General features: G+C 56.1%; 51 protein-coding genes and 2 pseudogenes (1 of these 53 running past the window's edge). 24 read left to right on the top strand and 29 right to left on the bottom strand.

The genetic code is table 11. The features are described from left to right. The 3 genes from DD606_RS07040 to DD606_RS07030 form a co-directional block, all read left to right on the top strand. On the top strand, positions 1-723 hold the 3' portion of the coding sequence (locus tag DD606_RS07040; protein WP_022651194.1) for a response regulator. The gene continues 18 nt to the left of window position 1, outside the view; only the last 723 of its 741 coding nucleotides appear in the window; the start codon falls outside the window, past its left edge; it ends in the stop codon at positions 721-723. Further along, positions 720-2,015, top strand: a complete 1,296-nt coding sequence (locus DD606_RS07035; RefSeq protein WP_129258426.1) for an ATP-binding protein — start codon at positions 720-722, stop codon at positions 2,013-2,015. The genes DD606_RS07040 and DD606_RS07035 overlap by 4 nt, the downstream gene beginning before the upstream one ends. A 135-nt stretch (positions 2,016-2,150) precedes the next feature. Then, entirely contained in the window at positions 2,151-3,341 is a 1,191-nt protein-coding gene (locus tag DD606_RS07030; RefSeq protein ID WP_032609217.1) for a cytochrome c biogenesis protein/redoxin, read from the top strand. A 6-nt stretch (positions 3,342-3,347) separates the two neighbouring features. On the opposite strand, the gene tam is transcribed toward DD606_RS07030, so the two are convergent. The 5 genes and pseudogenes from tam to DD606_RS07005 all read right to left on the bottom strand — a co-directional run bounded on the left by tam (position 3,348) and on the right by DD606_RS07005 (position 6,794). After that, positions 3,348-4,106, bottom strand: a complete 759-nt coding sequence (gene tam, locus DD606_RS07025; RefSeq protein ID WP_023314159.1) for a trans-aconitate 2-methyltransferase — start codon at positions 4,104-4,106, stop codon at positions 3,348-3,350. Positions 4,107-4,190: 84 nt separating this feature from the next. Beyond that, positions 4,191-4,652, bottom strand: a pseudogene (locus tag DD606_RS07020) (NUDIX domain-containing protein); the annotation flags it as partial. 409 nt (positions 4,653-5,061) lie between these two features. Then, complete coding sequence (locus tag DD606_RS07015) at positions 5,062-5,547, bottom strand: GNAT family N-acetyltransferase (protein WP_129258422.1); 486 nt, start codon at positions 5,545-5,547, stop codon at positions 5,062-5,064. Continuing rightward, positions 5,535-5,801 (bottom strand): DUF1778 domain-containing protein, encoded by a 267-nt coding sequence (locus DD606_RS07010; RefSeq protein ID WP_003857131.1) that lies wholly within the window; start codon positions 5,799-5,801, stop codon positions 5,535-5,537. The genes DD606_RS07015 and DD606_RS07010 overlap by 13 nt, the downstream gene beginning before the upstream one ends. Before the next feature lie 63 nt (positions 5,802-5,864). Then, a complete protein-coding gene (locus DD606_RS07005) occupies positions 5,865-6,794 on the bottom strand; it encodes a LysR family transcriptional regulator (RefSeq protein WP_129258420.1) in 930 nt (309 codons plus the stop codon). Positions 6,795-6,923: 129 nt separating this feature from the next. Here DD606_RS07005 and DD606_RS07000 point away from each other — a divergent pair, with 129 nt between their 5' ends. After that, positions 6,924-8,312, top strand: coding sequence for an MFS transporter (locus DD606_RS07000; RefSeq protein ID WP_096946653.1), 1,389 nt, complete (start codon positions 6,924-6,926; stop codon positions 8,310-8,312). Here the strand turns inward: DD606_RS07000 and DD606_RS06995 are convergent. From DD606_RS06995 to DD606_RS06970, 6 genes are all read right to left on the bottom strand, one after another. Then, entirely contained in the window at positions 8,291-8,848 is a 558-nt protein-coding gene (locus tag DD606_RS06995) for an OmpH family outer membrane protein (RefSeq protein ID WP_129258418.1), read from the bottom strand. The genes DD606_RS07000 and DD606_RS06995 overlap by 22 nt on opposite strands. A gap of 120 nt (positions 8,849-8,968) precedes the next feature. Continuing rightward, positions 8,969-9,667 carry a fimbrial protein gene (locus tag DD606_RS26410; RefSeq protein ID WP_255573088.1) on the bottom strand — a complete coding sequence of 233 codons (699 nt, stop codon included), beginning with the start codon at positions 9,665-9,667 and terminating at the stop codon, positions 8,969-8,971. A gap of 461 nt (positions 9,668-10,128) precedes the next feature. Continuing rightward, positions 10,129-10,704: a fimbrial protein gene (locus DD606_RS06985; RefSeq protein WP_129258416.1), complete on the bottom strand. Its 576-nt coding sequence runs from the start codon at positions 10,702-10,704 to the stop codon at positions 10,129-10,131. Next, on the bottom strand, positions 10,704-13,286 hold the full coding sequence (locus DD606_RS06980) for a fimbria/pilus outer membrane usher protein (RefSeq protein ID WP_129258414.1): 2,583 nt from the start codon (positions 13,284-13,286) through the stop codon (positions 10,704-10,706). Before DD606_RS06980 ends, DD606_RS06985 begins: the two co-directional genes overlap by 1 nt. 38 nt (positions 13,287-13,324) lie before the next feature. Then, positions 13,325-14,008 (bottom strand): fimbria/pilus periplasmic chaperone, encoded by a 684-nt coding sequence (locus DD606_RS06975; RefSeq protein WP_129258412.1) that lies wholly within the window; start codon positions 14,006-14,008, stop codon positions 13,325-13,327. A gap of 44 nt (positions 14,009-14,052) precedes the next feature. Then, positions 14,053-14,580 (bottom strand): fimbrial protein, encoded by a 528-nt coding sequence (locus DD606_RS06970; RefSeq protein WP_129258410.1) that lies wholly within the window; start codon positions 14,578-14,580, stop codon positions 14,053-14,055. 367 nt (positions 14,581-14,947) lie between these two features. On the opposite strand from DD606_RS06970, the gene DD606_RS06965 reads away from it, so the two are divergent. Genes DD606_RS06965 through DD606_RS06950 form a run of 4 tightly spaced genes read left to right on the top strand, consistent with a single transcriptional unit; the run spans position 14,948 to position 19,925 of the window. Beyond that, complete coding sequence (locus DD606_RS06965) at positions 14,948-15,559, top strand: fimbrial protein (RefSeq protein ID WP_022648150.1); 612 nt, start codon at positions 14,948-14,950, stop codon at positions 15,557-15,559. 59 nt (positions 15,560-15,618) lie between these two features. Then, positions 15,619-16,287 (top strand): molecular chaperone, encoded by a 669-nt coding sequence (locus tag DD606_RS06960; RefSeq protein ID WP_129258408.1) that lies wholly within the window; start codon positions 15,619-15,621, stop codon positions 16,285-16,287. A gap of 44 nt (positions 16,288-16,331) precedes the next feature. Further along, positions 16,332-18,836: a fimbria/pilus outer membrane usher protein gene (locus DD606_RS06955; protein ID WP_255573087.1), complete on the top strand. Its 2,505-nt coding sequence runs from the start codon at positions 16,332-16,334 to the stop codon at positions 18,834-18,836. Between the two features lie 15 nt (positions 18,837-18,851). Beyond that, complete coding sequence (locus DD606_RS06950) at positions 18,852-19,925, top strand: fimbrial protein (RefSeq protein WP_129258406.1); 1,074 nt, start codon at positions 18,852-18,854, stop codon at positions 19,923-19,925. 3 nt (positions 19,926-19,928) lie between these two features. Here the strand turns inward: DD606_RS06950 and DD606_RS06945 are convergent, their stop codons facing one another. Genes DD606_RS06945 through DD606_RS06935 form a run of 3 tightly spaced genes read right to left on the bottom strand, consistent with a single transcriptional unit; the run spans position 19,929 to position 22,639 of the window. After that, entirely contained in the window at positions 19,929-20,924 is a 996-nt protein-coding gene (locus tag DD606_RS06945; protein WP_058658947.1) for a DUF2891 domain-containing protein, read from the bottom strand. 9 nt (positions 20,925-20,933) lie between these two features. Then, complete coding sequence (locus tag DD606_RS06940) at positions 20,934-21,920, bottom strand: DUF979 domain-containing protein (RefSeq protein ID WP_129258404.1); 987 nt, start codon at positions 21,918-21,920, stop codon at positions 20,934-20,936. Beyond that, positions 21,917-22,639, bottom strand: a complete 723-nt coding sequence (locus tag DD606_RS06935; RefSeq protein WP_003857121.1) for a DUF969 domain-containing protein — start codon at positions 22,637-22,639, stop codon at positions 21,917-21,919. Before DD606_RS06935 ends, DD606_RS06940 begins: the two co-directional genes overlap by 4 nt. Positions 22,640-22,863: 224 nt before the next feature. Between DD606_RS06935 and DD606_RS06930 the strand changes: the two genes are divergently transcribed. Continuing rightward, the gene (locus DD606_RS06930; protein WP_129258402.1) at positions 22,864-23,412 is read left to right on the top strand and encodes a winged helix DNA-binding protein; all 549 of its coding nucleotides are present in this window, start codon (positions 22,864-22,866) and stop codon (positions 23,410-23,412) included. Here the strand turns inward: DD606_RS06930 and glgX are convergent. From glgX to treZ, 3 genes are read right to left on the bottom strand one after another with little or no spacing between them, the layout of a single operon-like run. Continuing rightward, the gene (gene glgX, locus DD606_RS06925) at positions 23,409-25,484 is read right to left on the bottom strand and encodes a glycogen debranching protein GlgX (protein ID WP_003857116.1); all 2,076 of its coding nucleotides are present in this window, start codon (positions 25,482-25,484) and stop codon (positions 23,409-23,411) included. The two genes, DD606_RS06930 and glgX, sit on opposite strands and share 4 nt — an antisense overlap. A 15-nt stretch (positions 25,485-25,499) precedes the next feature. Continuing rightward, positions 25,500-27,968, bottom strand: coding sequence for a malto-oligosyltrehalose synthase (gene treY, locus DD606_RS06920; protein ID WP_023314164.1), 2,469 nt, complete (start codon positions 27,966-27,968; stop codon positions 25,500-25,502). After that, positions 27,965-29,752, bottom strand: coding sequence for a malto-oligosyltrehalose trehalohydrolase (treZ, locus tag DD606_RS06915; RefSeq protein WP_129258400.1), 1,788 nt, complete (start codon positions 29,750-29,752; stop codon positions 27,965-27,967). The genes treY and treZ overlap by 4 nt, the downstream gene beginning before the upstream one ends. Positions 29,753-29,883: 131 nt before the next feature. Between treZ and DD606_RS06910 the strand changes: the two genes are divergently transcribed. From DD606_RS06910 to DD606_RS06895, 4 genes are all read left to right on the top strand, one after another. Next, positions 29,884-30,411: a GNAT family N-acetyltransferase gene (locus DD606_RS06910; RefSeq protein ID WP_003857109.1), complete on the top strand. Its 528-nt coding sequence runs from the start codon at positions 29,884-29,886 to the stop codon at positions 30,409-30,411. A gap of 111 nt (positions 30,412-30,522) precedes the next feature. Further along, positions 30,523-31,407 (top strand): SDR family oxidoreductase, encoded by an 885-nt coding sequence (locus DD606_RS06905; RefSeq protein ID WP_022651207.1) that lies wholly within the window; start codon positions 30,523-30,525, stop codon positions 31,405-31,407. Between the two features lie 107 nt (positions 31,408-31,514). Further along, the gene (locus tag DD606_RS06900) at positions 31,515-32,492 is read left to right on the top strand and encodes an MBL fold metallo-hydrolase (RefSeq protein ID WP_129258398.1); all 978 of its coding nucleotides are present in this window, start codon (positions 31,515-31,517) and stop codon (positions 32,490-32,492) included. Between the two features lies 1 nt (position 32,493). Then, complete coding sequence (locus DD606_RS06895) at positions 32,494-33,402, top strand: LysR family transcriptional regulator (protein WP_129256214.1); 909 nt, start codon at positions 32,494-32,496, stop codon at positions 33,400-33,402. Here the strand turns inward: DD606_RS06895 and DD606_RS06890 are convergent. Then, complete coding sequence (locus DD606_RS06890) at positions 33,393-34,277, bottom strand: LysR substrate-binding domain-containing protein (protein ID WP_045342960.1); 885 nt, start codon at positions 34,275-34,277, stop codon at positions 33,393-33,395. The two genes, DD606_RS06895 and DD606_RS06890, sit on opposite strands and share 10 nt — an antisense overlap. Before the next feature lie 113 nt (positions 34,278-34,390). On the opposite strand from DD606_RS06890, the gene DD606_RS06885 reads away from it, so the two are divergent. The 3 genes from DD606_RS06885 (at position 34,391) to DD606_RS06875 (ending at position 37,587) form a co-directional block, all read left to right on the top strand. Then, positions 34,391-35,872, top strand: a complete 1,482-nt coding sequence (locus tag DD606_RS06885; RefSeq protein ID WP_003857099.1) for a UbiD family decarboxylase — start codon at positions 34,391-34,393, stop codon at positions 35,870-35,872. Positions 35,873-36,002: 130 nt separating this feature from the next. Beyond that, entirely contained in the window at positions 36,003-36,290 is a 288-nt protein-coding gene (locus DD606_RS06880; RefSeq protein WP_003857097.1) for a VF530 family DNA-binding protein, read from the top strand. Positions 36,291-36,297: 7 nt separating this feature from the next. Next, positions 36,298-37,587 (top strand): glycoside hydrolase family 10 protein, encoded by a 1,290-nt coding sequence (locus DD606_RS06875; protein WP_032658450.1) that lies wholly within the window; start codon positions 36,298-36,300, stop codon positions 37,585-37,587. A 39-nt stretch (positions 37,588-37,626) separates the two neighbouring features. Here the strand turns inward: DD606_RS06875 and dsbG are convergent, their stop codons facing one another. From dsbG to DD606_RS06820, 11 genes are all read right to left on the bottom strand, one after another. After that, entirely contained in the window at positions 37,627-38,403 is a 777-nt protein-coding gene (dsbG, locus tag DD606_RS06870; RefSeq protein WP_050870584.1) for a thiol:disulfide interchange protein DsbG, read from the bottom strand. A 41-nt stretch (positions 38,404-38,444) separates the two neighbouring features. Next, positions 38,445-39,002 (bottom strand): RNA polymerase sigma factor, encoded by a 558-nt coding sequence (locus DD606_RS06865; protein WP_022651213.1) that lies wholly within the window; start codon positions 39,000-39,002, stop codon positions 38,445-38,447. Positions 39,003-39,007: 5 nt separating this feature from the next. Continuing rightward, entirely contained in the window at positions 39,008-39,421 is a 414-nt protein-coding gene (locus DD606_RS06860) for a hypothetical protein (RefSeq protein WP_129258396.1), read from the bottom strand. A gap of 189 nt (positions 39,422-39,610) precedes the next feature. Then, on the bottom strand, positions 39,611-41,161 hold the full coding sequence (locus DD606_RS06855; protein WP_129258394.1) for a methyl-accepting chemotaxis protein: 1,551 nt from the start codon (positions 41,159-41,161) through the stop codon (positions 39,611-39,613). Positions 41,162-41,256: 95 nt separating this feature from the next. After that, positions 41,257-42,273, bottom strand: a complete 1,017-nt coding sequence (locus tag DD606_RS06850; protein ID WP_003857087.1) for a LacI family DNA-binding transcriptional regulator — start codon at positions 42,271-42,273, stop codon at positions 41,257-41,259. Positions 42,274-42,301: 28 nt separating this feature from the next. Further along, complete coding sequence (locus DD606_RS06845) at positions 42,302-43,708, bottom strand: sucrose-6-phosphate hydrolase (protein ID WP_129258392.1); 1,407 nt, start codon at positions 43,706-43,708, stop codon at positions 42,302-42,304. Further along, complete coding sequence (locus tag DD606_RS06840) at positions 43,708-45,078, bottom strand: sucrose-specific PTS transporter subunit IIBC (protein WP_129258390.1); 1,371 nt, start codon at positions 45,076-45,078, stop codon at positions 43,708-43,710. Before DD606_RS06840 ends, DD606_RS06845 begins: the two co-directional genes overlap by 1 nt. Before the next feature lie 66 nt (positions 45,079-45,144). Continuing rightward, positions 45,145-46,662, bottom strand: coding sequence for a carbohydrate porin (locus DD606_RS06835; RefSeq protein ID WP_129258388.1), 1,518 nt, complete (start codon positions 46,660-46,662; stop codon positions 45,145-45,147). A gap of 171 nt (positions 46,663-46,833) precedes the next feature. Beyond that, positions 46,834-47,730: an aminoimidazole riboside kinase gene (locus tag DD606_RS06830; protein ID WP_023314175.1), complete on the bottom strand. Its 897-nt coding sequence runs from the start codon at positions 47,728-47,730 to the stop codon at positions 46,834-46,836. A gap of 88 nt (positions 47,731-47,818) precedes the next feature. After that, positions 47,819-49,030: a diguanylate phosphodiesterase gene (locus DD606_RS06825; RefSeq protein WP_003857082.1), complete on the bottom strand. Its 1,212-nt coding sequence runs from the start codon at positions 49,028-49,030 to the stop codon at positions 47,819-47,821. An 87-nt stretch (positions 49,031-49,117) separates the two neighbouring features. After that, on the bottom strand, positions 49,118-50,593 hold the full coding sequence (locus DD606_RS06820; RefSeq protein ID WP_032658471.1) for a carboxylesterase: 1,476 nt from the start codon (positions 50,591-50,593) through the stop codon (positions 49,118-49,120). 266 nt (positions 50,594-50,859) lie between these two features. On the opposite strand from DD606_RS06820, the gene DD606_RS06815 reads away from it, so the two are divergent. The 8 genes and pseudogenes from DD606_RS06815 to DD606_RS26680 form a co-directional block, all read left to right on the top strand. Further along, positions 50,860-51,714, top strand: a complete 855-nt coding sequence (locus DD606_RS06815) for a MurR/RpiR family transcriptional regulator (protein WP_022651219.1) — start codon at positions 50,860-50,862, stop codon at positions 51,712-51,714. 12 nt (positions 51,715-51,726) lie between these two features. Beyond that, positions 51,727-52,299, top strand: a complete 573-nt coding sequence (gene ddpX / locus DD606_RS06810; RefSeq protein WP_003857079.1) for a D-alanyl-D-alanine dipeptidase — start codon at positions 51,727-51,729, stop codon at positions 52,297-52,299. A gap of 15 nt (positions 52,300-52,314) precedes the next feature. Next, positions 52,315-53,847: an ABC transporter substrate-binding protein gene (locus DD606_RS06805; RefSeq protein WP_129258386.1), complete on the top strand. Its 1,533-nt coding sequence runs from the start codon at positions 52,315-52,317 to the stop codon at positions 53,845-53,847. Between the two features lie 23 nt (positions 53,848-53,870). Then, positions 53,871-54,893 carry an ABC transporter permease gene (locus tag DD606_RS06800; RefSeq protein ID WP_003857077.1) on the top strand — a complete coding sequence of 341 codons (1,023 nt, stop codon included), beginning with the start codon at positions 53,871-53,873 and terminating at the stop codon, positions 54,891-54,893. After that, on the top strand, positions 54,890-55,786 hold the full coding sequence (gene ddpC / locus DD606_RS06795; RefSeq protein WP_003857076.1) for a D,D-dipeptide ABC transporter permease: 897 nt from the start codon (positions 54,890-54,892) through the stop codon (positions 55,784-55,786). Before DD606_RS06800 ends, ddpC begins: the two co-directional genes overlap by 4 nt. Continuing rightward, entirely contained in the window at positions 55,783-56,769 is a 987-nt protein-coding gene (locus DD606_RS06790) for an ABC transporter ATP-binding protein (RefSeq protein ID WP_129258384.1), read from the top strand. Before ddpC ends, DD606_RS06790 begins: the two co-directional genes overlap by 4 nt. Beyond that, positions 56,762-57,607, top strand: a pseudogene (locus DD606_RS06785) (oligopeptide/dipeptide ABC transporter ATP-binding protein); the annotation flags it as partial. The gene DD606_RS06790 and the pseudogene DD606_RS06785, both read left to right, overlap by 8 nt. Beyond that, positions 57,576-57,671, top strand: a 96-nt coding sequence (locus DD606_RS26680; protein ID WP_368853787.1) for a hypothetical protein, incomplete at its 3' end; no start/stop codon positions are given. The pseudogene DD606_RS06785 and the gene DD606_RS26680, both read left to right, overlap by 32 nt.

The following is a 57,671-nucleotide window of genomic DNA, read 5'->3' as shown; positions in this document are numbered from 1 at the left end:
ATCCTTGTCGTCGATGACGACAGGGATATTCGTGAACTGATTGTCGATTACCTCGTGAAATCCGGCTACCACGCCTCTGGCGCGGCGAACGGGAAAGAGATGCGCGTAGTGCTCGACAAACAGCATATCGACCTGGTGGTGCTGGACGTGATGATGCCCGGCGATGATGGCCTGACGCTGTGTCGACAGCTGCGCAGCAGCAGGCATAAGGATCTGCCGATCCTGATGCTCACCGCGCGCAACGAGGACACGGACCGGATCCTGGGACTGGAGATGGGCGCCGACGATTATGTGGTGAAACCGTTTGTGGCCCGCGAACTGCTGGCGCGTATCAAAGCTATCCTGCGTCGTTTTCGTACTATGCCGCCTAATCTTCAGGTGACCGAGGCAGGGCGCCTGGTGGTGTTCGGTGAATGGCAACTGGATACCGTGGCGCGTCATCTGATTGATAACGAGGGGATGGTTGTGGCGCTCAGCGGGGCGGAATATCGCCTTTTGCGCGTATTCCTCGATCATCCTCAACGGGTGCTGACCCGCGATCAGCTGCTGAACCTGACGCAGGGACGTGATGCCGAGCTGTTTGAGCGTTCGATTGATCTCCTGGTGAGCCGCGTGCGACAGCGCCTGAATGAAGATGCCCGCACGCCGGCCTACATTAAAACCGTTCGCAGCGAAGGCTACGTTTTTACCATGCCGGTGACCATCGTCGAGGCCAATGAATGACGCTGTGGCCCCGCACCTTACTGGCCCGGCTGCTGATCATTGTGCTGCTTGGACTCTTACTGGCTAACGCGCTCAGCCTGACGCTGGTCATGGTTGAGCGAATGCACAGCGCGCGCACGGTTATGCTGGGCAATCTTGAGAATGACGTGGCGACCAGCGTGGCCATTCTCGACCGGCTTCCGGCCAAAGAGCGGCCAGAGTGGCTGGAACGGCTCAGTCGCGGTAATTATCGTTATATCCTTGGCCCCGGCGAGGCAGGCGCCGCACCAACGGACAAGCGCTCGCGGGATGCAATTCGCACCCTGAAAGAGACGCTTTCAGCCCAATATCCGCTCCAGTTTACGGCGGTGCCAGGGCCGATCTCCCATATTCAGGCCCATCTGACGCTCCGCGACGGCGCACCGCTCACTATCGATCTGATCCCGCGCATGCCGCCTGTCGCCAGCTGGTTACCCGTGGTGCTAGTTCTTCAGCTGTTACTTGTCGCGCTCTGCTCCTGGATTGCCGTACGCCAGGTTGTCCGGCCTTTCCTGCAATTCACGCGTGCGGTTGATTCCCTCGATCCTGCGGCCCATTCACCGATGACTGAAAAAGGACCGGTTGAAGTGCGCCAGGCTGCACACGCTTTTAATGAGATGCAGTCGCGGATACAAACGTATCTGCGTGAACGCGCGCAGATTCTGGCGTCCATTTCTCACGATCTCCAGACGCCCATCACGCGAATGAAGCTGCGGATCGAAATGGCAGATCCGCCCGAACTCCGCGATAAGCTGCTGAGCGACCTGGATAATATGTCGCGCCTGGTACGGGAGGGGATTGCCTATGCCCGGTCATCAGAATCACTGGAAGAGACCACGCTGAAGCTGGAGCTGAACGCGTGGGTTAACAGCATCGCCAGTGATTATCAGGACATTGGTAAAAACGTGCAGTTTCATGCACGCAATGCGCGTCTGCCGATCGTTACTCGTCCACAGGCATTGCGCAGGGTAATGACCAATCTGCTGGATAATGCGCTCAAGTTTGGCGATAGCGCGGTTATAGAGATTGATGAAGATGAAAGGCAGGTAGCGATCCGCATTATGGATAACGGCCCCGGCATCCCGGAGGCAGAACTGGAGGCGGTGTTACAGCCGTTCTACCGGGTTGAAACGTCGCGCAACCGCGAAACGGGCGGCACCGGGTTAGGCCTCGCCATTGCCGCGCAGCTCACCGCCCAGCTTGACGGGAAATTGCATATTGCAAACCGGGCAGAGGGCGGGTTGGCCGTAAGCGTGACTCTTCCGCGCGGTTAATTGTACGCCTGTGTATCTGCACCCCGTGCCGATACGCAGGCAGACAAAATTCAGCTTTTCGCACACGGCCTGAACACATTCGTACGGTCAAATAACCTCACTGCACCTTCGCAGCAACCGTATCGTGAGGTCGTTATGTTTCTGATAATCGCTTTTTTGGGCGGCATGATTAGCCTGCTCAGTCCGTGCACGCTTCCCGTCATTCCTCTGCTGTTCGCTGGCTTTCAGGGGCAGCGCAAACACATTCTGGCGCTTCTGGCGGGAATGATTGTGATGTTCACGTTGGTGGCGATGGTAGTAACGGTTGCCAGCGAGTGGATCGCTGACGCCACCGTTATCGGTCGCTGGATTGCGCTGCTGATACTGAGCATTGCCGCCCTGGCTCTGATCTTCCCGCAGTTTGCTCAGCGCATTGCCCGTCCGGCGGTCAGTGCGGGAAACGTTCTCAACACCCACAGCGTTCAGCGACGCGGCCTGGTTTCGGCTTTTCTGGCAGGGCTGGCCGTTGGACTTCTGTGGTCCCCCTGTGCCGGACCGATTCTCGGGGCGATCTTCAGCATTAATATTGCGGGCCACTCGGCCATCGCAACCGGAGCGCTGTTAGCCGCTTACGGCAGTGGATGCGCGTTGATGCTGGGGCTGCTTGTCGCGGGGGGCCGTAAGCTGATAACCCCTCTGAGAGCCAAATCCGCATTGATGGCGCGTTTGCGTCAGGGAGCGGGAGTGATGATGTTAGCTGCCGTTGCGTTCAACGCCAGCGGGATGACCTCAGCCCTAAAAGGTGCCAACGGTATTGCCGACCAGCTGGAAAACGCTCTGTTGAGCCTTGCGCAACCATCCTCCACGCAGGTGAAACTGCAACCAGTCGCTGACGCAACAACGAGCAGCCAGCTACCATCATTAAGCGGCGGTACGGGCTGGGTAAACGGTGACCCTGTCACGTCTGAGGCCTTGCGGGGGAAAGTTGTGCTTATCGATTTCTGGACCTGGGACTGTATCAACTGCCAGCATACCCTTCCGCATGTTCGAGACTGGGCGAAGAAATATGAGTCACAAGGTCTGGTGGTGATTGGCGTCCATACCCCGGAATACCCCTGGGAAAAGCCGTTATCATCGGTGAAAAACGCGGTCAATAAATGGCAGCTGCCGTACCGCGTAGTGACGGATAATAACTACAAAATCTGGAGCGCGTTCGGAAATCAGTACTGGCCAGCGCATTACTATTTCGATGCGAAAGGGCAACTGCGTTACACCGCGTTTGGCGAAGGTAACTATGACAAGCAGGAGGCCGTGATTCAGCAGTTGCTCAAGGAAGCGCGTTCCTGATCCGGCTTACGGAACCCGCTGAGCCACCATAAACAGGCGCGGAAAAGCCAGCAGTATCTGCCCGTTCTCCTGGAGCGGATACTGCTCTTCCAGCAGCTCAAGGTAGCGTTTCAGATAGTTTTTCTGCTCGCTTTCGTTGAGTTCCTGTAACCACGGCCGTAACCCCGTCGCGCTGACCCAGTCAATAATCGCCTGATGAGAGCTCATCTGATGGAAGTAGGTGGTGCGCCAGATATCCACGTCACATCCCGCTTCCGTCAGAATATCGTAGTAGGCATGGATACCCGGCAATGGCTCGCGGCCACGATCGGGGTAGCCCTGTTCCCAGGCAACTTCACGCATCAGGGCGTGCGTCGGCTCAAGCCAGTTGTCAGGCATTTGCACCGCCAGCACGCCGTTTAACTGGAGCAGTGAAACCAGGTGTGGCAGAAGGTGGTAATGGTCCGGGATCCATTGCAATGAGGCGTTGGCGTAGATCAGGCTGAGCGGCTGGTCAGGTTTGTAGTGCCGGATATCTGCCTCAACAAAGTGGCAGTCTGGCAGGGCCTGTCGGGCTTCCTCCAGCATGGCCGGGGAGTTATCCACGCCGGCGATCTGCGCAGAAGGCCAGCGCTGTTTCAGCAGCGCGGTGCTGTTGCCTGGCCCGCAGCCCAAATCCACGGCTGAGGTTATGTCAGCAAGCGGCACCCGGGCCAGTAACTCAGCGGCGGGACGTGTGCGTTCTGCGCTGTACTGTAGATAAAGAGAGGGATCCCAGTCGGCCATTTTCGCATCTCCATGTTGAGGTGTTCAGCAAGAATAGCACAGGCAAATACCTGCGCCGGGGCAGGTATCTGGCTAATGGTGAGATTATAAAATGCCTTTGAGGGCCAGGTGATAGAGCAGCATGATGGTTTTTCCGTCGACGATCTGCCCATTTTCAATGCCCCGAAGCGCGTCGTCCAGCGTCATTTCCAGCACGTCGATATCTTCCCCCTCAGCTTTAACGCCGCCGCCCGCGCTGGTCCGATCCTGCGGATGATATTCCGCCAGATAGAAGTAGAGTTTCTCGGTAACCGAGCCCGGGCTCATATAGGCCTCAAAAATTTTCTCTACGCGCGTCACCTTAAACCCGGTTTCTTCTTCCGCTTCGGCCTTAATCCGGCTTTCCGGGTCAAGGTTATCGAGCAACCCGGCGGCCGCCTCAATGAGATCCTCTTCGTGACCATTGATAAACACCGGGAAACGGAACTGACGCGTCAGAATGACGGTTTTGCTGTCGCGATTATAGAGCAGGATCGTCGCGCCATTCCCCCGGTCATACACTTCACGCTCTTGCCATCAGTCATTTCGTGGTCATCATTTCCCCAAATAATGAAACCACAACTGACACATCAGAAGAATTCAAAATCAGTTAATGCCGAAGCGGGCACATAGCTGAAACGAAGAAGAAGCGTTCCAGTTCGCAATCTCCATATCCAGTTAATGCCAACAACGAAGTGCGAGCTAATCACGAGCACAATCCCTCGAACGCAGTGAGAGCTTAGCCATAGAAGTCCACAATCTGAACCAGAGGGCGCAAGACAATCCAACTATTATGCGAACTAACTACTGCACCAATCTGGCTACAATCCTCGTTACCTGACGTTAGTGCGCATAATGTATATTATGTTAAATGATATATTATGAATCCTATCACGCATCAGATAAGCCCATCGCATCCTACCCCCTCCCTTTGCCTCTACAGAGGAAGCCGGAGAAACAGTGTCCGTTCCTGAGTCTGCGAGGCTTTAAAACCATGGTGGATATAAAACGCTTTGGCTTCCTCAGTGAGTGCATGAACCATGATCGCCCGCACCCCGATATTCTCAGCTACCCGATAACAGCGTAAAACCGCATCGTGGAGTAAATCGGCTCCCAACCCGTTTCCGCGTAACGAGACATCAACAGCCAGACGGGCAAGTATAATCACGGGAATGGGATCCGGCATGTTACGCCGCAGATTACCTGTCGCTTGCGTATGGTTAACGCTGCCGGTAGCCAGTGAGTAAAATCCCGCGACCTGCTTCGTGCCCGTTTTACAAATGACAAACGTTCGGGCTGCGCCGAGCGCCTGGTTTTTCAGACCTCTTTGTTTTAGCCATTCGTCAAGCACGGCCTCTCCGCTGACGAACTCCGCCAGTTGATGGACGCTGGATAAGGGCTCTGGCGCTGTTACACGTCCCACTGCGGTTTCCTTGCCAGCAGTTTTTCTATGGCAGGATCGTCCGCGACCGGGGCATCGAGCATGTCAATGAACTCTGCGTACTGTTCATCGTTAAAATTGAATACACGTCGATCGAGGATCACATTCTCGGCTGCCTGACAGGCCATCTCCAGAATGAAGTCTGTACGTGATTTATGGAGGATCTCTGCGGCGGCATCGATAAGCGCCCGCTGGGATTCTTTGGCTCTGAGATTGAGTTGAACATCTGATTTCATGGGTATACCTCTTGTATAGCAATTGCTTTACAAGCATAACATAAGCGGCGTGTATAGCAATCGCTATACAGAGCCCTTAATCATGCCTGACCTCTCCACACCGCATATCGCAAGAATTTGCTCTCTCAGCCAGCGGTGACCAGGGTCGCGTTCCATTCTTGGGTGCCACATCTGTGAAACCGTAATACGACGGCTTTTGAACGGCAGCTCGAAAACGTGTAACTGCTCCGTTATCTGCTGATTGAGTAAATAGAGCGCGGGTATCATGGCAATAAGATCTGATGCCAGCGCCACGGACAGCGCCGTCGGAAATCCCGGAACGACGCTGGCGATTTTACGTTTTGTCCCCAGTTCGGCCAGCGCATCGTCAACGGAACCGTGCAATGCGCCCTCAGGTGACGCTACCACATGGCCCCAGGCGACATAATCCTTCACCCCTATTTCTGCCTGATTAGCCAGCGGATGCCCCTTACGCACGACGCCCACAAACCGATCCTCAAACAGTCGTTGCAGCCGTATTTCAGGCCCCATATTGCTCTGGACGCCAATCTCCAGATCAACCAGCCCTTCCCGAAGATAGCGCGACGTTTTTTCCGGCTTCGGCGCGAAGCGTATACAGACGTCCGGCGCGGCGTCGGCCACAGCCGCTATAAGCGCAGGCCCAAACGCCACCACAAAACCATCGTTTGCCCTGATGGTAAAAAGACGCGCCAGACTTCGCGCGCTGAACGTTTCAGTTGAGGGCTGCAATACCGCCCTGGTCTCGTGCACTGCACGCCTGGCGCGATCCCGGGTCGCTTCGGCCCACGGGGTTAGTACCATGTTACGCCCGGCGCGCACCAGGATCGGGTCGCCTGTAACGTCGCGTAACCTGCTTAATGTCCGGCTCATGGCCGAGGTGCTGAGGTTCAGACGGCGTGCCGCACCTGCGACACTCGCTTCGCTCAGCAATATGTCGAGTGCAATCAGTAAATTAAAATCTGGATCGGTCATAGCGCTCATTCCTGTACATTCAGATAAGGCGTTTCATGCAACGATAAAGTGCAAATGGTGCGCCTTCCGCCCTGTAAAAGCCATCTTTATAGTTTTGTCATCCATACACTCTTCTCAGAGGACAACCTGATGACGCTCTTTTCCAGTCAACCCGGCGACGAAGGACTGCCTGGCCCGGCGCGCGCACGGGTGATGGCCGCAATTATGACCACCACCTTAATGGGCGTGTTTGATGGCACCATGATCAACATTGCCCTGCCCTCCATGGCTCAGGAGATGCAGGTACCTGCCAGTATTGCCGTCTGGTTCGCCAACGGGTATCTGCTGGCGGCCGCGATGTCGCTGGCGATATTCGCGGCGCTTGCGGCCCGCCTGGGTTATCGCCCCGTTTTTCTGGCAGGTCTGACAACCTTTACCCTGACATCGCTGGGTTGCGCGCTGGCGAAGACGCCCGAAGTGCTCATCGGTATGCGCGTGCTTCAGGGGATCGGCGGCGCGGCGACGCTGAGTATTGCCCCCGCAATCCTGCGATCCGTATTTCCCGGGCGATTACTTGGCCGCATTCTGGGGTTACACGCTCTGCTCATCGCCTCCAGCTCCGCTATCGGGCCGGTATTGGGTGGGACGATCCTTCACACCCTGAGCTGGCAATGGCTGTTTGCGATAAACGTGGTTCCCGGCACCCTCGCCTTACTGCTGGCGGTCAAAGCGCTGCCGCGGGATGCGGTTCGAAAGCAAGCGCCCTTCGACACCCCGGGCGCCATATTGTCGGCGCTGCTGCTGGGGTCGACGATCATGGCGGCGAACAGCCTCCAGGAGGCTACTTATCACCCCGGCAGTCTTTGCTGGACGGTGCTCGCTGCGCTGAGCGGCATGGCGTTTATCTGGCAGATACGCCGCACGGATAACCCCTTACTGCCGCCGACGATGTTTAAAAATGAACGTTTTACCCTCGCGGCCTTCACGTCAATGATTGCTTTTGTCAGCCAGGGGATCACTTTTATTGCATTGCCTTTCCTGTTTCAGAGCGAATACGGCTACAGTCCGGTGTTGTCTGCCCTGCTGTTTACGCCGTGGCCGCTAGGGATCGTACTGATTGCGCCGCATGCAGGCCGGTGGGCGGACACGATTTCAGCCCCGGCGATATCCACCCTGGGGCTGGTGATTTTTGTCGTGGGTTTGATCCTTCTTGCGACATTACCCGCCCGCCCTACAATGTGGGATATCTGCCTGCGGAGTCTGGTATGCGGCATGGGGTTTGGCTGCTTTCAGAGTCCCAATAACCGGGAAATGCTCTCCAACGTTATTCGTGAGCATGCGAGCTATGCATCCGGTGTTTTATCCATTATGCGCACGTTCGGCCAGTGTCTGGGCGCCGCCGCCGTGGCCGTTCTGCTGGCCGCAGATGAAAGGTCAATTCATGTTGCACTGTGGGTCGCCGCCGCGGCTTCTGCGGTAGCGGTCGTCGTCAGCGCGAGTCGGTTGCGTAAAATCACTCATCCTGCGGAAACAGGTTGAGCGAGCAAAAGCTCCCGGGTCGCATCTTCAAAATTAGGGCGCGGCCCGTACACCACTTTTACATGCTGTAATTCATTAATGATTTCATTACTGATGTCGTGACCATAATCCACTGTAGAGGCGCTATCTTTATTGAAAACGACCGAATAGTGATGATCTATTCTGTATTTTTCAACGGTATCAGAAATGACTTGCTGGCTTATATGCCGCAGGCGACCCTGCTCTGCCCGCAGTTGCGTGTTTTTACTCATATCATCGATCGCTTTCATTTCACGGCGCAAGGGTTCTGGCAGAGCGTAATATTTTTTCTCAACTTCAAGCGCGGATTTTTTAGCTAATGCGAGAAGCGTATCGTTCTGCTTTTTTTCCTGTGCCAGTAACGATGACTCACGCAGGATCCGCTTGTAAGAAATATACGCAACCCCTTTTTGCCCGGCGTGAGGTTTAAGGTGACTGTTGAAAGAATATGCCCCAATAAGACATACAAAAATTAACAGAATGACTGAAAAGCGTGGCTCAGACCGTTTAGTTATCATTGTCAGTTCCACCAAGTGAATAAGGTCGCACAAGGAATCTACACGATAGAAACACATAACGGTAGCGCAGAGGTGTACAAAAATAAACCGCAGCGCTACCCCCTGTCATGATCAAAGGTATCAATTATATTTAAGGGTGATTGTCCCGGTGGCATTTGCTTGCCCTGGCGTGACAACGTCACTGGTTTTGTAATACCACGCTTTGAAACGTAAGGTTTCAGACTCTCCGGCCCCGCCTGCATTTGCCGGATCGCTATAGGTTGTTGCGGAGCCGATATCAGCAATCGCGGTACCATCGGCAGCAAGCCCACTGCCTTGTGATGCGGCTTTTACACGACTGGAATTAAAAGCTTGCACCTCCTGACCAATGGCCCAGTAGGTAAAACTGCGTAGCGCCGGTTGATAGGCTGATATCACGACCCCCACACCGGTCGCCATCGTACCCGACTCTGCCTGGTCTAAGGCAATCACTGAGCCATTACCATTGTCGCCCTCGGCGAGCGGCCCGTTGATGGTCATCGTCACGCTGGTGCCTGGCTGACAGCTCAGATCAACATCCTGTTCTGGCCCTTCCACCATTCTAAGATTGTCAAACGCAGAGGTATCCACATCGCCCATGTTAAACAGCAGGGAAGAAACGGATGCTGAACATCCCATCGCATAAACTTCTATCTGCGTATTAGACAAATAGACTTCTGACGCATTATCACCGTTATCCGAACCGCTTTGCCCCTCACGAAATTCCACCGTCGCCAGTTTGCCGCTCTCCAGCGCCAGATTACCGCCCGGAATTGTGCCCCCCGTTGCAATCAGCTGCACGCGATAGGCCGAGCCAGCTAAGGTATGGCTACTTCCCCCATCGCCTGGCTGCCATGAGTTATCAATCGGACGTTCATTATCATACGGACCGGCCTGGTTGAGCGTGTAGGTCTTTATTCCAATTCCCGGTATCGTGGTGGGATAAATATTATCCCCGACCGGTGACGCCGAGGCTAAATTATTGGCGTTATAATGAAATCCAACTTAATAATCCCTGCTACAGTTTTTAATCGTGACATCCCCATCCGTCCCGCTGATATAACCGGAATCGTACAGCACCTCGCCAAAAGTATAGTTTTTAGCACTGACCAACAGTTTCGAGGGTAACGGGATCGTCGTGACGGTAACATCATCGCCATTATCCCGGTTACAGGCCGCATGACTTAATAGTGGGACTATCCCCAGCAATAACACCAGATAATATAAATATTTAGACATGAATTTAGTCTGCTCACTCAAGCTCAGTTATAAACGACATTCAATGTGATCGCACTGCTGAATGCCCCCGGCGTTGGGGTGCCATGTGGAGTGTACATTCGGGCAGTAAAGGTCATTGCGCCGGTTTGGTTTTCAAGCGCTACGGGGTAGCTCACGCCGTTGGCTAGCGCGACGCCGCTGATAGGGTGTTCGCGATCGCGGATGAACAGCTGAAGACCGACATCGGTCGCGCCGCCCGTGTCTGCGGCCACCTGATTGGCGTAAATGACAGAGGCATAAGCCGGATCTTCAGCGTAAGGTGCGCCTGTAAAGGTAACCGTTGCCTGGCTTAACCCTGCGGTGCAGCTGTCAAACGCGATGGTCACTGGCACATTTCCTGTGTTCCCCCCCGCTACGGCAAAGTCTTTCCAGTAATATTTCCCGAGGTCGACTGCCTCCGGTTTGGTGACGTTACATGAGCCATCAATAATGTTTCCGGTGACATGAAACTCAATATCATTGTGATCGGTGTACGCCATTGCTGGCGACAAGCTCAGCATGAATACCATCCCCGGGCCGATGAGCGATTTAAGGCCGGGACGGAGAATAAAGCGTGACATTAATTTGCTCCCGACACGGGATGGCAAACCCCGTTGATGAATAAAATATCGGCCTCTTTTTTAGCGCCGGCCAGGGTGTAATCAACGGCGCACTGCTTGTTCGCCGACTGCCCCCACTTAACGGTTAACCGCCCTTTCCCGGCGAGCCCCACCAGATACACTTCCCCGCTGTCGCCAACGATACTGCTGCGTGTGTCGTCCGAATCGTCGCTGGTTTGTGTTACCACTGCGCCGAACGGTACCGGTTTACCGTTGTAGGTCAGCGTCATCATCGCCTTTTGTCCAATCCAGGTGTTGTACTTCACGCGTACTACCGCCCCTTTGGTCGGTACCACGGTTTTAGCGATGTTATCAATGGCCGCGGAAGTATCGCTGGCATCCACTGTGTTGAGTGAGATCGAATTGCTGTGATACGGACGAACGTACGGCACAATGGCGTTACCGAAATAGTCGGTATGAACGTTCGTCTGCCCGTTTATCGGCATACCGGAGACCCCCGGCGTTTCAACCAGCGCTACGCTATCATTGAGCTGACGCGCCAGGGTGATACCGTCGCGATGCAGCACCATGCCGCCGCGCAGGCTGTAATTCAGTCGTCGGCTGTAATCGTCATAGCTGTACCCTGCGGACATATCGGCATAGGTACTTTGATAGCCGACAGTGACGTTTCCATTAGTCGCTTCTGAATCGGCGTTATAGCCTTCTGAGACCTGCCAGCTGAGCTGATTTTCCTGCCTCGCGGTACCGGAAATTCCGATGTTGTGCGTGGTATCGCCGTTTTTACTGCTGTTCATCGAATAGTTAGCCGAAACAGACCGGGCAGCTTCACTGTGGCTGAAGGCGCTGAAAGGTACGCTCAGGTTAAGTGAGAAGACTTTATCGTCGTCGTAATTATCAGAATCGTTATTGTAACCGCCATTGACGTTTTTAGAGTGGGCATAGTTCAGCGAGTACGACACCGGTCCAAGCGTGCTGCTGAAGCCCAGGTTCATGGAGTCCGCATGTTCACTGTTCCAGTAAGAGGCGTCGTACATGTTCAGTGACAGGGTGCCGAAAGGCAACGTCTGTGAGATTGTCACATCAAAACGGTTTCGCTCCCGGCCATTATCAATAGTACTATTGCCCGGATCCCAGTCATTGAGAAAGTCCTGAAACGAAAGATAACCTCGGGTCGAGAATTTATAACCGGCGACGGCAATATCGGTGTTAGTCTGCTGAAGCGTCTTACTGTAGCGCACGCGATACGACTGGCCGCTATGGTGTTCCTGTTGTCGCATGTTGTCCGGCTGCGGGATATCCGCCCACGACTGGGAAATATCAAATGAGAGCGCTCCGGCGCTGCCCATATTAAAACCGGTTCCGGCAATCAGGTTGGAATAATTGTCTTCCGCCTGAATATAGCCGCCGTAAAGCGTGATCCCTTTTCCGACGCCCCAGGCCGCTGATCCCTGAATAAAGTTAAAATCCTCTGCACGTGAACCCGACCCGTCCTGACGGGTTTTGCCCGCCACCAGGCCATACTGCACCTGACCTTCACGTTGCAATACCGGCAGCGTGGCGTAAGGCACAATAAAGCTACTTTGCGTACCGTCGGACTCTTTGATCACCACCTGCAGATCGCCGGAGCTGCCGGTCGGATACATATCTCTGAATTCGAACGGCCCCGGCGGCACGGTAGCCTTATAAATGCTGTGACCGTTTTGGTATACCGTCACTTCGGCATTGCTGCGGGCTATACCGCGTATTACCGGGGCGAAGCCTTGCATGCTGTCCGGCTTCATATCGTTATCCGAGTACATTTGTACACCGGTAAAACCAACGCTATCAAAAATGCCGCCGCGCGTGGTTCCTTGTCCCAGCACCAGCTGGCTTTTGAGAGATTTAATATCACGTGAGACGTAGGTATACACGGAATCCCAGTCATTTTCGGATTCGGAATGGGTATAGGTGGAATAGTTACGAAAGCGCCAGGCGCCTACGTTCAGCCCCGGTTGCAGGCTAAGAAACTGATTACTGCTGTCGGTGCCGTTGCGCTGATGCAGATCCTGTTGACCCGAGACGCTGTAATTAAGTAAACCCGCCGTGATCCCTTCATCCCAGCGCTCCGGTGAAACATAACCCTTTGCGGTGTTAAATAAAGCAACCTGCGGCAGGATCAGGTCGAAACGCTGCTGCGCCAGATCGATTTTTTCGTCCGAGCCGGGGATGGTATACAGATCCACACATTCGCTGGCTTTTTCCTGTTCGCCAAAATAGTTATCGACACGAACGTTCCAGGCTTTAAGCTGAGTGACGTTTAAACATGCCCCTGTGCGGTCTGACGTAGGGGCACTTTTCAACCGTCGGAAAGATAGGGTTTTACTGTCTACCAGATTGCCGTTGATAAAAATGTCGACGTTATAGTCCCCGGGCGGCACCTCATCTTTGGCAAACAGACTGAGATCCATTGCTGGCACTTCTGCGCTGTCTGTTTCCAAAAGATGAGGGTTGAAATGTTCCTGCGCACGTGCGCTGAAAGAACTAAAGACAACACTGAGCCCGAGCCCTAAAGAAAGGACGTAGGTTTGTTTCACTTTTTCCATTGTAACCCTGTATCCGTGCGGGAGACTTACGGTGTCGATTAATATGAGGTGACTTTGTCCGGGCCTTTCACGCCATAATCATTAATAAGCGACCAGGTTACTTTGCCGTGAGGTGACATGACACCTTCAGAAATACTCAACGTGGAGAATGGCGCGACAAAATACTGTCCGCTTAACGCCTGGTGATTAATTTCAATTCGTGAGAAGTTCATATAAAAAGGTGTCGGGTTATTGACCTGTAAACCCTTCGCGGTCAGGTTCCACTTAAGCTTTTCCGCACTGGATTCTGGCGTCTGCCCCTGTAATGCTGCCGGACGGTAGATCAGCTTAATCTTTGAGTTGATGGCAATTTGCATCGTATTTTTACCTTCACTACCGTCGGTAGCGGGGATCCCTTTCACGTTCAGCCATAACAGCGATTCACGATCTTCCGGAACAGGTAAACCTGAACGCACAATACGAATTGACGCTTTTTTCCCGGCCTCCAGACGGAACAGCGGAGGCGTAATAATCATATTTTCTTTTTTTAACGGGCTGCCTTCAGCCGGGCTAATCCAGGACTGTACCAGGTTGGTGACTTTGTCGGAGTTTTCAACGGACAAAGAGACGGCCTGACGGGAGCCGTCAAAAATCACCCGCGTACTCCCGGTAACAATACTGGCGGATGCATTCAGGCTGGCGGCGCTGGCTACGCAAAAAATCACTGCGGCGATGGGTTTCATTATGCACTCACAAACAAAAAAGGAGGGTTTCCCCTCCTGCGGGATCAGTTATAACGGACGTTATAGGTAATAACAGCGTTAACATCGCCGGCAACAGCCTGCCCGGTGGCAATCATCTGCGCGGTATAGGTTTGGCTCGCTGTGCCATCTGTGAAAGTAATAGGATCGTTATCTGCATTATTTTTAACGATGGTGCCATTTGAACCACCCTGCTTGAGCTGAACGGCCACGTTGGTTGCCGCGCCCAACGTGGCGGTGTTAGCGAAATATGATGGATCGGCCGCATCAGCATCAACAGGGCCTGAGAAGACAATATTTGCAGTCGTGCTGGTTGGGCAGTTATTCAGGTCGAACACAAACTGTTTTGGCGCGCCAAGGTCGCCTTTTGTAGCGAGGTCGGTTGCCGCCGTTGAGCCCAGATCAACGGTCGCATTTGCCGTGCCGCCATCAACGGCAATATCACAACCCTGATCGAGCACCGTTCCATTAAATGTGATAGTGTTAGAAGCCGTCGCCGCGCTCGCGCCACAGAAAGTCAGAATAAGCGTCGCACCAATTTTAGTCAGTTTCATTCGTTGATATCCCAATAGAAATAATAAATATCTTCATTTTTATTCCTGCCAGGACGAGGCAATAACAAAGCAGCACCGCTGAGCTAACAATGAATAATGCACCGTCTGTGACAAGGCTAATATAAACGCTCAGGCAGGAATTAGATTCGCAACATCAATAAACGACATCAGCAAACCCGAAGTAAGGTTACAAGAAAGTTACGAAGTTTCGTAAAATAAAGTAATTTAATTTTAGACAACCTTTTGTTATGGCCTGGATTGGCATTTTGTTAGCATTCGCGCTGTTTTTTCTGAGCAATAACGCCACCGGCAGTGTTGCTAGCAGCATATCCAGACTGACATATTTGAGCGAATGAGAACAATAGGCATGATCAACAAAAAAAACATGATCGCATTAACCCTTTGTGGCCTGATGATGGCAAGTGGCAGTGCGCTGGCGGGCCTTCCTTCTGGTGACAGCGACAATAATATTAATACCAACCCAGAGAACGATGCGGGGACTCAGGGCACGGGCGGCGTAGTCCATTTTACCGGTAAGATTACCGATGCATCCTGTAATATCACCACCGACTCAGCAGGGCAAACCGTTGAATTAGGCACCTGGGCTGCAAGCTACTTTGCCACCCAAAAAGAGACCACTCGCACGCCTTTCCAGATCTCAGTTGAAGGTTGCCCGGATTCCGTTAAAACCGTTGCCGTGTTGTTTGATGGTAACAAAGATGCGAATGATAATACCCTGCTGGGTTTAAACTCCTCCGTGGACAGCGATGGCAATACGGCGACTGGCGTTGCCGTTAAACTCTATGAAAGCGACCGTAATACGCAGATTAAAATTGGTGATATTTCTCAGAGTATCGACCTTGCCGAAGGGGAAGATTCAAAAACACTCAATTTCTACGCCAATTATAATGCCACCACCGATGTCGTCAGCACCGGAGAAGCCGACGCAGATGCCAATTTCCTGATGGTTTATAACTGATCGACTGATGATAAGCAGAGCTTTCTCTGCTTATCTTTTACCTCTACGGGGATCTGAAAATGAAGAAACTCACCGCGGCCCTGTTTTTTTATTCGCTCGGCATGAGTCTGTCAGCACACGCGGGGGTTGTGATGGGCGGTACGCGTGTTGTTTACCTTGAGGGGCAAAGAGAAGTGGCATTTTCCATTACCAATATGGAAAAAGAAACCCCTTATCTTATTCAGTCGTGGATTGAAAATATTGACAGTAAGAATAAAACCGCTCCGCCCTTTATCGTGACACCTACGTTATTTCGTTTAGATGCGGAACAGAAAAACTCGCTGCGCATCAATTATCTTGGAACGCCGTTACCCACTGACCGGGAATCTGTTTTTTGGCTTAACATCAAAAATATTGCCCCGAGCAAAAAAGCAAACAGCAACAAATTGCAGATTAACGTGAAGTCAAAATTCAAGTTATTTTTCCGTCCCGCAGGGTTGAAAGGCAATGCCGAACTTGCATACAAAAAATTAAAATTTACCTGTCGTAATAATACGCTTAGCGCACACAACCCCTCGCCCTGGTTTGTATCGTTTTACAAGGTCAGCGTTGGGAACACCGACCTTGAAATGCCGGGAATGATTGACCCCTTCTCCGATCGTCAATGGCACATTCCCTGCTCGGGGACCATTCGCTGGCAGGCGATCAACGATTACGGCGGGCTGACGAGAGTCGCCACGCAATCCTGACGCTGTGACAACACGCCTTTGGCGAATGTAGCCAACGACCGCACATGCATTCTCTCGGCCCACGCAATTTACCCCGCATTTATACGCTCGCGATGCTTGCGAGTGCGGCCACGTCTGGCATTCATGTGCGCCGGGCACAGGCCGATGAGTACTTCGATCCTCAGGCGCTGGAGATCACCGCATATCAGCAGCAGGCTAGCGATTTAAGTTATTTTTCCCGGCAAGGAGGTCAGCAGCCGGGACGTTATCGTGTCGCGGTTGTTGTTAACCAGACGCAGCGGAATGAGCGCGAAATTGCATTCGTTGATACCGGGGGAACGCTCTCACCGGTCCTCAACCTGGCGTACCTCAAGAGACTTGGGATAAACATCGAGGCCTTCTCTTCGTTCGATGCGCTGCATGACGAGGAGACATTTACGGACATCGGCAAATATATTCCCGATGCGTCGACGCATTTTGACTTCACCCATCATCGGCTGGTTTTCAGCATTCCGCAGGCAGCCATGTTGCAAAAAAGTGCCGATTATATTCCTCCCGAACAGTGGGACGACGGCATCCCCGCTGCTTTTGTCGATTACAATCTTACGGGCTCGACAACCAACATTGACAATATTCATGACAACAGCAGCTATCTGAGCCTGCGATCCGGTATCAACCTGGGGGCGTGGCGTTTACGCAATTACGCCAGGTTTGAATATGGTAATACCCATCACTGGCAGTCCCAGGGAACATCACTCCAGCGTGCCATTACGCCGCTGAAGAGCGCGTTAACAATAGGGAATGCCTACACGTCTGGCGAGGTTTTTGACAGTTTTCAGTTTACGGGGCTTCAGCTTGCCTCGGATGAGAATATGCTGCCGGACAGCCAGCGCGGTTTCGCGCCCACGATCCGCGGGGTCGCTCACAGCAATGCCCGCGTTAGCGTTCGCCAGCACGGTTACACCATCTATGAAACCTATGTTGCGCCTGGCGCATTTGTCATTAGCGATCTCTTCCCCACTGCGCAAAGCGGCGATCTTGAGATCACGGTCCATGAAAGTGACGGCAGCGAACGCACGTTCACCCAACCCTACTCCTCGGTGGCCTTCATGCTACGGGAGAAACGACTGAAATTCAGCGCCAGCGCCGGACGGTATAACAGCCCTGACGCCGAGGGCGACACCCCGCCGTTTGTTCAGGCCTCCGCCTTTTACGGATTGTCTTCAAGCCTGACGCTGTCCGGCGGAGCGGAGCTTTCCGGCCACTATCAGGCTCTCGCGCTGGGATTAGGTAAAGATTTTGGCCGGTTTGGGGCACTGGGTGTGGACACCGTTGCGGCGAAAGCGCAGCTCAGTGATGACAGGCTGGCCCACGGGCAGCAAATTCGTGCCCAGTATCAAAAAAATCTCGCTGAAACGAACACGTCGCTCACCCTTTCGACCAGTCATTACACGACGCGTGACTTTTACAGTTTCAGTGAAGCAAATGATGACAGCGATCCGGACCAGCATGTGCATAACCGGCGTAACCGTACGCAGTTCAGTTTGACGCAGGATCTCGGTACGCTTGGCAATATCAGCGCTTCCTTTTACCGTCAGGATTACTGGAACGCCTCGGCGGTCGATCAAACCGTCCATCTTGGTTATTACGCTAACTACAAAGGGGTGTCGTTGAGTGTTGGGTATTATCTCACCCGCTCAAGCGCTGATGATAGCGACAACGAACGGGCGATAAACCTTAGCATCAGCGTCCCACTCAGCCGCTGGTTACCCGGCGCAACAACCAGCTACAGCCTCAACAATAACCTTGATGGCCATACTACCCGGCAGGTTTCGCTGTATGGTACGGCGCTGGCCCACGATCGCCTGAACTATAACTTCCAGCAGGGCTTCGACAACCAGGCCAATACCGCGAACAGCAACCTTGCGCTGGCTTATCACGGCGGTTATGGCAGCGCCAGTCTCGGGTACAGCCACGATCGCTATAGCAACCGGGTGAACTACGGCGCGGCAGGCGGCATTGTGGCAACACAGTATGGGGTGACGTTGAGCCAAAGCCTCGGGGATACCCTGGCGCTGATCCGCGCTGACGAGGCGTCGGACGTTCAGGTTGAAGGAGCGACCAATGTTCACACCGACTCCCGAGGTTATGCCGTGATGCCAACCTTATCGGCGTATCACAAAAACACCATTTCGCTGGATACCGAAACGCTGGCAGAAAATGTCGATCTGGACCAGAACAGCAGAACGATTGTGCCGACCAGCGGCGCGGTCGTCCTGGCGAATTACCATACCCACGTGGGCATCAGAACGCTCATCACCCTTACGGCACACGGCCGCCCGCTTCCATTTGGCGCCAGCGCGTATGTCATGAATGGGGAGTCTGCGAAATCAAGCGTCGGGATCGTCGGTGAAGCAGGACAGGTCTACCTCAGCGGCGTGCCGCTGCGCGGAACCCTGCATGCCAGCTGGCGACATAAAGGTCAGGACATTCGCTGTAGTGCCCCATTACGCCTTCCTGACACCGCCGGTCGTAGCCCGGTCACGCTTCTGAACCTTCAGTGCCAATAACTTACTGAGATACCTGTGAACAATATCAACCGTTTAATCCGTCTCCTGATGCTCGCTTTTTTGCTGATTCACGCTACGGCAAAGGCGTCTCAGACCTGCCCGCCGACCATGGGTGATGCGGTCATTAACTTTCAAAACTACTCGATCACAGATAACCCCTCGATCCCTCCGGGGTCGATGCTTTCAGGCGCTATCCTGGGCCAGGAAAACCGCTCATTTTATAACTGTCCTGAGGGAACCGGCCCGGTGACGATGCGCTTTGTGGCGAATACCGCCTTAACCGTCGCGCCCGTCAGCGGTGTGGCGCCCAACGGTACAGGCGCCCCGGCTTCCGTTTATGACGTGCCGGATATTCCCGGCGTCGGGTTTGCGGTGGGCGTTCGCGAAACCACGCACTGTGCGGCCGAACCCGTGCATTACATCGCCTCGGGGGATGACAACGTTGCAATTTGCAACACAAACGATCCGTCGCAAATGGCGACCCAGTTCTTCGTCGTGTTTTACAAAACCGCGCAGGAGATTGTCTATGAACAGCCGAACAGCGGGCAAATTCGCGCAGGCACGCTGATTCTGGAGGACGCTAACGGCGCGGTGATATCTGAAGCTGGCGTGACGGTGGAAGTCGCCGCCGCCGACCTGAAAGTGCATAAATCGAGCTGTTATATCTCGGATAACAACATCACCGTCAATATGGGACAAAGTAGTGTAAGCGATCTCAACAAAGGAATGGATGGGGATAAACACCGCTTCATCATCCCTCTGGTCTGTGACGCATCCCAAACGGCAGCGGTGAAGATCGGGTTCTTTGGTCCGACTGAAAAAGACGCGCAGAATCACGATGTGCTGGCGCTAAGTCAACAGGAGAGCGCCGCTACCGGCGTGGGGATCCGCATTCTGTATGGCGATAACTACGGTGCCGCCAGAGGCACAACCGTTCCTCTCAACAGCACCGGAGTCGAACCTTTTGCCAACGCTGCCCGGCAGACCGCGTTTTCCCTGGATTACGACGCACAATATGTGCGCACCGAAACCCAGGCTACCGCGGGGCTGGCAGACAGCCTGGCGACATTTAGTCTGATATACAACTAAGCGCTACTCCAGCGCCAGCAGCGCAAAACTCGCCAGCCAGTGCCCGCCGCTGTAGTGGCTGCCGACAACATGCTCCACGCTTGCCGAAAGATGGCGCGCAACGGCATCGTGTAATGGCTTCCGGGCGTGATGATTTTCCGGCAGAGCACGGACAATGTGCTTCATACACCAGGCGCGGCTGAGGTTAAGCCCGTCCAGGTGCGCGATTTTCGGGTCGGTGCGGTCGCTCACCTCTGCCGGGTTCATCAGCGCAGAAACGGCGCCCACTTCAGGCAGAAACGCATCGAACCAGGCCGGGAAATCCTCCACCACCTTACTCATCAGCAGGGCCTCGGTCAGCGCTCCGGAGATATACTCGTCGCCACCCGGCTCATAATGCGCAGGATATTGCGTGTCCGCGAGGTAAAACCGCGTTGCCGCGTCCAGGATGGCGCGCTCAAGCGTGTCATCGTTCACCGCCCGGGCATAATCCAGCCCCAACGCGAGCGCAAACGCCGTGTTGTAGTGCGTCCCGACGCGGATCGGATAGGTAAGCTTGCTGAGGTAATCCACCAGCCGCTGGCGAATATCCAGCGTTAACGGTTGCAGCGTCTGGTACCAGCGCTCCGCCTGCGGCAGTGACGATTGCTTCAGCTCCTGCGCCAGCGCCAGCAGCCAGCCGTAGCCATAAGGCCGCTCAAACGACGCGCGGAACGGCGCGGTAAAATAGGCCAACTCCTTCGCCACCTTCTCGTCGGTCAGGTGTTCTTCGAACAGAGTGATGATCTCTTCCCGGCACGGCAGTTCGGGCCAGAGACGCAGGCAGCGCAGCAGCAGCCAGTAGCCGTGCACCGCAGAGTGCCAGTCAAAACAGCCGTAAAAGATCGGGTGCAGCTCGCGAGGCGGCAGAACGTCGCCGTCATCGTTGAGCAGATGCATAATGTGGTTCGGGTATTCCTGACGTAAATAGGTCAACGGCATTCTGGCGAAGGCGTCAGCCTGATGTTGCGTTAATTCCATTGCAGCTCCTTAGCGAAACACGAGGAAATACATTAAGAACACGTTCACCACCAGCAGGGTTAACGCGGTCGGGATCTGGATCTTGATAACCTGATATTTGTCTTTTAGCTCCAGTAGCGCGGCGGGCACAATGTTGAAGTTGGCGGCCATCGGCGTCATCAGCGTGCCGCAATAGCCAGCGTACATACCGATAGCCAGCAGCGGCGCTGGGTTACCGTGATGGACATTAATCAGGAATGGCAGAGCGATACCGGCGCTTAACACCGGGAAGGCTGCGAAGGCGTTACCCATGATCATGGTAAACAGCGCCATCCCCACGCAATAAATGACCACCAGCATGAAGCGGCTGTCCGGGTTCACAAACAGGCTGACCACCTTTTGTACCGATTCGCCGGTATTCGCCACCACAAACACCCCGCCGAGCATGGCGAGCATCTGCGGCAGGATCGCCGCCCAGCCAATGGTATCGACCAGCCGACGCGACTGACGAACCGCATGCAGCGGCGTACCTTTTGTCAGCCACCAGCCGGTGAGGATAGCTGCCACACAGGCCACGCACAGCGCCGCCAGCGTAAGCTGTTTCTGGTCGAGCAGATAGACACCGCCAATCGACACGCCTTTCAGAAATAGCGTCCCGATGACCGTTACCACGGGGATCATCAGTGCCGGTAAAAACAGCGAGTTTTTCAGCCGGTTCGACGAGGCAACACGCTCCTCCTCGGTGGACATTTTATAATGCCCCTTCCCGACCAGCCCGAAACCGGCCAGCAGCGCAATCACGATAACGGCGCCGCCAATAATGCGATACGCCAGGGGCTTACCCAGCTCCTGCACCATCAGATCGCCAAACAGGAAGATCCCGCCAAACAGAAACCAGAACAGCGCCGTGGTATAGCGTTTCGGGTTAGCGCGATCGCGAAGGGTCATCACAACCAGCAGCATCACGACGAAGCCGATCAGGTAGTACACACGGTTAATGGTGATGAGGGTCATCATGGTGCGATCTCCTGCGTACCCTGCTCTGCTTTCCAGGCCATCACGTCGCGACGAATGCTGGCATCGAGGCGTAGCAGACGCGTCATATGGATGATCAGTGCCGCAATGGCGGTCGGAATGGCCCACAGGCCGATATGCAGCGGTTCGATCCCCTCGATCCCGTTCTCTTTCAGGAACGCATCAATCAGCAGTACCGCGCCAAAGGCGATAAAAATATCTTCCCCAAAGAAAACCGCGATATTGTCACACGCGGCGGCATGGGCTTTGATTTTGTCGCGGATAGTCTGCGGCAGTTCCCCGTATTCATTCAGAGCTGCCCCTTCCGCCATCGGCGCCAGCAGCGGACGCACCGTTTGCGCGTGGCCGCCAAGCGACATCAGGCCCAGCGCAGCCGTTCCTTCGCGGGCAACAAAGTAGAGCATCAGGATACGCGCCGAGGTGGCGCTGGCGATCTTCGCGACCCAGGCCTGGGCGCGTTCTTTCAGCCCGTAATACTCTAATAGGCCAATCACCGGCAGGATCAGAATGAAGGTGGCAAGCGATCGGCTATTCACGAACTTTTCGCCAAAGGTTTCCAGCAGCATACCGAAATCCATGCCAACCAGCAGGCCCGTCGCCAGGCCCGCCACCACGACAACCAGCAGCGGGTTGAAACGCAGTGCAAAACCAATAACCACCACCGGAATCCCGATAAGTGGCAACAGTGTAGAACTGTCCATAAACGTTACCCTATCCAAAGTGAGCGTTGCGCGCCGACGGCTATTTTTTATACTTCGCAGCAGAGCGAAGCCGGTGCATTACGGCGCGCGATGTTGTGTTTTGCGTGAGGCTCCACAGAACCTGCACTAAAAAGCTATATCTGAACGTCAAAAACATGTAAACAATTTATCAATAAAATGTTCTTATTTTATCGACGGGTTTACATTTCGGGGGAAGGATCGTTATGACAGTAAAGAAAAAGACGACAGCGTTAAACCACGACGATATTGCGGACGGGCGAATCGTCTCCTCCCGTCATCTCGTCTCAGAGCGGTGTGCTGAATTATCAGAGCTGGAATATGCGCTGATCATGACCAGCAATGCGTTTAACAAATGGATGGTGCGCTGCATGACCGCAGCGGGTGAACCGGATATGGGGGCCTTTGATGTTTCGCTTCTGCACCACGTGAATCACCGCAACCGTAAGAAAAAGCTGGCTGACATCTGCTTTGTGCTGAACGTGGAAGATACCCACGTGGTGACGTATGCGCTGAAAAAGCTGGTCAAGACGGGCTACGTCACCAGCGAGAAAGCGGGAAAAGAGCTTTTTTTCTCCACTACGGAGGAGGGAAAAGCGCTGTGCATGAAGTACCGGGAGGTGCGGGAGGCCTGCCTGATCAACATTCATGCGGAAAGCGGTATTCCGGGCGCGTCGATTGGCGAGACCGCGCAGTTACTCCGCGCGATCTCCTCCCTGTATGATACCGCCGCACGCGCGGCGGCCTCGCTTTAAGGACGGCGGAACAGGGTGATACTCCGCCCGGCCAGCTCGTAATCGACAGATTCAGTGATGATTTCCCCCGTGGGGGCATCCTCCGACGTCGAGAGTTCGAGCACCCAACCCCCTTCGCCAAACTGCGGGATCTGGAATGGCACCGTACCTTCAAACGGGTTAAACAGCATCAGCACGTCTTGCCAGACGCCCTCTTCCTGCTCAAGATCAGGACGGCTGATGGCAAGACCAAGGGTGGAACCCTCGTCCCACTGTTCCGACTGCTGCGGTCCGCCGCCGGCGTTAAACCAGCGGATCTCCAGCCCGTCGCGCCAGTTCTCACGTCGCAGCAGCGGCTGCGTCGCGCGCAGGGCAATCAACCGACGGGTAAAGTCGCGCAGCTTCTCGTCGTTTTCAGTGAGTCCTTCCCAGTTTACCCAGGAGATCTCGCTGTCCTGACAATAGCCGTTATTATTGCCCTTTTGCGTCCGGCCAAACTCATCGCCTGCCAGCAGCATCGGCGTGCCGTGCGAGAAGAAGAGCGTGGTGAGGAAGTTGCGCTTTTGCCGCTCGCGGGTGGCAATGATATCCGGGTTTTCCGTCGGCCCTTCCTCGCCGTAGTTATACGAACGGTTATCGTTATGTCCGTCGTTATTATCTTCCCCGTTATCGGCGTTATGTTTCTCGTTGTACGATACCAGGTCGTTCAGCGTGAAGCCGTCATGCGCGGTGATAAAATTGACGCTGGCCCACGGACGACGCCCGCGCAGATCGTACAAATCACCGGACCCTAACAGACGGGCGGCAAAATCGTTAGAAACGTTATCCCCCTTCCAGTATTCACGTACCGTATCGCGGTATTTGTCGTTCCACTCACCCCAGCCAGGTGGGAAGCCCCCCACCTGATACCCGCCGGGGCCGATATCCCACGGCTCACCGATGAGCTTCAGCTTCGACAGCACCGGATCCTGGGTCACGGCATCAAAGAAGCCGCCGCGCGGATCGAACCCCTCTGGCTCACGTCCGAGAATGGTCCCGAGGTCAAAGCGGAAACCGTCAATCTGCATCGACTCCGCCCAGTAGCGCAGGGAGTCCATGACCATCTGTAACACGCGCGGGTGCGAAGTATTAACGGTGTTCCCGGTGCCGGTGTCGTTGATGTAATACCGGTGCTGATCCGGCATGGTGCGGTAATAACAGAAGTTATCAATCCCCTTAAACGACAGGGTTGGTCCCAGCTCGTTGCCCTCCGCCGTGTGGTTATAGACCACGTCGAGGATCACCTCGATGCCCGCGTCATGATAGGCACGCACCATGTCGCGGAAACCCTGGATGCCCGCCGGGCCGTAATAGCGGGACGCTGGCGCAAAGAAACCGAGCGAGTTATAGCCCCAGAAGTTTTTCAGGCCGCGATCGAGCAGGTGCTGATCGTCAGGGAACCAGTGAACCGGTAGCAGCTCGACCGAGGTAATGCCGAGGCTTTTGATGTACTCCACCGAGGCTTTATGCCCCATCCCCTCAAACGTACCGCGCAGTTCAGGCGGAATAGCCGGGTTAAGCTGGGTAAAGCCTTTTACGTGGCTTTCATAGACCACGGTATGCGGCCACGGGATATCGGGCCGGCGTGAGTCCTGCCAGTCAACGGCATTGGGGTCGATGACCTTACATTTGGGCGTAAATGGCGCGCTGTCTCGCGTATCAAAACTGAGATCCAGCTCATCGTGTCCCAGCTCATAGCCGAAGTGGGCATCGTTCCACTCAATGTCACCCACCAGTTCACGGGCATAGGGGTCAATAAGCAGCTTATTGGGGTTAAAACGGTGACCGTTCTCCGGATCGTAGGGGCCATACACACGGTAGCCATACAGCGCCCCCGGTTTCAGATCCGGCACATAGCCGTGCCAGACCTCATGGGTATATTCCGGCAGTTCCAGTCGGGCGATTTCTGTTTTTCCCGAAGGATCAAACAGACACAGCTCCACCCGCTCCGCGTGGGCGGAAAACAGGGCGAAGTTTACCCCTTTCCCGTCATAATTTGCGCCCAACTGCTGGCCATGACCGGCCCGAATTTCAAACGTTGTATCCTTTGGCATTTTTGTTCTCCTCGATTAGTCGCAGGTAAGCAGAACCAACAAACATCCCTTTTCAGACGTTAAATCCAGCGTCTCTGGCAGAAGGCGACGCTCACCGGTAAACAGATCCCGGTAGTGCTTCCCGGCCAACTCCTGGGGTATGGCCACGATAGTGTTGGCCCACAGCAACGCATTGTCGGTGACGTCAAACACCAGACGCGGCACGGCGACGATCAGCGCCTCGTCATCTTTTATGCGGGCATAAACGATCAGATTCTCCTCCCGCTCACCGGTTACCTTCAGCGGCAGCCAGTCGCCGTAGCGGAAAAGTGCGGGGTAATGTGGCCGAAGCCGTAACAGCGTGGCGGTAACGTACTGCTTCACGCTGCCGTCTCGCCAGCGTTGCGCATCGTTAAAAACGGTGCCATCCGCTACGCTGAGGTTTTCCGCCAGTGCGGCGAAATCCGGTTCGCGGCGGTTATCCGGGTCGACGAGGCTGAAGTTAAGCCCCTCGCTGCCCTGGTAGATGTCTGGTACGCCAGGCGCAGTCAGCTTGATCACCGTCTGGCTCAGGCTGTTCATTAACCCAGCCCGAATAAACGGCTGGAGTGCGGCACTGAAATCACGCAGGAACAGGGTGTTATCCGGGGAAAGCAGATGGCGCACGTAGTCCAGGACCACGCTCTCGTAACCTTCGTTGCTGTCGATCCAGTCGGTACGCTGCTTGGCCTCACGCAGGGCTTTCTCGATAAAGCCGAGGAAACGCTCTTCCAGTGACTTAAGGCCATCACGATCCTCAGGCGACAGGGTTGCTGGCCAGACGCCCGCCAGCGCCTGGAAGATCATCCAGGTGTCGGCGGCGTTCGGCGCGGTGCCATCGTTGAGGAATCGGACCTGCGTCTGGTTCATCTGCCGCCAGCGCGCCAGATTTTCTCCCCACAGATCTGGCGCTTCCGTCAGCGTATAGAGACGAGCTCGTGCATCCTCGCCGCGTTTGGTGTCGTGGGTGGAGGTTCCCAGCAGCGCATCGGGCTGGCGGGCAAGACGAATGCGCATTTCCTGATGAAAACGGGAAAGTGAAAACGCGCGCGGCGTCGGGTCGGCGCCGACTTCGTTCAGGGCCAGCTCCAGGTTATGGCGGAAGAACAGCGTATCCTCTACCGATTTTGCCATCAGCGGCCCGGTCAGTTGCTGAAAACGGGTGCGGAAAAGCGAGGCCAGCGCGTGGTCATGCTCCGGCAGATCGCCGGTAAGAATACGCACGATCAGGCTCAGAGCGGGTTCAGAGGCGTTGACGCTGGCGACCACACGGCTGAGCAGCGCCACATCCGGTGGCGTCAGTCCCTCAGCGGTGCCGTAGGTGCGATACACCGGAAACGCGATAAGCAGCTCACGCAGGGCATGGCGGATATCATCATGCTCCACTTCGGCGCCGTTATGCCCGGCCAGCTCGCTGGCTATTTTGAGCAACGTGGTAAATTCACCCTCAAAATTACGATCGGTCATCAGCCCTTTGGCGTTGCGAAGTTCCGCCTGCCTGTCCACGGTCGTACCCAGCGTCTCGTCGTAGAGCATCTCCAGCCGCGAGAGGTTGGTATCATCCACCAGCACTTCCGCCAGGGAGGCGATAAACTCATAACCCGTAGTACCTGAGATGGGCCACTCCGGAGGAAGCTGTTCCCCTTTGGCGAGGATTTTTTCCACCGTGATGTAGCAATCCGGTCCGGTAGCCGCACGCAGTCGCTGCAAATAGCCCAGCGGATCGGCAAGCCCGTCCACATGGTCAATGCGCAGGCCGTCGACAACCCCGGCGTGGACAAGCTCAAGGATCAGGTGGTGCGTATCTGCGAATACCGCCTCATCCTCTACCCGCACGCCGACCAGCCCGGTGATTTCAAAAAAGCGACGCCATGAAAGCTGTTTCGGCGCTTCACGCCAGGACATCAGCCGCCAGCTTTGCGCCTCGTGGATCTCAGCGATGCTCTTGCCTTCGGCATACGTGCCGGGATTAAGCGGATAGGCGGTATCATAGTAAACCAGCGCTGCGCTGTTTGTGACACTGTCACGTTTTAAAGTGATAGTCCCCCGCTCCAGCTCGGCTTCAAAGGTGTCGCCAAGAAACGGCAACGTCAGCGGTCGGGACCAGTCGATATCAAAATACGCCGCATAGCGGCTCTGCCCGCCATGTTCGATAACATCGCGCCACCAGCGGTTTTCCAGCGAGGTCGACATATGGTTAGGAACGATATCCAGAATCAGCCCCATCCCCGCCTGTTTCAGCGCCGCCGCCATGCGGTCAAACCCTTCCCGCCCGCCAATCGCCGGGTCAATTTCGTTGGGGTCGGTCACGTCATAGCCGTGGGTGGAATTCGTGGTTGCGGTGAAAACAGGCGACGCGTAAAGATGGCTGATACCGAGGTCTTTCATATACGGAATCAGGTCTGCCACGCGGTCAAAGGTCATGCCGTTGCGAAACTGAATTCGGTAAGTAGAGGAAGGGATCATAGCGCTGCTTCTCCATCAGCAAAGCGAACAACAATGCTGTTCGACGGCAGGTTTTCGACTGCCTCCGGCCAGCTAAAGATCGTTTTTCCGGGCAGGTCCGGTAAGGCGAGCGGCTTTTTGCCGATATTCAACGCCAGCGACAACGTGCCGGACGGAAAACGCCAGCTCACGGCAACCATGCCGAGCGCCGTTTGCAGGACGTTACCCTCCACGGTGCCCCGCTGTTTCAGTAACGGGACGATAAAGCGCTGACGCAGCACAATCAGCTCGCGCGTGACGTGCAGCCACGCCCTGCCTTCCTCCGTGTCTGCCTTGTTCCAGTCAAGCTTCGACCGCATAAAGGTATTTACGTCATTGGGGTCCGGTACGGTTTCATCGTGCCCGGCATGGCCGGTAAACTCTTTCGCGCGCCCTTCCCGCACCGCTTTCGCCAGGTCGCCGTGGAAGTCGGTGAAAAAGAGGAACGGATGCGTTTCGCCATACTCCTCGCCCATAAACAGCAGCGGAATATGGGGCGACAGGAGCAGCGCCGCGAACAGCACGCGCGTTTTATCCTCCCCAGCCAGAGAGATAAGCCTCTCCCCCTGGGCACGGTTGCCGACCTGGTCGTGATTTTGAATAAAATCGACAAAAAACTGTGGGGGTTGCTCGCGACACTCTACCCCGCGCGATTTTCCGGTCTGAAGCGAGATTTCCCCCTGGTAGACAAAGCCTTCTGCCAGCGCCCGCGCCAGTTTTTTCTCCGGCTCAAAGGCAAAATCCTGATAGTAGGCGTGTGATTCTCCCGTCGCGAAGACATGCGCGGCGTTGTGAAAATCATCATTCCATTCGGCGGTGAAAAGCGGCGTCTGACCATGCTCATCACGCGGATGCAGGAAAATCACGTTGCGACTGTCTTCGGTGGTCAGATGGATATGCCGATCCGGAAAGGCGTCGCGGATCCGTTGCGCTATCTCGGGAAGAATATGGGTCTCAGCGTCGTCATGGATCTGGTCGATGGCGTCGAAGCGCAGACCGTCAAGATGATACTCCGAGAGCCAGAATAACGGCGCCTCAGCGATGTATTGCCGGACAGCTTCAACCTCATAGGCAATACCGTTGCCCCACGGGGTCATACGATCCTGATGGAAAAACGCCGGCGAGAGCAACGGCAGGTAGTTCCCTTCCGGGCCAAAGTGGTTGAGTACGATATCCAGCACCACGGAAAGCCCGAGCGCGTGGGCGGCATCAATGAAGGCATGAAAATCATCCGGTGTACCATAAGCCGAGTGCGGGGCATACAGCAGTACACCGTCATACCCCCATCCGCGCGCGCCCCCGAACTGGGACACGGGCATCACTTCCAGTTGCGTAATACCCAGTTCGGCCAGATAAGGCAGTTTGTCGATGGCCGCCCTGAAGGTTCCTTCCCCGGTGAAGGTGCCGATATGCAGCTCGTAGATCACCGTCTCTTCCCACGGTCGTCCTTGCCATTCGCGCTGAGCGGGCAGGCTGCGACGCGGGTCGATCACCACCGACGGGCCATTGACGTCAGCCTGCTGCGCGCGCGAGGCCGGGTCCGGCACCGCCATTCCATCCTGTAAAACAAACTGATACGTCGTACCGTGCCTGATGCCGGGCACGTCAATCTGAAACCAGCCGTCGCCCACCGCCGCCATGTGAATGTCGGTATCGGTTAAACGCAACGTGAGATCTTTTTGCCCTTCTGCCCAGACGCGAAAACGTACAACGTCATCGGAAATAAACTCAGCACCCCAGTGCCTGCGACATGTTCTGAATTCCATTCATTGTCCTCGAATGACCACATTTTACGCGGAACGAAATACAAGCTTAGACCAGGATCTACAGAGTGTTATGCCAGCAGAGTATGCCGCTTCGTCTATTATCTATTTATAACTCCCACTTAAGGAATACTATGCATATTCGAAAAGGATTAAGCACCGACCTTGCCCGTCTTGAATGCTGTGATTTTTCTTTTACGGTCGATGAGATTGCCAGAGAGCCTTTTCTCAATGGTGATTTGCATATCGAGGCGCTGACCGAACCTTATCTTAAAACCTATGAACTGGATCTCCAGACGCTGGAAAATCATTGCGTTAATCCGGATTCAATATTTCTTATCGCCGAAACGGATGACGGTGAAATCGCCGGTTTTATTACCGCGTCCTGCAACTGGAATAAATTTATATCGGTGGATTACATTGCCGTGGAGCGTTCAAAGCGTCGTACGGGCGCGGCGCACAAGCTGATGTCCGCCACCCACGTCTGGGCGCGAAGCCTCAATGCGCCCGGGTTACGGCTGGAGACGCAGAACGTTAATGTTTCTGCCTGTCTTTTTTATCGTCACTATGGGTTTATTCTCGGCGGTTACGATCGCTACCTTTACAACGCCCTGCCGGAAAAAGATGAGGTCGCCCTTTTCTGGTATTACATGCTGGCTTGAGAAAATATTTTATATCCGCTACCGGAAGATAGATTTGTCTGAATTTGTCAATTTTGCCCGCTTACGTTTAATTAACGACTAATCTTGGAATTCACTATTAAGGAGGCCGGTATGTCTACAGGAAATAATCACACGCTGCATTACCCTCGTCCACCGTTTGCTGAACAACCGCAAAGGGCCCCCGGGCTGGCATCGGAAATGAAGCCAATACCGGATCATGGTGAAACAAGTTATATCGGGTCAGGAAAACTGGCAGGAAAAAAAGCGCTGATTACCGGCGGTGATTCCGGAATTGGTCGCGCGGTAGCGATCGCCTATGCCCGTGAAGGCGCAGATGTCGCTATTGGCTATCTGCCGGAAGAGGAGTCCGATGCGGCATCGGTCATTGCGCTGATTCAGGCTGAAGGCCGTAAAGCGGTCGCCATTCCGGGCGACATTCGCGTGGAGTCGTTCTGCGACACGCTGGTGGAAAAAGCCGTTGCCGAACTGGGCGGCCTGGATATTCTGGTGAATAACGCCGGACGCCAGCAGTACTGTGAATCTATCGACGATCTCACCACGGCAGATTTTGACGCGACGTTTAAGACCAACGTCTATGCCCCCTTCTGGATCACCAAAGCTGCGCTACGCCATTTGCAGGAAGGCGCCGTGATCATTAACACCACTTCCGTTCAGGCGTTTAAACCGAGCGCGATCCTGGTGGACTATGCGCAGACCAAAGCCTGTAACGTAGCCTTTACCAAGTCTCTGGCCCAGCAGCTGGGACCGCGTGGCATTCGGGTGAATGCCGTCGCGCCAGGTCCATACTGGACGCCTCTTCAGTCCAGCGGCGGCCAGCCGCAGTCCAAAGTTCAGAAGTTCGGGGAAGATACGCCCCTGGGCAGACCGGGCCAGCCGGTTGAAATCGCACCGCTGTATGTATTGTTTGCCTCCGATACCTGCTCATACGCCTCCGGGCAAGTGTGGTGCTCTGACGGCGGTACCGGCGTGCTGTAAAGCATCCTCTCAGACCTATCCATTCCATGGATAGGTCACATTCACTTCCCGGCGGTTCTCAAAAATCGCAGTTGAACTATGATGAACTTACTATTGAGGAGCCCATCATGTTTACTGTGAAAAAACTTGCGATATCAACCCTGTTGGCCGGTTCGGTTTTATTCTTTCCCGCTATCCACGCGGTGGCCAGCGTTCCGCAGCATGTGGTGAAACAGCAGGCTGGCGGCTACAGCGTTCAGGTTGGCGATACGATTGTCACCGCCTTTACGGACGGGAGCGTGCCGCAGGATCTGCACGCCTTACTGCGCCGGACGACGGCGGAAAATACCGATGCGTTACTGGCTAAAAACTTCCAGGCCAATCCGGTGGAAGCGTCGATTAACGCGTTCTATATCGCCATCCCCGGCCACAAAATTCTGGTGGATACCGGTTCCGGTCAGCTGTTTGGCCCCGGCAAAGGCGGGCGGCTGATTGAGAGCCTGGCGACCCAGGGCATCAAACCCGAAGATATTACCGATATTCTGATCACCCATGCTCACTCCGATCACGCTGGCGGCCTGGTTAAAGACGGTCAGCGCGTGTTTACCCGCGCGCAGGTGTATGTCGGCAAACCGGATATCGATTTCTTCTTTAACGACGAGAACCAGAAAAAGTCTGGCTATGACCAGAACTACTTCGACGTCGCGCACAAGACCTTAAAGCCCTATCTGGATGCCGGAAAAGTGACGACCTTCTCCGGCACGGAACAGCTTCTGCCGGGCATCAGCGGTACGGTTCACCCGGGTCACACTCCAGGCTCCGCGTTCTACACGCTGGAGAGCAAAGGTGAAAAAATGACTTTTGTCGGCGACATCATTCACGTTGCCGCGGTTCAGTTCCCACAGCCCAACGTGACGATTGCTTACGATGAGGATCAGGACGGCGCCGCCCGGGTGCGCAACGCTGCTTTCGCTGAGTTTGTGAAAAATAAAGCGCTGATTGCGGCGCCACATCTGCCTTTCCCCGGGATCGGCTATGTGACGAAATGTGAGCGGGACGGCTACGCGTGGGTTCCGGTGACCTATACCAACCGTGACGCAAAATAAGATGTCCCCCTCCGATATGGATATGGACCTGATCCTGACGCTGGATGCGTTACTCAGGGACCAGAATATCACCCATGCCGCCGCGCGGCTGGGCATCAGCCAGCCGGCGATGTCTGGCCGCCTTGCGCGCCTGCGCGTGTTGTTTGGTGAGCCGCTGTTTGTCCCTTCCCCACACGGACGTGGGGTGTTACCGACGCCGCGCGCCGAGGGGTTAAGGCCGCAGGTCGCGACGGTTTTGCAGGGTATATCGGCGATGCTTGAACCCACCACGTTTAACGCGCAGAACAGCAACCGCACCTTTGTGATTGCCCTGCACGAGAACCCGGCGCTGATGCTGGGGGCAGAGTTGCAGAATCAGATTAGCAGTGCGGCGCCAGGTATCCGCCTGCGTTTTGCGCTCCCGGAAACCCAACTGCTGCCAGCGCAGATGGAAAATGGCGATGTGGATATTTATGTCGGCGTTAACGCGGTGGCGCACGATGCATGGGTCAGACGCAAGCTGTTTGACGATGAATATGCCACAGCCCAGCGAAAAGGCCATCCGCGCGGTACGAGTCCGATGGATCTGGATAGCTATTGTAGCCTTTCCCACCTGGTGGTTTCATCCGAGGGCGACCCGTTCGCGGGCTTTGTCGATCAGCATCTGGCGGGGCTTGGCCACCAGCGTAACGTAGTGATGTCGACGCAAAGCTATGCGATGGCGCCTGCGATTGTTGCCGGTACCGATTTGCTCTGCACCTTACCCAGACGCATGTTGCTACGGTTTACGCAAACGCTTGATATTTTTCCGCCGCCGCTGGATCTCCCGCCGATCGTCATCGGTATGTACTGGCACCCGAAAAACAGCCAGGATCCGGCTAACCGCTGGCTGCGAGAACAGCTTCTTCAGGCCGCCGGACGTCAGGTATGATCGAGGATACTCATCAATTTTTTCAGCACCTCAGAGCGAATAATCCGGTGGCAAACCAGCGTCAGCTCGCTCTCCCGGAGTCGGTCAAGAATATTCACAAAGACGACGTTTTGTACGCATATCGCCTTCGCTGAAGCCGGCAGCATGGCGATGCCAAACCCTGCCGAGACGAGGCTTATCACCGTGGGGACATCGGTGGCATTTTGCACAACGTCAGGCTGTATGCCCGCGCTGTGGCAGGCATCGTAGAAATATTGCTCCAGCCCCATCCCCTCCGGGTCGCGCAGGGCGATCCACTTCTCCTCTTTCACCGACGCAAGCGTCAGCGCGGCGGAGCCCGCCAGGCTGTGTTGACGAGGTAAGGCCAGCACGGCTTTTTCCGTTGTGAAAGGACGGCTTTGCAGATCGTCAGGCAGCAGCGGTAACGGGGCACGAATAATGGCCACATCCAGCTGGTTGCTTTGCACGCCGGTATAAAGGGTTTGCACATTTCCCGTCATCATGGAAAGGCTGATGGCGGGCCATTTCTCATGTAAAAGCCGCAGCGCGGCGGGCAGCTTACTGTCGAATATCGCACTTGAAACACATCCGAGATTCAGCACGCCCTGTTCTCCTCTGGCCGTCTGTCTGGCATCCAGAATCGCCTGATCGGTCATTAAAATCGCGACTCTGGCTTTACTGAGAAACGCCTCACCGGCTGGCGTCAGCGTCAGGCGACGATTCGCCCGGCTAAAGAGCATTACCCCCAGACGATCTTCAAGCGTTTTTATCTGCTGACTCAGCGCGGGCTGCGCCATGTTAAGGCGCTCCGCCGCTCGATGCATGTGAAGCTCTTCCGCCACCACGATAAAATTGCGCATCAGTCGAAACTGCATACCATGCCTTTATTATTGATAATAAAATTCATATTAAAATAGCATAAATGATGCAATTGATAGCCCTCTTCGTCCGGTTAAGAATGGATGCATTCATCCGAGGGGGGAAAAATATGGAAAACCACATCAACGATCTCAGAAGTGCTATCGAACTGCTAAAACGCCATGAAGGTCAATACCTTGAAACCAGCCATCCGGTCGATCCTGACGCGGAGCTGGCGGGTGTGTACCGGCATATTGGTGCTGGCGGCACGGTAAAACGTCCGACGCGCATTGGCCCGGCGATGATGTTTAACGCTATTAAGGGATACCCCGACTCCCGTATTCTGGTCGGAATGCACGCCAGCCGCGAGCGGGCGGCGCTCCTGTTGGGCTGCGATCCCTCTGAACTGGCAAAACATGTCGGCCAGGCCGTGAAAAACCCGATTGCTCCCGTTGTGGTTCCGGCGGCACAGGCGCCGTGTCAGGAACAGGTGTTTTATGCCGACAATCCGGACTTCGATCTGCGTAAATTGCTTCCGGCACCGACCAACACGCCGATAGATGCCGGTCCGTTCTTCTGTCTGGGGCTGGTGCTGGCAAGCGATCCGGAAGATGCCTCACTGACCGATGTCACTATTCACCGTCTCTGCGTGCAGGAGCGCGATGAGCTCTCCATGTTTCTTGCCGCGGGCCGCCATATTGAAGTGTTCCGTAAGAAAGCCGAGGAGGCGGGCAAACCGTTGCCGGTCACGATCAATATGGGTCTCGATCCCGCTATCTATATTGGCGCCTGTTTCGAAGCCCCTACCACGCCCTTCGGCTACAACGAGCTGGGTGTCGCCGGCGCGTTACGTCAGACCCCCGTCGAGCTGGTGCAGGGTGTGGCCGTAAATGAAAAAGCGATTGCGCGTGCGGAAATTATCATCGAAGGCGAACTGCTGCCGGGCGTGCGCGTAGAAGAAGATCAGCATACCCACACCGGGCACGCGATGCCGGAATTTCCCGGCTACTGCGGGGAGGCTAACCCCTCCTTACCGGTAATCAAAGTGAAGGCCGTCACGATGCGTCATCAGGCGATCCTGCAAACCCTGGTAGGACCGGGCGAAGAGCACACCACGCTGGCCGGTTTGCCAACGGAGGCCAGCATCCGTAATGCGGTGGAAGAAGCCATCCCCGGTTTTCTGCAAAACGTCTATGCGCATACCGCTGGCGGCGGCAAGTTCCTTGGCGTATTGCAGGTGAAAAAACGCCAGCCCTCTGACGAAGGGCGTCAGGGTCAGGCGGCTCTCATTGCGTTAGCCACCTATTCCGAGCTTAAAAACATTATTCTCGTCGACGAAGATGTGGATATTTTCGACAGCGACGACATCTTGTGGGCGATGACGACCCGTATGCAGGGCGATGTCAGCATCACCCATCTGCCGGGGATCCGCGGACACCAGCTCGATCCGTCTCAGGCGCCGGACTACAGCCCCTCCATTCGTGGCAACGGGATCACCTGCAAAACGATTTTCGACTGTACGGTGCCCTGGGCGCTGAAGTCCCGCTTTGAGCGTGCGCCCTTTATGGAGGTAGACCCAACGCCGTGGGCACCTGAACTGTTTAAAAAATAGCGTTAACCGGAAAATCTTCTTCACCCTTCACGGGTGAAGAACCTCACGCTGAAATTGCCGCGTCCCCTGCTTTCTTGTAACCTTTGAGCGTTTATCACATCCCCATAAAAAATGAGACTACCGGACGCCTATGACAGCACATGTTTCCAACGATCCTTTGCATGGCGTAACCCTCGAAATGCAGGTTAACGCGCTGGTTGCGCGATATGGCTGGAATGAACTGGGCAACCGAATCAAAATCAACTGTTTTCGCAAGGACCCGAGTGTTAAATCGAGTCTGAAGTTCCTGCGCCGCACCCCATGGGCGCGGGCGGAAGTTGAAGCCCTCTACCTCGACTCCCTTCACGATGACGGTAACGGGGAACAGGACGAACCGGCGTTTAATCCCTGGACGGATAGCCGGACACCCAGGAGCTAACACGCAAATGATGCGACACGTAAAACGGACTGGCGCGCTGCTTGGCTGCGCGCTTTTACTGGTAAGTTGCACTTCCAAACCACCTAAATCACTCGTAACCCCGCTGCCGCAGGCGAAACCTGTACAGCAGACTAACGAACCCATGCGCGGGATCTGGCTGGCGACCGTCTCCCGTCTCGACTGGCCTCCCGTGTCATCGGTGAATGGCCGTAGCGCGGACCAGCGCATCGCCCAGCAACAGCGGGCGCTGACGGACAAGCTCGATAAGCTGAAAAATCTTGGGATCAACACCGTCTTCTTTCAGGTAAAACCGGACAGTACGGCGCTGTGGGCTTCTAAAATACTGCCCTGGTCAGATACCCTGACGGGGACTATCGGGGAAGATCCCGGTTACGATCCGCTTCAGTTTATGCTGGATGAAGCGCACAAGCGTGGGATGAAGGTTCATGCCTGGTTTAACCCATACCGCGTTTCCACCAACACGAAGCCGTCGACCATCGCCGCGCTTAACCGCACCTCGTCGCTTCATCCTTCGAGCGTGTACGTCCTGCATCCGGAGTGGATCCGCACCTCGGGGGATCGTTTTGTTCTCGACCCGGGCATTCCCGAGGTGCGGGACTGGATAACCCAGGTGGTGATGGAAGTGGTAAATCATTACCCTGTCGACGGCGTTCAGTTCGATGACTATTTTTACACCGAGACGCCGGGCTCCCCCCTGAATGATGCCTGGACCTTCAGGCGCTATGGCGAAGGATTTGCGTCAAAAGCGGACTGGCGTCGACACAATACGCAGCAGTTGATTGTGCAGGTCTCCAGGGCGATCAAGCAGGCTAAACCTGAGGTCGAATTTGGCGTCAGCCCGGCGGGGGTCTGGCGCAATCGCTCCTTCGACCCGGCAGGCTCGGACACGCGCGGCGCCGCAGCCTATGATGAATCCTACGCTGACACGCGCAAATGGGTACAGCAGGGATTACTGGATTACATTGCGCCGCAGATCTACTGGCCCTTCGCCCGCGACGCGGCACGTTACGATGTGCTGACAAAATGGTGGGCTGACGTGGTGAAACCAACCCATACCCGTCTGTATATCGGGATCGCGTTCTACAAAGTGGGCGCGCCTTCCAGAAACGAACCGGACTGGACGGTGAACGGCGGCGTACCGGAGCTGAAAAAACAGCTCGACCTCAATGATTCACTGCCAGACGTTAAGGGCACCATCCTGTTCCGTGAAGACTATCTTAACCAGCCGCAGACGCAGGAAGCAGTAAATTACCTCCGGGGACGCTGGGGTAGTTGACTGAAAAAAGGCAGAAACGTCCTGTTTCTGCCTTTCTTTTTACGGCTTCGGTCCGAACATTGCCTCAAGCTGTTTTGCATCTGGCATACCCACGACCTGTTGCAGTTCGTTTTGCTCATTCAGGTAATAAATAGCCGGTGTGGCATTCGCGCCAAGACTGTCCATGAGCGTCTGGTGATTTTGCAGGATCTCAACGGTTTCCCGGGAAGCCGCAGCTTCAGGTTTCGGCAGCTTTTTACCGCCGGACAGCTCGTACGCTTTCCAGGCCGACACCGGATCTTTCGCATTCAGGATCGCGGAGGCGTTACGCCCGCTGTTCGGGTTAAGAAACGCAACCAGCAGCGTGTTGAGCTGGACCTTGCCAGCCTTCACCCACGGCTGCGCTTCAGCCCAGAACTGCTTGCAGTACGGGCAGTACGGGTCGGCAAAGACGAAGACTTTGCGCGGGGCACTCTCCGCGCCCTCCTTCAGGGGATGCGCCGCATTGAGCTTTTTCCACATCTCGCGGCCCATCGGGGCGTAGATCTCTTTCTGGAAAAAGGCCTCGCTGAGGTTGGTTCCCTTCTCATCATACAGATAGCCAGACACGACGTGCTTTCCGTCAGGGGTCAGAAAGAGCGTCACGCCCATGTCCTGATATTGCCCCAGCCACGCTGGCGCGCCGCCGGGGGCGTCAATTTTCTTAATGATCTTGATGTCCTGCTGTTCACTGAAGTGCTTCACCACATCCGGAAGCGACTCCTCTGCGCTGACCAGCCCCGAAACCATCAGAGCAGAGAGTAACAGCACCTTTTTCTTTGCTAACCGTTGAAGCATAACGACCCCTCTAAAATATTGTTTTTCAGAGTGGTCGAAGTTTATTGCCCTGTCAACGCTTCATAAATATCCTTGAGGCGACTACGCAAAAATCGCACGGCTTTGTGTTTGCGGGATAATAACGCCTGCACACTGTCGCCTGTTTCCTCTGCCAGCACCTTCATGCTGTAGCCCTCAAATTCCGTTTTTTCAAACACCTCGCGCTGAGGTGGCGGCAGTTCCGACAGGGCTTGCCCCAACTCTTCCCATAGCAGCATGTTGAGATACTCCTCTTCCGGCGTTTGCGGTACGCCGAATAACGTTTCTGCAATCTCCTGCTCCGGAAAGTCCTCGTCATCTGCTGTCAGGTACCCCGGCAGTGAAACCTCGTGCTTTTTTCGCGCCCGGTCGATCATCTCATTTCGTGCGGCGCGAAACAGCCAGGCGGCGACGTTCTCGACAGGTTGTTCCACTTTCATCAACTGCCAGGTCACTTCCTGAAGAATATCATCGACATCATCACGAACCGCAGTCCTTCCGCGAATGAAGGCTTTTAGCCGCGTGCGGCAGGCATTGAGTGCCGAGATCAGTAATGATTCCCCCGCCTCACCGGCTTTCATATCGCTCACTCGGCTTCCGGCGCTTTTGCACCGTTATCATCTCGCTTTTCATCCCGGCCATCGTGCCACCGGCAATGACCGTGGCGCCCAAATCCCGCCCGACGCTGCTGAATGAAGGCCTCACGTTGTTCGGGGCTCATATTCATCCATTGTTCGTGCATACGGCGGTGCGCACCGAACATGCCCGGACGGAAACCCAGCCCACCGAAAAGAATGCGGCTCAGCAGCAGGATCCCCAGCGCCTGCCAGAAGCCAATGGCTTTAACCCCCAGGATGGCCGGGAGCAACGCGTTCCACAGGGACATGACCAGCAGGCCAAGCACCACGAACAGGGCTGTGCCAATCACGATGCCCTTACCCATACGATGGCGGCCCAAACCACGCCCGTGACCTTTTCCGTGCATATCAAAATTTCTCATGTGTACCTCGTTTATATTGAATGATTATGGTCTCTGATGAGGTAGACGGATGAGGAACAGAAATATTGCCGGGGAAAGATAAAATTTATGTGATAGCGGCTTTGTACGGATAACAGTAATGGCTGAAGGAGATTGTGCAGCGGCTACATGCAGACATTAAAAAGGCTCCCTCAGGAGCCTCTCTGAACATCACGCCGTAGCAGGCAAACTAAAGCTCGAGATACTCTGGGACAGCTGCTGCGCCTGCTCCTCCAGCGAGGCCGCGGCGGCGGCGGATTGCTGCACCAGCGCCGCGTTCTGCTGGGTCACACCGTCCATCTCCGTTACGGCCTGCCCAACCTGACCAATCCCGCGGCTCTGCTCTTCTGAGGCAACCGAAATCTGTTCCATCAGCATATGCACTTTATTCACAGAGCTGATAATAGAATCAATCACCTCTCCCGAACGATTCACCAGTTGTGCACCGTTTTTCACGCTGGAAACAGACTGGGCGATAAGGCTTTCGATATCTTTCGCCGCCACCGCGCTTTTTTGTGCCAGGGTGCGCACTTCACTTGCTACCACTGCAAATCCTCGCCCCTGCGCGCCAGCACGCGCCGCTTCAACGGCCGCGTTTAGCGCCAGAATATTAGTCTGGAAAGCAATGCTGTTGATGACGCTGGTGATGTCTTCAATACGCTTCGAATTGGACGCGATAGTATTCATCGTTTCGATGACTTCACGGGTTACCGCTTCACCGGTATGGGCATTTTTCACGGCATCCTGCACCAGCTTACCGGCCTGGAAAACGTTGTCGGTGTTATTCGCCACCGTCGCGCTCAGCTCTTCCATGCTGGCGGCCGTCTGGGTCAGGGCCGAAGCCTGTTGCTCTGTACGGGAGGCCAGGTCGATATTGCCGGAGGCAATTTCCTGCGCCGCATGCGTCACGGTGTGGCTTGCGTCGCGCACCTGAGAAATGGTGGAGAGCAGCGCCTGGCGCATCTGCTCCATCGAGGACATCAGGTGATTGATTTCATTCCCGGAATCACGCTTGATCGGTACCGGTACGTCCAGCTTCCCGGCCGCAATCTGGCGACAGTGCTCGCGCGCCAGGTTCACCGGCGCAAAGACCACGCGTTTCATCAGCAGGCTGACGGCGAAGATCACCACCACGAACAGCACCGCAATGCAGGCGATAATAACCAGACCCGACACGAAATTATGACTCGCATCCTCGTTCAGCGTTTTGGCGTACTTCTGGTGAACGGAGAGAACCTGATCGAGCACAATTTCATATTGGCGATCGAGTTGAGACACCACGGGAATAAGAGCGTTGAACCGCGACACATCGTGAGCGGCGGCAGCGGCGATGAGAGGCGCCAGTCCCTGGTTACGGTAGTTTTGCCACGCCTCCTGGTAGGCAGTGACCAGCGGGGCTTCGTCCGGCAAACGCGGCGAGGCCATAAACGCCGAAAATGCACTATCGGCTTTGGTCAGCGCCTCTTTAACCGAGGCCAGTTTCGCAGACGGGTCGGTAGCGTCCCCCGCTTCCACCATTTTCACATACTCCATAACCCTGACGCGCAGGGTTCGGCTGTGGTTAATGGGATCAATAATGGACAGAACCACCTGAATTTCTTTGTTCACATTATCCAGCGAAGTATTACTTTTAATGATGAGCCCAACGCTGGTGATAGTGCTGGCCACAAAGAAGAAAAGCAGGGAAAACAGGATAATCAGGGATGATTTTTTCAACGACATAACACACCTCAGGGATATAATTTCCCTTTGGTTATCGGCTGAATCCAATCTTTAATTAATTAAAGTTATAGATGTACCGCTCATACGTTACCCTGTCACTCCACGGCCTTGTATCGCCGTTGCAGGGTGGCATCCAGCTTACGCTGGATCGGCTCCGGCGTTTCCCCTTCAATCAGTTTGCCAATCAGATCAAAGCAGTGCCAGGCGAGCTGGCGGTTATCCTGACGAACGGTATCGACAGGAATGGTCAGAGAATCATAGAGATAGTGATCGTCAAAGCTGGCCAGACGCATATCGCTTTGCAGCAGATTATGTTGCCCCATATAGCGCAACACCCCTTCCAGCAGACCGCAGGCGGCGGTAAAAAGGGCTTTTGGCGGGCGGCCCAGGCGTGCGCAAAGCTCGGCAAACATTTCGTAGCCGGAGCTCGGATGGTAATTACCATGAATGATCCACTCCGGACGTAACTCGACGCCAGCGTCACGCAGCCCCTGCTTAAACCCTTCCAGACGGTCACGCGTCGGGGAAAGCCGCGGCTGGCCGCCGAGGAAGTAGAACTCATCCGGATGCTGGCGCGCGATGTCGGCCACCAGTGTGGCGGTTGGGGTAATTGAATCGGTGAGGACCAGCGGCAGAGTACTGTCGTTCATATGACGGTCAAAAAGCACAACGGGCAACTGTTCGCTCAGCTTTTGATAGTCCGCGTCGTTGAGCATGCTGGAGGCGACAATCAGCCCGTCCACCTGGCGGGCCACCATGTTATTGACCACCACCGTCTCCTGGCCCGGATTTTCATCGCTACAGGAGATCAGCAGCTGAACACCCGCCTCGCGGCAGAGGGTCTCCAGCTCATGAGAAAAAACGGCAAACCCGTAGTTGGTGATTTCTGGCACCACCAGACCAATGGTGTGGCTGCGGTTGTCCCGCAGCGAACGGGCGTGAATACTGGGCTGATAATGATGTTCTTTGGCAATCGCCAGCACGCGCTCGCGTGTCTCCTCCGCCACCCGAAGCTCTTTGCTGCGGCCGTTCAGCACCAGGCTGGCGGTGGCTTTTGATACCCCCGCGAGCTCCGCGATATCTTTAATGGTGACGCGTTTTGTTTTTCTCACAACGACTTAGATCCGGCTGCCAAAACCTCTATTCTATCATGCAGCTGCGCAGCGACCAGTAGCGTAATGTGATGTCGGACGCACCTTCGAAGCGTACCTGGGCCGGATGGTCAGGAAAATAGCGGCTGCTCATGACGCCTTCACCGTGATTGATGAAAATTTCGACGCTGGAACGGTCACACAGCACGCGTAAATGATGAACAGTGCCCTGCCAGTAGCGGGTCAGCGTGTCTGCGGTTTTCAGACTGGCGCGTTCCAGACGGATCCCCGCATCATCCACAATCAGTCGCAACGCGCCGGCAAAATACACGTTCACGCACGAGGCGCTCAGTTCGAACTCAAGACGCGCTCCCGCCAGCACCGGGGCATCGCTGGCGCGTCCCTGCCAGTGGTGTTCATCCTCGCGCAGCGTTTCCAGCTCACGGACCGGGGTCTGCCAGAGCTTACCGTCGCGGTAGCGCAGCTCGCGAGGACAGGTCATCTGGTGGATCCAGCCGTGCGCCCGCGTAGGCTGGAGCATCTCTTCGCCGTCCGGCACGCCCATCCAGCCGATGAGGAGGCGGCGGCCATCTTCTGCCACCGTGGTTTGCGGCGCGTAAAATTCGAATCCGGCGTCAAGCTCATGCAGCTCGCCGTGCGTAAATGCAGGCGTTTGATAATCAAAGGCCCCGCTCATCCAGACGGCCGGATAGGTGTTGAGATAGCGATGCGGTTCGCGCGCCAGCCCCTGCGGGCAGCAGATCAAGACGTGTGTGCCATCAAGCGCAAACAGATCCGGGCACTCCCACATATAGCCCGCGTCCGTGAGTCCGTTGACGCCGTGACCGGCGATTTCGCCGCAGGGCGCCCAGGTGTGTAAATCGGCTGACGTAAACAGCAGCACCTTGCCGCGCTTATACCGATCCTGCGCCCCGAGCACCATGTACCACTGCCCGTCATGGCGCCACACTTTCGGATCGCGGACGTGCCCGGTATACCCGTCCGGCAGAGGCAACACCGGTCCCAGTTTGGCAAACGTGCCGTCGTCATTTTGCACCGCCAGACACTGCCAGGCGGTGCGGCCGCCATCGTCAAACTTAACGTTGCCGGTATAGCACAGGGTCAGCACACCGTTGTTATCCACGGCGCTGCCGGAGTAACAGCCGTTGCGGTCATACTCTTCGTCAGGCATCAGCGCCATTGGCTCGTGCTGCCAGTGCACCAGATCTGCTGAGCTCCAGTGTCCCCAGCACTTGTAGCGATGATTGCAGCCCAGCGGGTTCCACTGATAAAACAGATGATAGCGTCCGGCAAACCAGATAAAGCCGTTCGGATCGTTCATCAGCCCCGTCACCGGCGCGGGATGCCACTGCGGATAGTGGCTGTCCGCCAGCGCACGCGGCTGGCCTTGCATCACGGCCTGCAATACGGCAGGCCAGCGGGAAGTTAAAGTCATTATTCAGAGTCCGTCTTATATTTCAGCAGCAGAGAGACGGTGAACGCCACGCCAAATGCAATCACCATGCCGATAATATAGTTGAGCAGCGAGCTGGCCTGAACGATAGCCATACCGGGAATCGCGGTCAGGCCAACGGCGGTCATGTAGACATGCACCGACACCACCCAGGCACCGCCCGCCGCACCACCGATCAGCGCCGCGATAAACGGCTTCACAAAACGCAGGTTGATGCCAAAAATTGCCGCTTCGGTGATGCCCAGCATCGCGGAAAACGCCGACGGTAAGGTAATGGCTTTGATTTTAGCATCGCGGGTTTTGAACCACACCGCCAGACACGCCCCGCCCTGCGCCACGTTCGCCATCGCCCAGATCGGCAGCAGGAAGTTAACGCCAATCGACGGATTACCCAGCAGTCCGGCCTCAATAGCGTGGAAGCTGTGGTGAATGCCGGTAATGACAATCACCGAATAGAGCCCACCAAACAACAGCCCGGCCAGCCAGCCCGCGTGGGCAATCAGGGTGCTAAGAATGAAGGAGATCCCGTCGCCCAACGCGCGTCCCGCCGGGCCAATAATCAACAGCGCGATAAAGCCGGAGATAATGACGGTCAGGAACGGCGTCAGGATCAGATCTAACGCATCCGGTATTGCCCGGCGCAGCTGTTTTTCCACAATGCTCATAAACCACACCGCCAGCAGCACCGGGAAGACGGTTCCCTGATAGCCAATCATGGCGATTTCAAGACCGAAGAAGTTCATGGTGTGGAAGCCGGACGCTACGCCCCAGGCGTTGGTCAGCGCCGGATGAGTCAGGATGCCGCCGAGCGTTGCCCCCAGATACGGGTTGCCGCCAAACTCCCGCGCGGCGGTGAAGCCAATCAGGATCGGCAGAATAATAAACGCCGCCGAGCTGCACATATCCAGCATGATATAGAGCGCGTTATCCGGATTAACCCAGCCGTAGGTTTTAACCATCCCCAGCAGGCCCATCAGCAGACCCGAGGCCACGATCGCCGGGATAATCGGCACGAAGATGTTGGAGAGCAGACGCGCGATACGCTGGAACGGGTTCAGCTTGCGGGCCGCAATATCCGCCGCTTCCGATTTACTGGACTCGCTAATTCCTGCCGCCTGAATAAACGCGGCGTAAACCTTATTCACCACCCCGGTGCCGAAGATCACCTGCATCTGCCCGGCGTTGCGAAAACAGCCTTTCACGCCTTCAACCTTGCCGATAGCCTGCTGGTCGGCAAGCGCATAATCGACCAGCACCAGACGAAGGCGCGTGGCGCAATGTGCCGCGCTGGCAATGTTCTCTTTGCCACCGAGCAGCGGAATCAGCTCGCGCGCAATATGATTAAAATCCATAGATACCTCTTCCTGACCTCTTTTTATGGTGTTTGAAACGCCCCCGCGATGCGGGAGCGTGAAGGGTTAAAACCAGGTTTCCATCTGCACCCCAAAGTTCCATTCCCCGCCCGCGTTAAAGCCGCTGCTGCCAAAGGCGTCATCGCTGGCGTAGTTATCCAGCTTGCTGCTCCAGTCCATCCAGGTGGCGAACAGACGCAGCTCCGGACGGCTGAAGAAATCGCCAATCTTGCCCGCCTTTAACGTCGGGGCGAAGGTCAGCTTGTAGAAGCTACCGTTAACCGCATTGCGATCCTTGTAGCCTTCCGGGCTTAAATCCATGTACTGATAGCTGCCCTCGAACGCGAGGGCGAAATTCTGGGTCACCTCTTTGATCAGACGCGTGTTGAGCGTGACCCACTCATAGCTGTCGCCCTTCACGTAGCGGTCCTTACTGCTTTGAGCCAGCACGGCGGGCGCAATGTGCCAGCCACCGCCCAGAGGCGTGACACCGTAACTAGAAAAACGCCAGGTATCGGCTTCTGACAGCAGCGCGCCGTCTGAACCAATGCTTTTCACCTCGGCGCCCAGACCGTGGCCGTAAAGGAGCGCCGTTTTGGCGGAACCTTCCCGCAGGCCGTAGAAGCTCTCGTTATGCAGACCAACCAGCGCATGTACTCCGTTATTGGCCGCGTCGGTTTTAATCGGATCGCCGTTGCTGTCCTTACGGTCGTCGTTATCTTTTGCTCGTAAGCCGCTGACCATCATCTGCACCGGCCCGGCGAAGTGATTCATGCTGAGGATGTAGTTCTGAACGTTGTTGTCGATCTCCTCTTCGCTGCCGAAGTTACGGCCATAAAGGGAGAAGTTACTGCGCAGCGTATCGTTCCACTTCACGTCGTAGACGCCGCCACCGGTCCCGGCGAGAAATACCACGTCGGAATCCAGCCAGTGAATGTCGAAGTTGTCGCGGTCAAAACGCTTACCCGCCCAGAAGGTGCTGCCCTTCAGCGCGCCGGTAAAGTCCGGCAAATTGCCCAGCTCGGCAAAGGCCTGACGAATGTTCAGGTCGCTGCTGTCTGCCGACCAGTCGTTATAGGTTTTCTGACCGTCGGCCAGCATCGCCTTAAAGCGCGTCGTCGCGCCATTCTCCAGCGTCTGTTTGTGCTCAACATTCAGCTCAACGTAGGTATCCGCTTCGTTCCCCAGACGCCCGATGGCCCCGCCCGTTTCCCCGGCGGGCGTCAGATAAGGGCCGCTTTTGCTGCTGGAGGCCGCGTCGTTCATCAGCAGGCCGGAACGGGCGTAACCGTGAAATTCAAAACCGCCTGTCCGGTCGGCTTTTTCTTCCAGCACCGTGGTGCGTTGCGCCACCGCCTGTGTGGAGGTTTGCGCTTCCTGCTGCGCAGCCACCAGCAGCTGTGTTTTCTGTTCCGCTGCCGTGGCGCGCTTTTCAGCAACCTGCGCGCGAGTTTCCGCCTCCTGCAAACGCTGCTCCAGCGCCGCCAGGCGCGCTTCGATACGGGTCATATCCGTCTGGGCAAAAACAGAGGTACTGCCGGCCAGCATGCCTATCATCACGGCAAGTCTGCGTTTTTTATACATTTTGTCGCATCCCTAATAACTATCGGTGAAAGTGCTAAATTGCTAAACCGGTTTAGGCTGGTGATACTAAACCGTTGAATTTTAGATCGGCAATGTTTTTTGCTAAACCGTTTTAGTAAGTGTGATCGAGGCGACAATTCAGGCCGCCGAATGGTGGCCTTGAGAGGTGAATTACAGTTCGTGATGATAAGGCAGCGCGGTCATTGCCCCTTTTGCGGTTGTCGCCAGCGCCCCACAGCGCTGCGCCAGCGTGATGACCTCTGAGAGACGGGCCTGGCCATAACGTGCCAGACCGAACAGTAGCCCTGCGACGAAAGCATCCCCCGCGCCAGTGGTATCAATGCATTCCACGGGTGATGCAGCATAGTGTGTCAACGCGCCTTCCTGCCAGGCGGTGACGCCCTCTTTTCCCTGCGTTACCAGCACCAGCCTGGCCGGACAGGTGCGCATCAGCGCCGCCAGCCCCTCATGGACCTGCGCATTTCCGGTTAAGAACGCCAGCTCTTCCACCGAGATTTTCACCACATCTGCACAGGCTAATGCCCGCTCAAGACACTGACGCAGCTCGACTTCATCGTGCCAGAGATCGGCGCGAATATTGGGATCAAAGCTGACGAATCCCCCCGCCTGTCTGATCGCGGCCATCGCCAGAAACGTCGCGGAACGGCTGGGTTCGGCGCTGAGCGCGATAGAGCAGACGTGCAGCCACTCCCCGGCGCGGAATGGCGGGAGATCGGCAGAGTCGAGGAATAAATCAGCGCTCGGGCGAACCATAAAGGTAAAGGAACGTTCACCGTCGTTATCGAGATCCACCACCACCGTGGAGGTGCGATGCTGCGGATCCAGCCGCAGCCATTCTGTATTAACCTGCTCATCCGCAAGCGTTTTTTGCATAAAATGCCCGAAGGGGTCGTCGCCCACCCGGCCTATAAAGGCGCTTCTGCCGCCCAGACGCGCTACCCCTACCGCGACGTTGGCCGGTGCGCCGCCAGGACATTGCAGCAGTTTGCCCTCTCCGTCGGGCAACAGATCCACCACTGCATCGCCAAGTACCCAGATCGTCTCCATATCACCTTCTTAGCTAAATCATGTTAAACCGGTTTAGCTATTTAAGCACAGGCAGGGTGTCGGGGAAATATGGCGAGGGAAAATTTGCTTAACCCACCCGATGGGGCCAGTGGATATCACCCACGCCATTGAGCTGCGGGCGGGCGAACAAAAAGCCCTGGAAGCGCCGAATACCGGCGTATTCAAGCCAGCACCACTCTTCTATCTTCTCAATGCCTTCTGCGACCAGCGTAATCTCCAGATCGGTGCAGCAGCTGATTATCGACTTCACAATCGCCTGCTTGGGCCCGCTCAGGTGGATATCGCTGACGATCTCTCTGTCGATTTTGAGTTTATCCGGCTGGAACCGCGTGAGCAGCGAAAGACCAGCATAGCCGGAACCAAAATCATCTATCGCCAGCCCAACCCCTTCCGCCCGCAGCTGTTTAATCGCGCTGTTAAACTGGTTGAAGCCTGAAATCATCTCGTTCTCAGTGACTTCAATGATCACCTGCTCCGGCTGTAGATTGTGCTTTTTGATCTGCGTTACCAGGAACTCTACCGCGCCCGGCACGTTAACCAGCGACATTGGCAGCAGGTTCACCGCCAGTTTGTGGCTGCCGATGCCGAGCTTTTGCGCCAGCGCAAAGGTCCAGGCTTTTGTTTGCAGGTCGACTTCGTAAATCAGTTCACGATCGAGACTACGGAAGAAATGCTCCGGGCTGCCGCCGTCGTTTCCGCGTATAAGCGCTTCGAGAGAACTGATCTTGCCTTCGGACGGCTCGACAATGGGTTGCAGCGCAAACTGGCAGGGCTGTCCCGCCAGCAGACCTAACCCTTTACCAAACGGCGCGCGCTCTCGCGAAAGCGTCCATTTATCGGGCTCATAGTCCGAAGCGGGTGGGATAGCGGTTTTACCGGTGATAAAGGTCTGAATGAATTTGAAGACCCGATCCTCAGAAGTCAGATAACTTTCCAGCTTGCTGTAATGCAGAACCGACGCCAGAACCGCTTTCGGGGTCTGAACGTCCAGGTCAAACAGCAGCATTCCCACGTCTTCGAAACGTCTGCGCGGGCCGTAATCGCGCATCAGCTCCACTACGCCGGTATGCCGGTCATCAGCACGGATGGAGTTAAAAAGCGCGACGACGCGCTGTTCCGTGCCTTCGAGAATTTGCAGAACGTCACGTCCACGGGAGAGAAGAATGCCTGAGATGCCCTGCTCCGTGTTACGGATCCTGGCCTGTTCAACCAGCGCGCTTAACGCTGCAGAGGTGCAGGTTAAGCTCAGCTGGCTTCGATAAATGAGAGTTGTCAGCACAGAAACGGGGTCCGGTATGGGGTATACGCCTGAACGGTACTGTTTAACACAGTTCCCCGGTGTGACCTAATCTATTCCACGTTGGGCTTAATTATCACCGATACGGCTGTCGATCCGCGTCTGCATATAGTCGTAGAACGGATTCGACGTCACGCGCATCAGCGCATCTTTGCCGACGCTCAGAACCGATGTTTCTCCCCACAGGGCTATCGTCCCGAGGCTGATACCGTAGCGGTTTTTCACCGCAGGATGGCGGCCATACAGATCGTCATCAGGCGGGAACGGAATAGCAACATGTGACAGGGAATAAACCTCCTGCGGATACGCGACCGACAGCGGCATCACCGTTTCCCGGGTGCTGCCCGCTGGCGTTGTCTTTGCCACCATATCAAACCTGTCGGGGCTGGCATTGGTCACAATTGTGACACTGTAACGTCTTTTTGCCTCCGGCAGGAGGTCAGCCACCGCCGTCCAGGATGATGGCCTGAACAGTGGACGGAAACTCCCGGCCTGGTTGATATCAAAAACCACCAGTTCGCTGCCGTTTGCCGGAAGCTGGTCAAACAGCCCGCTGACCACGGCGCGGGTACTGACCGTTGAATCCATGACCGACTGGAAAGCAAGTATCGGCGGAAGCTGCGCCAGTTTGTGATCATGAACACCGCGATTTATCTGCTCATGCAGCGCCTGGGTAAGCAGCCAGGACTGACGTGCCGCATTCACCGGGAACGAATTGTATTTATAAGGATTATATTCTGGCGAAATGTTGAGCCACGCGGCTTTGGCAAACGCCGGTAACATAGCCGGTAGCCCGGCGAATCCGGCAAAGCGCGCAAACGCCGTGACGCCAATCATCGGTGAGAGTAAAACGATCTGCTCAGGTTGACGCAGTGCAGGCGCATCAAGGGCGTCGAGGGCATATTTCATCGCCAGCGCCCCGCCGTTGGAGTAGCCCACCAGATGCAGGGGGAGATCGTTCCCCGTCAGGCGTGTCGCTTCACGAACCGCGAGGCGCGTTGCCGCCAGCCACGCCTCCCAGTCAACGTCTGTCAGCGCGCCCGGTGCCGTGCCGTGTCCGGGCAAACGAGGCACTACGGCCACAAAGCCGTGCTTTTGATAATTCTCTGCCAGATGCCTGACGCTGTAGGGCGAATCCGTCAGACCGTGCAGCAATACCACCCCCCCGCGCGGCTTTCCGGCAGGCATCAGCACGAACGACCGGTTTGCATCCGGGGAAAAGTGTCCTGGCCACACCAGGCTCTGGCGGTAATAACGGTTCAGCGGCGTGCGCTCTGCGGGGGTGACTTTCGCCGTCACCTCAGCGTCGAGAGCGGTGAAGATGGCGTTTTCCCGCGCGACATACGCTACGAAGGTCGCGTTATCCATCTCCTGCACGGACATTTCATCAGCCCGCCAGGTGTGCCAGTGATGCAGGGCTGGCCCCTGCTGCGAAAGATAAACCCGCACCGAAAGCAGAACGAGCACAATGATCCCGATGACCATCGCTATTTTTTTTGCGAGAGCCATCAGGCGCACGCTGACCCGCCAGGGCAAATTCGCCATGTAAGGCTCCCTCTTTTTTCCCAGAGCTTTCATCTTACCAAAAAATGTGAAGAGGCTGACGTATTCACCAAATAGATACCCTTCAGCCTGCACACTGCACCAAAAGTGAACTACGCTGCACAAATGTTGATCACCCGTTAAACAAATATTGCATTAACTTTGCTGCACAGCGCGTTTTCGCCGCAATGTGAACATGGCACGCGTCCTGCATTGTTAATCCGGTAACAGAAACCCGGCCTTTGACAGCCAGTTAACAGCGAGGCGGTATGACGACCAAACCTGAGGTGTTGAGCCGTATCGAAGCGACCTTTAGCCAGCTCACCCCAAGCGAAAAGCGGGTGGCAAGCTGGATGCTGGCGCACGTCGGGCAGATCCCCTTTGAAACGGCAGAGAGCGTGGCGCTGGCCACGGCCACCAGCGGGATCACCGTCGGACGCTTTCTGCGCAAGCTGGGCTACCGCAACCTGGACGACGCCAAAAAAAGCCTGCGCGATCCCCACCAGCCCTGGGGCATTAACGAGCGTCTCGACTCCTGGAAGCAGCAACAGCCGCTGTCGGATCGCCTTCAGAACTCCCTGTCGCTGGAGGTGGACGCCATTGCCCATGTCTACCAGCTGGCGCAAAGCGAAACGTTCAGGCAGGTGGTCCAGCAACTTACCCATGCCGACGCCGTTTTCGTGCTGGGGATCCAGTCCACGCGCGGGATCGCCAATGCGTTCTTCAGCCATCTGGAGTATCTGCGCCCGCGGGTGAGCTATTCAGAAGGGCTCTCCGGTAGCTGGGTGGAGTCGCTTAACTCCGGCTTTGCGAACCCGTATATCGTGCTGACGGATACCCGCGCCTACTCCGCCATTGCCCGCCAGTACTGCCGCGTGGCGAGCGAAAAAGGCCTGGCGATGGCGCTGATCACCGATATCTGGTGCCCGTGGGCGCGGGATTACCCGATTGATTTACTCCAGGTGAAGACCGATACCGGCCATTTCTGGGATTCGCTGGCGCCGGTGAGCTGTCTGTTCAACCTGCTGCTGTCGGGCGTTGTGGAGGCGCTGGGGGATGCGCTGCCGGAACGTCTGGCAATCAACCGACAACTACAACAAGAGTTTGGTCAATTTGAACGCTAAAGGAGCGGAGCTATGCCTGAAGAGAGTCAACTGATTGATGTGGCGAAAACCTTTCCCACGCTGCATATCGATCTGAAATACGCGACCGCCGATAACATCACTGGCCGCCCGATCTACCAGCACGCCGCGTGCCTGTTGCATACGGATGCCGCCACCGCGCTGGCGAAAGCGATCGGCATCGCCGCGCTGGCCGGTCTGAAGCTGGTGGTTTACGACGCCTACCGCCCCCAGCAGGCGCAGTCGCAACTCTGGGATGCCTGCCCCAATCCGGAATACGTGGTGGATGTCGCAATTGGCTCTAACCACAGCCGGGGCACCGCCATTGACGTCACGCTGATGGATGAACACGACAACGTGCTGGATATGGGCGCCGGGTTTGACGAAATGCACGACCGTTCTCATGCCTGGCACCCTTCCGTTCCGCCTGAGGCGCAGCGAAATCGTCTGCTCCTGAACGCCGTTATGTACGGCGGCGGTTTTGTGGGCATCAGCAGCGAATGGTGGCATTTCGAACTGCCGAATGCCGCCAGCTACCCGCTGTTAGATGACCAGTTCGCCTGTTATCCGACCACACACTCACTGTAATTCTGGAGCCCCGCCATGAAAACAACGCTGCTTACAACCCTGATTGCCGCTACGCTCGCCCTGAGCGCCCCTCTCGCGCTGGCGGCGGTGCCAAAAGATATGCTGGTGATTGGGAAAGCTGCCGATCCGCAAACGCTGGATCCGGCGGTCACTATCGATAACAACGACTGGACGGTGACCTACCCCTCGTACCAGCGTCTGGTGAAATACAAGCCTGGCACCACGGAGGTGGAAGGCGATCTGTCGACGGGCTGGAAGGCGTCTGACGACCAGAAAGAGTGGACGTTCACCCTGGCAGATAATGCAAAATTCTCCGACGGCACGCCGGTGACCGCCGAAGCGGTCAAGCTGTCGTTTGAACGTCTGCTGAAAATTAACCAGGGACCTTCCGAAGCGTTCCCGAAAGATTTGAAAGTGGACGCGGTGGATGAGCATACGGTGAAATTCACCCTCAGCCAGCCGTTCGCCCCGTTCCTCTACACGCTGGCCAATGACGGCGCGTCGATCGTCAACCCGGCGGTGCTGAAAGCCAATGCCGCCGACGACGCACGCGGTTTCCTGGCGCAAAACACCGCGGGTTCCGGACCGTTTATGCTGAAAAGCCGGCGGAAAGGTCAGCAGCTGGTGATGGTGCCCAACCCACACTGGCCGGGTGAAAAGCCGCACTTCAAGCGTGTCTCGGTCAAGATTATCGGTGAAAGCGCCTCGCGTCGCCTGCAACTTTCCCGTGGCGATCTGGATATCGCCGACGCCCTGCCGGTGGATCAGCTTGCCGCTCTGAAGCAGGAAGGCAAAGTGGCCGTGGCGGAATACCCGTCCCTGCGGGTGACCTACCTCTATCTGAACAACAGTAAGCCTCCGATGAATCAGGTGGATTTGCGCCGCGCGGTCTCCTGGGCGACCGATTATCAGGGGATGGTGAAAGGCATTCTCAGCGGGAACGGCAAGCAGATGCGCGGCCCGATCCCGGAGGGCATGTGGGGCTTTGATGCGAACGCCATGCAGTACAGCTTTGACGAGGCTAAGGCCAAAGCGGCGCTGGAGAAAGTCAACGATAAACCGGCCAGCCTGACGTTCCTCTACTCCGATAACGACCCGAACTGGGAGCCTATCGCCCTCTCCACGCAGGCGAGCCTGGGCAAGCTGGGGATTAACGTCAAGCTCGAGAAACTGGCGAACGCCACCATGCGCGACCGCGTCGGCAAAGGTGATTATGACATTGCGATTGGTAACTGGAGCCCGGACTTCGCTGACCCGTACATGTTCATGAATTACTGGTTCGAATCGGACAAAAAAGGGCTGCCGGGTAACCGCTCATTCTATGAGAACAAAGAGGTCGATGCGCTGTTGCAGGCGGCACTGAAAACCACCGATCAGGCGGAGCGCACCAAAGATTACCAGCAGGCGCAGAAAGTGGTGATTGACGAGGCGGCTTACGTTTATCTGTTCCAGAAGAACTATCAGCTGGCGATGAACAAAGAGGTCAAAGGCTTCACCTTTAATCCGATGCTTGAGCAGGTCTTTAACATCGCCACCATGAGTAAGTAACGGCCCACGCCGGGGGGAAGTGTATGACGTTCTGGAGCATTGTGCGCCAGCGCTGCTGGGGGTTAATCCTGGTGGTGGCCGGTGTCTGTATTATTACTTTTATTATTTCACACCTGATCCCCGGCGATCCGGCCCGCCTGCTGGCCGGTGACCGCGCCAGCGATGAAATCGTGCAGGGCATCCGCCAGCAGCTGGGGCTGGATCAACCGCTCTATATTCAGTTTGGCCGCTATGTAGAGGCGCTGGCGCATGGCGATCTGGGCACATCCATTCGCACCGGTCGCCCCGTTGCGGAAGATTTGAAAGCCTTTTTCCCCGCCACGCTGGAACTGGCCTTCTGCTCTTTGCTGCTGGCCCTGGTGATTGGCGTGCCGCTGGGCATTTTATCGGCGGTGTACCGTAACCGCTGGCTGGATCACCTGGTGCGACTGATGGCGATGACCGGCATCTCGACGCCTGCCTTCTGGCTGGGACTGGGAGTTATCGTTCTGTTCTACGGGCAACTGCAAATTCTGCCCGGCGGCGGCAGGCTGGACGACTGGCTCGATCCGCCCGCCCACGTTACCGGTTTTTATCTGCTGGACGCTCTGCTGGAAGGCAACGGCGAGGTGTTTTTCAACGCCCTACAGCACCTGATTCTCCCCTCCCTGACCCTGGCCTTTGTGCATCTGGGTATTGTGGCGCGTCAGGTACGTTCCGCGATGCTGGAGCAACTGAGCGAGGATTATATTCGTACCGCCCGCGCGAGCGGGTTGCCGGGGTGGTACATCGTGCTGCGCTACGCCTTACCCAACGCCATGATCCCCTCCATTACCGTGCTCGGGCTGGCGCTGGGCGATCTGCTGTACGGGGCAGTCCTTACCGAAACCGTGTTTGCCTGGCCGGGAATGGGAGCTTGGGTGGTGACCTCCATTCAGGCGCTGGACTTCCCTGCCGTCATGGGCTTCGCGGTCGTGGTATCGCTGGCCTATGTCTTCGTCAATCTGGTGGTGGATCTGCTGTATCTGTGGATCGACCCGCGAATCGGGCGCGGAGGTGCCGAATGATGTTAACTCAGGAAACGCCCGTCCCTGTCAGCACCGCTAAACAGCGCATTAACTGGGCAAAGCTATTCTGGATGTTACGCAAAAGCCCGCTCACGCTGATCGGCGGGGTGATTATGATCGTGATGCTGCTGATGATGATGGTCTCGCCGTGGATAGTCCCGCACGATCCGAACGCGCTGGATCTGACCGCGCGATTGCAGGCGCCTTCAGCCCAGCACTGGTTTGGCACCGATGAGGTGGGCCGTGATCTGTTCAGCCGCGTGCTGGTGGGCAGCCAGCAGTCCATCACGGCGGGGCTGGCGGTGGTGGTGATTGCGGGCGGCATCGGTTCTCTGCTCGGCTGTTTGTCCGGCGTACTCGGCGGACGCGGCGACGCCATCATTATGCGTATCATGGACATTATGCTCTCCATCCCCTCGCTGGTGTTGACGATGGCGCTGGCCGCCGCGCTCGGCCCAAGCCTGTTTAACGCGATGCTGGCGATTGCGATTGTACGCATTCCGTTTTACGTGCGGCTGGCACGCGGGCAAACGCTGTTGGTGCGCCAGTTCACCTACGTGCAGGCCGCCCGCACCTTTGGCGCATCGCGCTGGCACCTGATCAGCTGGCATATCCTGCGTAACGCCCTTCCGCCGCTGATCGTACAGGCGTCGCTGGATATCGGCAGCGCCATTCTGATGGCCGCCACGCTGGGCTTTATTGGATTAGGCGCGCAGCAGCCGACCGCCGAATGGGGCGCGATGGTGGCCGTGGGGCGTAACTACGTGCTTGACCAGTGGTGGTACTGCGCGTTTCCGGGGGCGGCAATTCTGATCACGGCGGTTGGGTTTAATCTGTTTGGCGATGGTCTTCGCGACCTGCTGGATCCCAAATCAGGAGGGAAGCAGTCATGAGTGATTCCGTATTATCGATTGAAGATTTGCATCTGAGCTTCCCCATTTTTCGCGGTGACGTCCACGCGCTCAACCACGTCTCGCTGGAGATTGGCCGGGGTGAAATTGTCGGCATGGTGGGCGAATCCGGCTCGGGAAAATCGGTCACCGCGATGCTGGCGATGCGCCTGCTGCCGGAAGGCAGTTACCATGTTCACCATGGCCGGGTCACCCTGCTCGGGGAAGATGTCCTGAACGCGTCGGAAAAACAGCTTCGTCAGTGGCGCGGCGCCAGGGTGGCGATGATTTTTCAGGAGCCGATGACAGCGCTTAACCCTACGCGCCGGATTGGCAGGCAAATGGTGGAGGTGATCCGCCAGCATCAGTCGCTTTCCCCCCGCGACGCGCAGCAGAAGGCGATCGCCCTGCTGGGCGAGATGCAAATCCCGGATGCGGCACAGGTGATGGATCGCTATCCGTTTGAGCTTTCCGGCGGCATGCGCCAGCGGGTGATGATCGCCCTTGCCTTCTCCTGCGAGCCGGAGCTGATCATTGCCGATGAGCCGACCACCGCGCTGGACGTGACCGTTCAGCGTCAGGTGCTGCGGCTACTGAAACACAAAGCGCGCGCCAGCGGGACGTCGGTGCTGTTTATCAGTCACGATATGGCGGTGGTGTCGCAGCTTTGTGACCGGATGTACGTTATGTACGCGGGCAGCGTGATCGAAAGCGGCAGCACGCAGACTTTGATCCACCATCCTGTACACCCCTATTCGATTGGCCTGCTGCGGTGTGCCCCGGAAAATGGTGAACCGCGCGAGATCCTCCCGGCCATTCCCGGCACGGTACCTAACCTCAGCCACCTCCCGCGCGGATGTGCCTTTCGAGAACGCTGTTTTGCTGCCGGGGCGAAATGCAGCGAAACGCCGCGCTTAATTTCCACGGGCGCAGAAGGCCAACAGGCTGCCTGCTGGTACCCACAACAGGAGAGACGCCATGTCTGAGGTACTGCTGGAACTGGATAGCGTGCATGTGAATTTTCCTGCGCGCAAAAACTGGCTGGGGCGCGTGACGGAGCAGGTACACGCCCTCAACGGCATGGATCTCCGGATCCATCGCGGCGAAACGCTGGGCGTTGTGGGGGAATCCGGCTGTGGAAAGAGCACGCTGGCGCAACTGCTGATGGGCATGCTCAAACCGAGTACAGGTGCCTGTCAGCGCGCAAATGCGGCAGGCGGTATGCAGATGGTATTTCAGGACCCGCTCTCGTCCCTCGATCCGCGTTTACCCGTCTGGCGCATCATCACCGAGCCGGTGTGGATACAGCAACGCCGCAGCGAACGGGAGCGTCGTCAGCTGGCTGAGACGCTGGCGCAGCAGGTGGGCATTCGAGCAGAATATCTTGACCGCCTGCCGCATGCGTTTTCGGGCGGACAGCGCCAGCGCATCGCTATCGCCCGGGCGCTCTCTTCAGATCCTGACATCATCGTGCTGGATGAACCCACCAGCGCGCTGGATATTTCTGTCCAGGCGCAGATCCTCAATTTGCTGGTTGCCCTGCAACAGCAGCGAAATCTGACCTACGTGCTGATCTCGCACAACGTCTCGGTGGTCCGGCACATGAGCGATCGTGTGGCAGTGATGTATCTGGGGCAGATCGTGGAGCTGGGTCCGGCGGACCAGGTGCTGAGTCAGCCGCGGCATCCGTATACGCAGCTGCTGCTTGACTCCGTTCCCCGTACCGGAGAACCGCTGGACGAAGATCTGGCATTACGCAAAACCGATCTTCCCGGTAATCGCCACCTGCCCGTTGGCTGCTACTTCCGCGACCGCTGCCCGCTGGCGATGCAGGGATGTGAACGGCCGCAGCCGCTTCAGCCCGCAGCCGAAGGCCGAAGCGTACGCT

The sequence above is a fragment of the Enterobacter cloacae complex sp. GF14B genome (genome assembly GCF_004136805.1).
GTDB lineage: Bacteria > Pseudomonadota > Gammaproteobacteria > Enterobacterales > Enterobacteriaceae > Enterobacter > Enterobacter hormaechei_C.
Note: the sequence above shows the minus strand (reverse complement) of the source record. Positions and strands in the feature narration are given on the sequence as shown.

Excerpts from the sequence above, each read along its gene's own strand:
- DD606_RS07035 (WP_129258426.1), top strand. The coding sequence starts at position 720 with ATGACGCTGTGGCCCCGCACCTTACTGGCCCGGCTGCTGATCATTGTG.
- DD606_RS07030 (WP_032609217.1), top strand. The coding sequence starts at position 2,151 with ATGTTTCTGATAATCGCTTTTTTGGGCGGCATGATTAGCCTGCTCAGT.
- tam (WP_023314159.1), bottom strand. The coding sequence starts at position 4,106 with ATGGCCGACTGGGATCCCTCTCTTTATCTACAGTACAGCGCAGAACGC.
- DD606_RS07010 (WP_003857131.1), bottom strand. The coding sequence starts at position 5,801 with ATGAAATCAGATGTTCAACTCAATCTCAGAGCCAAAGAATCCCAGCGG.
- DD606_RS07005 (WP_129258420.1), bottom strand. The coding sequence starts at position 6,794 with ATGACCGATCCAGATTTTAATTTACTGATTGCACTCGACATATTGCTG.
- DD606_RS07000 (WP_096946653.1), top strand. The coding sequence starts at position 6,924 with ATGACGCTCTTTTCCAGTCAACCCGGCGACGAAGGACTGCCTGGCCCG.
- DD606_RS06995 (WP_129258418.1), bottom strand. The coding sequence starts at position 8,848 with ATGATAACTAAACGGTCTGAGCCACGCTTTTCAGTCATTCTGTTAATT.
- DD606_RS06985 (WP_129258416.1), bottom strand. The coding sequence starts at position 10,704 with ATGTCACGCTTTATTCTCCGTCCCGGCCTTAAATCGCTCATCGGCCCG.
- DD606_RS06980 (WP_129258414.1), bottom strand. The coding sequence starts at position 13,286 with ATGGAAAAAGTGAAACAAACCTACGTCCTTTCTTTAGGGCTCGGGCTC.
- DD606_RS06975 (WP_129258412.1), bottom strand. The coding sequence starts at position 14,008 with ATGAAACCCATCGCCGCAGTGATTTTTTGCGTAGCCAGCGCCGCCAGC.
- DD606_RS06970 (WP_129258410.1), bottom strand. The coding sequence starts at position 14,580 with ATGAAACTGACTAAAATTGGTGCGACGCTTATTCTGACTTTCTGTGGC.
- DD606_RS06965 (WP_022648150.1), top strand. The coding sequence starts at position 14,948 with ATGATCAACAAAAAAAACATGATCGCATTAACCCTTTGTGGCCTGATG.
- DD606_RS06960 (WP_129258408.1), top strand. The coding sequence starts at position 15,619 with ATGAAGAAACTCACCGCGGCCCTGTTTTTTTATTCGCTCGGCATGAGT.
- DD606_RS06955 (WP_255573087.1), top strand. The coding sequence starts at position 16,332 with ATGCATTCTCTCGGCCCACGCAATTTACCCCGCATTTATACGCTCGCG.
- DD606_RS06945 (WP_058658947.1), bottom strand. The coding sequence starts at position 20,924 with ATGGAATTAACGCAACATCAGGCTGACGCCTTCGCCAGAATGCCGTTG.
- DD606_RS06940 (WP_129258404.1), bottom strand. The coding sequence starts at position 21,920 with ATGATGACCCTCATCACCATTAACCGTGTGTACTACCTGATCGGCTTC.
- DD606_RS06935 (WP_003857121.1), bottom strand. The coding sequence starts at position 22,639 with ATGGACAGTTCTACACTGTTGCCACTTATCGGGATTCCGGTGGTGGTT.
- DD606_RS06930 (WP_129258402.1), top strand. The coding sequence starts at position 22,864 with ATGACAGTAAAGAAAAAGACGACAGCGTTAAACCACGACGATATTGCG.
- glgX (WP_003857116.1), bottom strand. The coding sequence starts at position 25,484 with ATGCCAAAGGATACAACGTTTGAAATTCGGGCCGGTCATGGCCAGCAG.
- treY (WP_023314164.1), bottom strand. The coding sequence starts at position 27,968 with ATGATCCCTTCCTCTACTTACCGAATTCAGTTTCGCAACGGCATGACC.
- treZ (WP_129258400.1), bottom strand. The coding sequence starts at position 29,752 with ATGGAATTCAGAACATGTCGCAGGCACTGGGGTGCTGAGTTTATTTCC.
- DD606_RS06910 (WP_003857109.1), top strand. The coding sequence starts at position 29,884 with ATGCATATTCGAAAAGGATTAAGCACCGACCTTGCCCGTCTTGAATGC.
- DD606_RS06905 (WP_022651207.1), top strand. The coding sequence starts at position 30,523 with ATGTCTACAGGAAATAATCACACGCTGCATTACCCTCGTCCACCGTTT.
- DD606_RS06900 (WP_129258398.1), top strand. The coding sequence starts at position 31,515 with ATGTTTACTGTGAAAAAACTTGCGATATCAACCCTGTTGGCCGGTTCG.
- DD606_RS06895 (WP_129256214.1), top strand. The coding sequence starts at position 32,494 with ATGTCCCCCTCCGATATGGATATGGACCTGATCCTGACGCTGGATGCG.
- DD606_RS06890 (WP_045342960.1), bottom strand. The coding sequence starts at position 34,277 with ATGCAGTTTCGACTGATGCGCAATTTTATCGTGGTGGCGGAAGAGCTT.
- DD606_RS06885 (WP_003857099.1), top strand. The coding sequence starts at position 34,391 with ATGGAAAACCACATCAACGATCTCAGAAGTGCTATCGAACTGCTAAAA.
- DD606_RS06880 (WP_003857097.1), top strand. The coding sequence starts at position 36,003 with ATGACAGCACATGTTTCCAACGATCCTTTGCATGGCGTAACCCTCGAA.
- DD606_RS06875 (WP_032658450.1), top strand. The coding sequence starts at position 36,298 with ATGATGCGACACGTAAAACGGACTGGCGCGCTGCTTGGCTGCGCGCTT.
- dsbG (WP_050870584.1), bottom strand. The coding sequence starts at position 38,403 with ATGCTTCAACGGTTAGCAAAGAAAAAGGTGCTGTTACTCTCTGCTCTG.
- DD606_RS06865 (WP_022651213.1), bottom strand. The coding sequence starts at position 39,002 with ATGAAAGCCGGTGAGGCGGGGGAATCATTACTGATCTCGGCACTCAAT.
- DD606_RS06860 (WP_129258396.1), bottom strand. The coding sequence starts at position 39,421 with ATGAGAAATTTTGATATGCACGGAAAAGGTCACGGGCGTGGTTTGGGC.
- DD606_RS06855 (WP_129258394.1), bottom strand. The coding sequence starts at position 41,161 with ATGTCGTTGAAAAAATCATCCCTGATTATCCTGTTTTCCCTGCTTTTC.
- DD606_RS06845 (WP_129258392.1), bottom strand. The coding sequence starts at position 43,708 with ATGACTTTAACTTCCCGCTGGCCTGCCGTATTGCAGGCCGTGATGCAA.
- DD606_RS06840 (WP_129258390.1), bottom strand. The coding sequence starts at position 45,078 with ATGGATTTTAATCATATTGCGCGCGAGCTGATTCCGCTGCTCGGTGGC.
- DD606_RS06835 (WP_129258388.1), bottom strand. The coding sequence starts at position 46,662 with ATGTATAAAAAACGCAGACTTGCCGTGATGATAGGCATGCTGGCCGGC.
- DD606_RS06830 (WP_023314175.1), bottom strand. The coding sequence starts at position 47,730 with ATGGAGACGATCTGGGTACTTGGCGATGCAGTGGTGGATCTGTTGCCC.
- DD606_RS06820 (WP_032658471.1), bottom strand. The coding sequence starts at position 50,593 with ATGGCGAATTTGCCCTGGCGGGTCAGCGTGCGCCTGATGGCTCTCGCA.
- DD606_RS06815 (WP_022651219.1), top strand. The coding sequence starts at position 50,860 with ATGACGACCAAACCTGAGGTGTTGAGCCGTATCGAAGCGACCTTTAGC.
- ddpX (WP_003857079.1), top strand. The coding sequence starts at position 51,727 with ATGCCTGAAGAGAGTCAACTGATTGATGTGGCGAAAACCTTTCCCACG.
- DD606_RS06805 (WP_129258386.1), top strand. The coding sequence starts at position 52,315 with ATGAAAACAACGCTGCTTACAACCCTGATTGCCGCTACGCTCGCCCTG.
- DD606_RS06800 (WP_003857077.1), top strand. The coding sequence starts at position 53,871 with ATGACGTTCTGGAGCATTGTGCGCCAGCGCTGCTGGGGGTTAATCCTG.
- ddpC (WP_003857076.1), top strand. The coding sequence starts at position 54,890 with ATGATGTTAACTCAGGAAACGCCCGTCCCTGTCAGCACCGCTAAACAG.
- DD606_RS06790 (WP_129258384.1), top strand. The coding sequence starts at position 55,783 with ATGAGTGATTCCGTATTATCGATTGAAGATTTGCATCTGAGCTTCCCC.